This is a genomic window from Streptomyces sp. NPDC029169, assembly GCF_055563935.1.
The window spans coordinates 316596-372244 of sequence record NZ_JBVHXA010000004.1; the positions used below are offsets into that span (position 1 = coordinate 316596).

49 protein-coding genes (2 of these 49 cut by a window edge) are annotated in these 55649 nt (G+C 72.5%); 27 read left to right on the forward strand and 22 right to left on the reverse strand.

Annotated elements, in window-relative coordinates:
- On the forward strand, positions 1-593 hold the 3' end of the coding sequence (locus ACZ4VI_RS10700; protein WP_467998595.1) for a GntP family permease. It extends 805 nt beyond the left edge of the window; only the last 593 of its 1398 coding nucleotides appear in the window; its start codon lies beyond the left edge, outside the window; its stop codon occupies positions 591-593.
- Between the two features lie 101 nt (positions 594-694).
- On the opposite strand, the gene ACZ4VI_RS10705 is transcribed toward ACZ4VI_RS10700, so the two are convergent.
- A complete protein-coding gene (locus ACZ4VI_RS10705) occupies positions 695-2350 on the reverse strand; it encodes an FAD-binding dehydrogenase (RefSeq protein ID WP_467998597.1) in 1656 nt (551 codons plus the stop codon).
- Positions 2351-2420: 70 nt separating this feature from the next.
- Between ACZ4VI_RS10705 and ACZ4VI_RS10710 the strand changes: the two genes are divergently transcribed.
- The 5 genes from ACZ4VI_RS10710 to ACZ4VI_RS10730 are packed head-to-tail and all read left to right on the forward strand — an operon-like array spanning position 2421 to position 5097.
- Positions 2421-3080, forward strand: a complete 660-nt coding sequence (locus ACZ4VI_RS10710; protein WP_467998599.1) for a TetR/AcrR family transcriptional regulator — start codon at positions 2421-2423, stop codon at positions 3078-3080.
- Positions 3077-3841, forward strand: a complete 765-nt coding sequence (locus ACZ4VI_RS10715) for a glucose 1-dehydrogenase (RefSeq protein ID WP_467998601.1) — start codon at positions 3077-3079, stop codon at positions 3839-3841. The genes ACZ4VI_RS10710 and ACZ4VI_RS10715 overlap by 4 nt, the downstream gene beginning before the upstream one ends.
- 12 nt (positions 3842-3853) lie before the next feature.
- Positions 3854-4375, forward strand: a complete 522-nt coding sequence (locus ACZ4VI_RS10720; protein ID WP_467998603.1) for an NUDIX hydrolase — start codon at positions 3854-3856, stop codon at positions 4373-4375.
- Positions 4376-4384: 9 nt separating this feature from the next.
- Positions 4385-4780, forward strand: a complete 396-nt coding sequence (locus ACZ4VI_RS10725; protein ID WP_467998604.1) for a YidH family protein — start codon at positions 4385-4387, stop codon at positions 4778-4780.
- Positions 4777-5097, forward strand: a complete 321-nt coding sequence (locus ACZ4VI_RS10730) for a DUF202 domain-containing protein (protein WP_467998606.1) — start codon at positions 4777-4779, stop codon at positions 5095-5097. The genes ACZ4VI_RS10725 and ACZ4VI_RS10730 overlap by 4 nt, the downstream gene beginning before the upstream one ends.
- Before the next feature lie 16 nt (positions 5098-5113).
- Here the strand turns inward: ACZ4VI_RS10730 and ACZ4VI_RS10735 are convergent, their stop codons facing one another.
- Positions 5114-6052, reverse strand: a complete 939-nt coding sequence (locus ACZ4VI_RS10735) for an NADP-dependent oxidoreductase (RefSeq protein WP_467998608.1) — start codon at positions 6050-6052, stop codon at positions 5114-5116.
- A 141-nt stretch (positions 6053-6193) separates the two neighbouring features.
- Here ACZ4VI_RS10735 and ACZ4VI_RS10740 point away from each other — a divergent pair, with 141 nt between their 5' ends.
- Positions 6194-6493 carry a hypothetical protein gene (locus tag ACZ4VI_RS10740; RefSeq protein ID WP_467998610.1) on the forward strand — a complete coding sequence of 100 codons (300 nt, stop codon included), beginning with the start codon at positions 6194-6196 and terminating at the stop codon, positions 6491-6493.
- Positions 6494-6519: 26 nt separating this feature from the next.
- Here the strand turns inward: ACZ4VI_RS10740 and ACZ4VI_RS10745 are convergent, their stop codons facing one another.
- Positions 6520-7782 (reverse strand): glucarate dehydratase family protein, encoded by a 1263-nt coding sequence (locus ACZ4VI_RS10745; RefSeq protein WP_467998611.1) that lies wholly within the window; start codon positions 7780-7782, stop codon positions 6520-6522.
- Between the two features lie 131 nt (positions 7783-7913).
- Between ACZ4VI_RS10745 and ACZ4VI_RS10750 the strand changes: the two genes are divergently transcribed.
- Positions 7914-8936 (forward strand): phosphotransferase, encoded by a 1023-nt coding sequence (locus tag ACZ4VI_RS10750; RefSeq protein WP_467998613.1) that lies wholly within the window; start codon positions 7914-7916, stop codon positions 8934-8936.
- 6 nt (positions 8937-8942) lie between these two features.
- Positions 8943-10157, forward strand: coding sequence for an acyl-CoA dehydrogenase family protein (locus ACZ4VI_RS10755; RefSeq protein ID WP_467998615.1), 1215 nt, complete (start codon positions 8943-8945; stop codon positions 10155-10157).
- Positions 10158-10162: 5 nt separating this feature from the next.
- Here the strand turns inward: ACZ4VI_RS10755 and ACZ4VI_RS10760 are convergent, their stop codons facing one another.
- From ACZ4VI_RS10760 to ACZ4VI_RS10770, 3 genes are read right to left on the reverse strand one after another with little or no spacing between them, the layout of a single operon-like run.
- Positions 10163-10756, reverse strand: a complete 594-nt coding sequence (locus ACZ4VI_RS10760; RefSeq protein WP_467998616.1) for a TetR/AcrR family transcriptional regulator — start codon at positions 10754-10756, stop codon at positions 10163-10165.
- Positions 10757-10797: 41 nt separating this feature from the next.
- Positions 10798-12453 (reverse strand): class I adenylate-forming enzyme family protein, encoded by a 1656-nt coding sequence (locus ACZ4VI_RS10765; protein ID WP_467998618.1) that lies wholly within the window; start codon positions 12451-12453, stop codon positions 10798-10800.
- On the reverse strand, positions 12450-13214 hold the full coding sequence (locus tag ACZ4VI_RS10770) for an SDR family oxidoreductase (protein ID WP_467998620.1): 765 nt from the start codon (positions 13212-13214) through the stop codon (positions 12450-12452). Before ACZ4VI_RS10770 ends, ACZ4VI_RS10765 begins: the two co-directional genes overlap by 4 nt.
- A gap of 150 nt (positions 13215-13364) precedes the next feature.
- On the opposite strand from ACZ4VI_RS10770, the gene ACZ4VI_RS10775 reads away from it, so the two are divergent.
- The 5 genes from ACZ4VI_RS10775 (at position 13365) to ACZ4VI_RS10795 (ending at position 18656) form a co-directional block, all read left to right on the forward strand.
- Positions 13365-14618 (forward strand): exo-beta-N-acetylmuramidase NamZ family protein, encoded by a 1254-nt coding sequence (locus ACZ4VI_RS10775; protein WP_467998622.1) that lies wholly within the window; start codon positions 13365-13367, stop codon positions 14616-14618.
- A gap of 140 nt (positions 14619-14758) precedes the next feature.
- On the forward strand, positions 14759-15967 hold the full coding sequence (locus ACZ4VI_RS10780) for a serine-threonine protein kinase (RefSeq protein ID WP_467998624.1): 1209 nt from the start codon (positions 14759-14761) through the stop codon (positions 15965-15967).
- 156 nt (positions 15968-16123) lie between these two features.
- Positions 16124-16735 (forward strand): hypothetical protein, encoded by a 612-nt coding sequence (locus ACZ4VI_RS10785; RefSeq protein ID WP_467998626.1) that lies wholly within the window; start codon positions 16124-16126, stop codon positions 16733-16735.
- A gap of 13 nt (positions 16736-16748) precedes the next feature.
- Entirely contained in the window at positions 16749-17492 is a 744-nt protein-coding gene (locus ACZ4VI_RS10790) for a 3-keto-5-aminohexanoate cleavage protein (RefSeq protein ID WP_467998628.1), read from the forward strand.
- Positions 17493-17585: 93 nt separating this feature from the next.
- Positions 17586-18656 carry an RNA ligase (ATP) gene (locus ACZ4VI_RS10795; RefSeq protein WP_467998630.1) on the forward strand — a complete coding sequence of 357 codons (1071 nt, stop codon included), beginning with the start codon at positions 17586-17588 and terminating at the stop codon, positions 18654-18656.
- Positions 18657-18717: 61 nt separating this feature from the next.
- Here ACZ4VI_RS10795 and soxR read toward each other — a convergent pair whose 3' ends face one another.
- Positions 18718-19188: a redox-sensitive transcriptional activator SoxR gene (gene soxR, locus ACZ4VI_RS10800; RefSeq protein ID WP_467998632.1), complete on the reverse strand. Its 471-nt coding sequence runs from the start codon at positions 19186-19188 to the stop codon at positions 18718-18720.
- Positions 19189-19302: 114 nt separating this feature from the next.
- Between soxR and ACZ4VI_RS10805 the strand changes: the two genes are divergently transcribed.
- On the forward strand, positions 19303-19764 hold the full coding sequence (locus ACZ4VI_RS10805) for a MaoC family dehydratase (RefSeq protein WP_467998634.1): 462 nt from the start codon (positions 19303-19305) through the stop codon (positions 19762-19764).
- Here ACZ4VI_RS10805 and ACZ4VI_RS10810 read toward each other — a convergent pair.
- Both ACZ4VI_RS10810 and ACZ4VI_RS10815 read right to left on the reverse strand, forming a co-directional pair.
- Positions 19755-20381: a TetR/AcrR family transcriptional regulator gene (locus ACZ4VI_RS10810; protein ID WP_467998636.1), complete on the reverse strand. Its 627-nt coding sequence runs from the start codon at positions 20379-20381 to the stop codon at positions 19755-19757. The two genes, ACZ4VI_RS10805 and ACZ4VI_RS10810, sit on opposite strands and share 10 nt — an antisense overlap.
- A 96-nt stretch (positions 20382-20477) precedes the next feature.
- Entirely contained in the window at positions 20478-21632 is a 1155-nt protein-coding gene (locus tag ACZ4VI_RS10815) for an acyl-CoA dehydrogenase family protein (RefSeq protein ID WP_467998638.1), read from the reverse strand.
- A gap of 82 nt (positions 21633-21714) precedes the next feature.
- Here ACZ4VI_RS10815 and ACZ4VI_RS10820 point away from each other — a divergent pair, with 82 nt between their 5' ends.
- The 3 genes from ACZ4VI_RS10820 to ACZ4VI_RS10830 all read left to right on the forward strand — a co-directional run bounded on the left by ACZ4VI_RS10820 (position 21715) and on the right by ACZ4VI_RS10830 (position 24222).
- Positions 21715-22386 carry a TetR/AcrR family transcriptional regulator gene (locus tag ACZ4VI_RS10820; RefSeq protein WP_467998640.1) on the forward strand — a complete coding sequence of 224 codons (672 nt, stop codon included), beginning with the start codon at positions 21715-21717 and terminating at the stop codon, positions 22384-22386.
- Positions 22387-22404: 18 nt separating this feature from the next.
- Entirely contained in the window at positions 22405-23100 is a 696-nt protein-coding gene (locus ACZ4VI_RS10825; RefSeq protein ID WP_467998642.1) for an ArsR/SmtB family transcription factor, read from the forward strand.
- Positions 23101-23271: 171 nt separating this feature from the next.
- Entirely contained in the window at positions 23272-24222 is a 951-nt protein-coding gene (locus ACZ4VI_RS10830; RefSeq protein ID WP_467998644.1) for a DMT family transporter, read from the forward strand.
- Between the two features lie 11 nt (positions 24223-24233).
- On the opposite strand, the gene ACZ4VI_RS10835 is transcribed toward ACZ4VI_RS10830, so the two are convergent.
- The 3 genes from ACZ4VI_RS10835 to ACZ4VI_RS10845 all read right to left on the reverse strand — a co-directional run bounded on the left by ACZ4VI_RS10835 (position 24234) and on the right by ACZ4VI_RS10845 (position 27309).
- Complete coding sequence (locus tag ACZ4VI_RS10835) at positions 24234-25313, reverse strand: Zn-dependent alcohol dehydrogenase (RefSeq protein WP_467998835.1); 1080 nt, start codon at positions 25311-25313, stop codon at positions 24234-24236.
- A 21-nt stretch (positions 25314-25334) separates the two neighbouring features.
- On the reverse strand, positions 25335-26726 hold the full coding sequence (locus ACZ4VI_RS10840; protein WP_467998646.1) for an aldehyde dehydrogenase family protein: 1392 nt from the start codon (positions 26724-26726) through the stop codon (positions 25335-25337).
- A 91-nt stretch (positions 26727-26817) separates the two neighbouring features.
- Positions 26818-27309, reverse strand: a complete 492-nt coding sequence (locus ACZ4VI_RS10845) for a DUF3574 domain-containing protein (protein ID WP_467998648.1) — start codon at positions 27307-27309, stop codon at positions 26818-26820.
- Between the two features lie 223 nt (positions 27310-27532).
- Here ACZ4VI_RS10845 and ACZ4VI_RS10850 point away from each other — a divergent pair, with 223 nt between their 5' ends.
- The 3 genes from ACZ4VI_RS10850 to ACZ4VI_RS10860 are packed head-to-tail and all read left to right on the forward strand — an operon-like array spanning position 27533 to position 36435.
- Positions 27533-30046 carry a S8 family serine peptidase gene (locus ACZ4VI_RS10850; RefSeq protein ID WP_467998649.1) on the forward strand — a complete coding sequence of 838 codons (2514 nt, stop codon included), beginning with the start codon at positions 27533-27535 and terminating at the stop codon, positions 30044-30046.
- Positions 30043-32922, forward strand: coding sequence for an FG-GAP repeat domain-containing protein (locus tag ACZ4VI_RS10855; RefSeq protein ID WP_467998651.1), 2880 nt, complete (start codon positions 30043-30045; stop codon positions 32920-32922). The genes ACZ4VI_RS10850 and ACZ4VI_RS10855 overlap by 4 nt, the downstream gene beginning before the upstream one ends.
- A gap of 57 nt (positions 32923-32979) precedes the next feature.
- Positions 32980-36435 carry an ATP-binding protein gene (locus ACZ4VI_RS10860; RefSeq protein WP_467998653.1) on the forward strand — a complete coding sequence of 1152 codons (3456 nt, stop codon included), beginning with the start codon at positions 32980-32982 and terminating at the stop codon, positions 36433-36435.
- Here the strand turns inward: ACZ4VI_RS10860 and ACZ4VI_RS10865 are convergent.
- The 8 genes from ACZ4VI_RS10865 to ACZ4VI_RS10900 all read right to left on the reverse strand — a co-directional run bounded on the left by ACZ4VI_RS10865 (position 36410) and on the right by ACZ4VI_RS10900 (position 46823).
- Complete coding sequence (locus ACZ4VI_RS10865; RefSeq protein WP_467998655.1) at positions 36410-37147, reverse strand: class F sortase; 738 nt, start codon at positions 37145-37147, stop codon at positions 36410-36412. The two genes, ACZ4VI_RS10860 and ACZ4VI_RS10865, sit on opposite strands and share 26 nt — an antisense overlap.
- The gene (locus tag ACZ4VI_RS10870; protein WP_467998657.1) at positions 37134-37814 is read right to left on the reverse strand and encodes a hypothetical protein; all 681 of its coding nucleotides are present in this window, start codon (positions 37812-37814) and stop codon (positions 37134-37136) included. The genes ACZ4VI_RS10865 and ACZ4VI_RS10870 overlap by 14 nt, the downstream gene beginning before the upstream one ends.
- Before the next feature lie 164 nt (positions 37815-37978).
- Positions 37979-39376: a CitMHS family transporter gene (locus ACZ4VI_RS10875; RefSeq protein WP_467998658.1), complete on the reverse strand. Its 1398-nt coding sequence runs from the start codon at positions 39374-39376 to the stop codon at positions 37979-37981.
- Between the two features lie 159 nt (positions 39377-39535).
- A complete protein-coding gene (locus ACZ4VI_RS10880) occupies positions 39536-41731 on the reverse strand; it encodes a molybdopterin oxidoreductase family protein (protein WP_467998659.1) in 2196 nt (731 codons plus the stop codon).
- A gap of 81 nt (positions 41732-41812) precedes the next feature.
- Positions 41813-42445: a TetR/AcrR family transcriptional regulator gene (locus ACZ4VI_RS10885; protein WP_467998661.1), complete on the reverse strand. Its 633-nt coding sequence runs from the start codon at positions 42443-42445 to the stop codon at positions 41813-41815.
- A 24-nt stretch (positions 42446-42469) separates the two neighbouring features.
- Positions 42470-43771, reverse strand: coding sequence for a hypothetical protein (locus tag ACZ4VI_RS10890; protein WP_467998663.1), 1302 nt, complete (start codon positions 43769-43771; stop codon positions 42470-42472).
- The gene (locus tag ACZ4VI_RS10895) at positions 43768-44580 is read right to left on the reverse strand and encodes a hypothetical protein (RefSeq protein WP_467998837.1); all 813 of its coding nucleotides are present in this window, start codon (positions 44578-44580) and stop codon (positions 43768-43770) included. The genes ACZ4VI_RS10890 and ACZ4VI_RS10895 overlap by 4 nt, the downstream gene beginning before the upstream one ends.
- Positions 44581-44717: 137 nt before the next feature.
- Positions 44718-46823 (reverse strand): right-handed parallel beta-helix repeat-containing protein, encoded by a 2106-nt coding sequence (locus tag ACZ4VI_RS10900; RefSeq protein ID WP_467998665.1) that lies wholly within the window; start codon positions 46821-46823, stop codon positions 44718-44720.
- A 173-nt stretch (positions 46824-46996) separates the two neighbouring features.
- Here ACZ4VI_RS10900 and hmgA point away from each other — a divergent pair, with 173 nt between their 5' ends.
- From hmgA to ACZ4VI_RS10920, 4 genes are all read left to right on the forward strand, one after another.
- On the forward strand, positions 46997-48322 hold the full coding sequence (hmgA, locus tag ACZ4VI_RS10905; RefSeq protein ID WP_467998667.1) for a homogentisate 1,2-dioxygenase: 1326 nt from the start codon (positions 46997-46999) through the stop codon (positions 48320-48322).
- A 45-nt stretch (positions 48323-48367) separates the two neighbouring features.
- The gene (locus tag ACZ4VI_RS10910; RefSeq protein WP_467998669.1) at positions 48368-49117 is read left to right on the forward strand and encodes a GntR family transcriptional regulator; all 750 of its coding nucleotides are present in this window, start codon (positions 48368-48370) and stop codon (positions 49115-49117) included.
- Between the two features lie 44 nt (positions 49118-49161).
- Positions 49162-50373 (forward strand): type ISP restriction/modification enzyme, encoded by a 1212-nt coding sequence (locus ACZ4VI_RS10915; RefSeq protein WP_467998838.1) that lies wholly within the window; start codon positions 49162-49164, stop codon positions 50371-50373.
- A gap of 80 nt (positions 50374-50453) precedes the next feature.
- Positions 50454-51650 carry a CaiB/BaiF CoA transferase family protein gene (locus ACZ4VI_RS10920; protein ID WP_467998671.1) on the forward strand — a complete coding sequence of 399 codons (1197 nt, stop codon included), beginning with the start codon at positions 50454-50456 and terminating at the stop codon, positions 51648-51650.
- 91 nt (positions 51651-51741) lie between these two features.
- Here the strand turns inward: ACZ4VI_RS10920 and ACZ4VI_RS10925 are convergent, their stop codons facing one another.
- Entirely contained in the window at positions 51742-52005 is a 264-nt protein-coding gene (locus ACZ4VI_RS10925; RefSeq protein ID WP_467998673.1) for a hypothetical protein, read from the reverse strand.
- Between the two features lie 334 nt (positions 52006-52339).
- Here ACZ4VI_RS10925 and ACZ4VI_RS10930 point away from each other — a divergent pair, with 334 nt between their 5' ends.
- Positions 52340-53941 carry a serine/threonine-protein kinase gene (locus ACZ4VI_RS10930; RefSeq protein ID WP_467998675.1) on the forward strand — a complete coding sequence of 534 codons (1602 nt, stop codon included), beginning with the start codon at positions 52340-52342 and terminating at the stop codon, positions 53939-53941.
- On the opposite strand, the gene ACZ4VI_RS10935 is transcribed toward ACZ4VI_RS10930, so the two are convergent.
- The gene (locus tag ACZ4VI_RS10935; protein ID WP_467998677.1) at positions 53925-54731 is read right to left on the reverse strand and encodes an SGNH/GDSL hydrolase family protein; all 807 of its coding nucleotides are present in this window, start codon (positions 54729-54731) and stop codon (positions 53925-53927) included. The genes ACZ4VI_RS10930 and ACZ4VI_RS10935 overlap by 17 nt on opposite strands.
- 606 nt (positions 54732-55337) lie before the next feature.
- On the opposite strand from ACZ4VI_RS10935, the gene ACZ4VI_RS10940 reads away from it, so the two are divergent.
- Positions 55338-55649, forward strand: partial view of a glycosyltransferase family 2 protein gene (locus tag ACZ4VI_RS10940; protein WP_467998679.1) — the beginning only. The gene runs 519 nt beyond the window's last position; 312 of the gene's 831 nt are visible here — the first part of the coding sequence; the start codon lies at positions 55338-55340; its stop codon lies beyond the right edge, outside the window.

Below are 55649 nucleotides of genomic sequence, written 5' to 3' on the forward strand. Positions count from 1 at the left end.
TCGTCGTGGACAACCCCGACAACGGTCTGCAGAAGGTCACCGACGTCATAGGCTCGCCGCTGATCGCCCTGCTAGCGGCCGTCCTCGTGGGCCTGTTCACCCTGGGCCGCGCGGCCGGTTTCACCAAGCAGCGGCTCTCCTCGACCGTCGAGAAGTCCCTCGCCCCGATCGCGGGCGTGCTGATGATCGTCGGCGCGGGCGGCGGCTTCAAGCAGACCCTGATCGACGTCGGCGTGGGCCAGATGATCCTGGACTTCTCCAAGAACTGGTCGATTCCGGCCCTGCTCCTCGCGTGGCTGATCGCCGTGGCGATCCGCCTCGCGACCGGCTCGGCGACGGTAGCGACGATCTCGGCGGCCGGCCTCGTGGCCCCGCTCGCCGAGGGCATGGGCACGAGCGAGACGGCACTTCTCGTCCTCGCGATCGGTGCCGGTTCGCTCTTCTTCAGCCATGTGAACGACGCGGGTTTCTGGCTGGTCAAGGAGTACTTCGGGATGAACGTCGGCCAGACGATCAAGACCTGGTCGGTGATGGAGACGATCATCTCGGTCGTCGGCATCGTCTTCGTCCTGCTGCTGTCACTGGTGTTGTAGCCGCAGCCTTCCCAACTGCCGTACCGGACCGGGCCGGACGCCGTTCAGGCGTTCCGGACCCGGTCCACGCGCACCGTCGCCGCCCGGCCCGCCCCGGTTCGTCAGGCCACCGATCGCGCCGCCGCCCTGCCCGCCGCTCGGCCCGAGAAGATGCAGCCGCCGAGGAAGGTGCCTTCCAGGGAGCGGTAGCCGTGGACGCCTCCGCCGCCGAAGCCGGCCGCCTCGCCCGCCGCGTACACGCCCTCCAGCACCTCGCCGCCCTCGGTGAGCACCCGCGACGACAGGTCCGTCTCCAGGCCGCCGAGCGACTTGCGGGTGAGGATGTTCAGGCGTACGGCGATCAACGGGCCGGCCTTGGGGTCCAGGATCCGGTGCGGGGACGCCGTACGGATCAGCTTGTCGCCCAGGTACCTGCGGGCGCCCCTGATCGCCGTGACCTGGAGGTCCTTGGTGAAGGGGTTGGCGATCTCCCGGTCCCGCGCGGTGATCTCGCGGCGCAGCTCCGCCTCGTCGATCAGCGGCTCGTCGGTGAGGGCGTTCATGCCCCGGACGAGGGCGGCCAGGTCGTTCTCCACGACGAAGTCGACGCCGTGGTCCATGAACGCCTTCACCGGACCGGGCACGTCGGCGCGGGCCCGGCCGATGACGTCCCGGATGGACTTGCCGGTGAGGTCCGGGTTCTGCTCGGAGCCTGAGAGGGCGAACTCCTTGCCGATGATGCGCTGGTCGAGCACGAACCAGGTGTGGTCGTACCCGGTCCGCATGATGTGTTCGAGCGTGCCGAGGGTGTCGAAGCCCGGGAAGAGCGGTACGGGCAGCCGGCGGCCGCGCGCGTCCAGCCAGAGCGAGGACGGGCCGGGCAGGATGCGGATGCCGTGCCTGGCCCAGATCGGGTTCCAGTTCTCGATGCCCTCGGTGTAGTGCCACATCCGGTCGCGGTTGATGTGGCGCGCCCCGGCCTCCTCGGCGATGCCGAGCATCAGTCCGTCGACATGGGCGGGGACGCCGGAGAGCAGCTTGGCGGGCGGGGTGCCGAGCCGGTCGGGCCACTGCTTGCGTACGAGATCGTGGTTGCCGCCGATGCCGCCCGAGGTGACGATCACCGCCTGCGCACGGAGTTCGAAGGTGCCGGTGGTCTCCCGGCTGCTCGCCGTCCCGCGCTCGGCGGTGGAGGGCTCCAGGATCTCGCCGGTCACGGTGTCCACGGCTCCCGCCGTGCGGCCGAGGCCGGTCACCCGGTGCCGGAAGCGGAGCGTGACGAGGCCCCGGGCGACGCCTTCGCGGACCCGCTGCTCGAAGGGGGCGACGAGGCCGGGGCCCGTGCCCCAGGTGATGTGGAAGCGAGGCACCGAGTTGCCGTGCCCGTTCGCGTCGTACCCGCCGCGCTCGGCCCAGCCCACCACGGGGAAGAACCGCACCCCGCGCGCGTGCAGCCAGGGCCGCTTCTCGCCCGCCGCGAAGTCGACGTACGCCTCCGCCCACTTCCTCGGCCAGTGGTCCTCGGGCCGGTCGAAGCCGGCGGTGCCGAGCCAGTCCTGGAGGGCGAGCTCGTGGCTGTCCTTGATCCGCATCCGGCGCTGCTCGGGCGAATCGACGAGGAAGAGCCCGCCGAAGGACCAGTGGGCCTGGCCTCCCATGGACTGCTCCGGCTCCTGGTCGAGCAGGATGACGCTCCGCCCGGCGTCCACGAGTTCGGCGGTGGCCACCAGGCCGGCGAGGCCGGCTCCGATCACGATCACATCAGCGTCGTACGACATGGACCGAATCTTGGATACACGAATGTATCGAGTCAACCGTCCGGACACGTGCAGACCCTCCCGCTTTCTAATGCCGGGCATTAATGTGGCTCTCGTGGCGAGGACATCGGGGCCCGAGACCCGGGAGAAGCTGATCCGTGCGGCGGAGGAGATCTTCGCCGCCCAGGGCGTCGACGGCGCCCAGCTCCGCGACATCGTCGCCCTCGCCGGCCAGGCCAACCCCTCGGCCGTGCAGTACCACTTCGGCTCGCGCGCCGGCCTCCTCGACGCCGTGATGGTCGGCCGCCAGGCACGTACGGAGAAGGTCCTCGACCCGCTTCTGGCGGCCACACCCGACGAGCTTCGCGCGCTGATCGCCGCTCTGGTCACCGCCGAGGCGAGCGAGCTGCGCACCGAGCGCGGCCGGCGCTGCCTGCGGATCTCCGCCCAGCTCAGCCACGAGAGCGGCGTGCGCACCCGCACCCCCCATCCCACCCTCGACGGCACCGTGTACTGGCACCTGATCGAGCGGGTCGAGGCCTGTCTGACCGGCCTGCCCGAGCCCGTGCGCCTGGAGCGGCTCGATCTGGCGCTCACCGTCGTCGGCGCCGCCCTGGCCGACCGGGCGCGGCAGTACCTCGACGGCACGTCGCCGCTCACGAGTGAGCCGCTCTTCCTCGCCGACCTCGTCGAGACCACCACGGCACTGCTCCGGGCGCCCCTGCCCGCCATCCGAAGGGACGACACATGAACGACCTCACCGGCAGGACCGTCCTCGTCACCGGAGGCGCCCGCGGCCTGGGCGCCGAGGCCGCGCGGCAGGCCGTCGCCGCCGGCGCGAACGTCGTCGTCACCGACGTGCTCGACGACGAGGGCAGGGCGACCGCGGCCGAACTGGGCGGGCGGGCGCGCTTCCTCCACCACGACGTCACCTCCGAGGAGGAGTGGACGGCGGCCGTCGCGTACGCGGTCGCCGAGTTCGGCGGTCTGCACGGTCTGGTGAACAACGCCGGGATAGCCACCGGCGCGTTCCTGGAGACCGAGTCCGTGGAGAACTTCCGCAGGGTGCTCGACATCAACCTGACCGGTGTCTTCATCGGTATGAGGGCCGCGATCCCGGCGATGAGGGAGGCCGGTGGCGGCTCGATCGTCAACATCTCCTCGGCAGCCGGTCTGATGGGCCTGGCGCTGACCGCGGGCTACGGCGCCTCGAAGTGGGGAGTACGCGGGCTGACGAAGATCGGAGCGGTGGAGCTGGGCACGGCGGGGATCCGCGTCAACTCGGTCCACCCGGGCATGACGTACACCCCGATGACGGCCGGCGTCGGCATCGAGCGGGGCGCGGGCAAGTACCCCAACACCCCGATGGGGCGGGTCGGCGAGGCGCCCGAGATCGCGGGCGCGGTGGTGTTCCTGCTGTCGGACGCGGCCTCGTACGTGACGGGCGCGGAGCTGGCCGTGGACGGCGGCTGGACGACCGGTCCGACGGTGAAGTACGTCATGGGCCAGTGATGGAATGGGGGCATGAACCCCGCCGAAGAGATCCTCGATGTCGTCGACGAGAACGACGACGTGATCGGACAGGCCCCGCGCGCCGAGGTGTACGCGCGGGGCCTGATCCATCGCTGCACGTTCATCCAGGTACGGGACGCCGAGGACCGGATCTTCGTGCACCGGCGCACGCCCTCGAAGCTGGTCTACCCGTCGATGTACGACATGTTCGTCGGCGGCGTCGTCGGCGCGGGCGAGTCGTACGACGACGCGGCGCTGCGCGAGGCCGAGGAGGAGCTGGGGGTCTCCGGTCTGCCACGCCCCGAGCCGCTGTTCCGGTTCCTGCACGACTCCGGGGGCGTCGCCGGGAAGTGGTGGTCGGCCGTGTACCGGGTGCGCTGCGAGCTGCCGGTGAACCCTCAGGTGGAGGAGGTCGCCTGGCACGCCTTCCTGCCGGAGTCGGAGGTGGACGCGCGGCTCGGGGAGTGGGAGTGGGTGCCGGACGGGCGGGACGCCTACGAACGACTGCGACGGCTGCGCGCGGACCGCGGTTAAGGTGCCCGGGTGAGTGACTTCGTGCAGAGTCTGCGGCTGTGGTTCGCGCCGCAGCGGATCCGGGGCGAGGGCGAGACTCCGGACTACCGGTTCTCGCTCGCCAACGAGCGCACCTTCCTCGCCTGGATCCGGACCGCGCTGGCGCTCATCGGCGGCGGTTTCGCCGTCGACCAGTTCCTGCCGGATCTGCGCTGGGGCGTACGGGTCGGGCTTGCGCTCGCCCTGCTCGCCGCGGGCGTGCTGTGCGCGCTGCGGGCGGTGAACCACTGGGTGCGGTGCGAGCGGGCGATGCGGCGCGGGGAGGACCTGCCGGTGACACGGTTCCCGACGGTGCTGAGCCTCGCGGTGGCCCTGGTGGCGCTCGCACTGGTGGTGGTCATCGTCTTCGGCTGGGCCGGGCGGTGACCGAGGCGCCGACGCCGGCCCGGGATCCGGGGCTGCAGCCGGAGCGGACCCGGCTCGCGTGGCGGCGTACGACGCTGACTTGCACGATCGTGGCGGTGCTCGCGGGGAAGTCGGCGATCAGGGACGAGATCACGGCGCCGGGGGTGGCGGGGGCCGCGCTGATCGCGCTGGTCTGGGTCGCGTTCCTGGCCGTGGCCCATCGCCGCATCCACGCCCTGGACACGGCGCGGCCGGGGGCCCTCTCGCACCGGGGCGCACTGCTCGCGACGGCGTGCACGGTCGCGCTGGCGGCGTTCGCGGTGGCGGTCGTGCTGTAGGAGGCCAGGGAGGCCTCTAATCGGGCCACTCCACCGTGACCACGACCTTGCCGTCCAGGCCGCCCTCCGCGTTCGCCCGCTGGGCGTCGGCCGCCTGTTCCAGCGGGAAGGTCCGCGCGACCCGTACGGACAGCACGCCCTCGTCGACCAGACCGGCGAGCGCGGCGAGGTCCTGGGGGTCGGGGCGGACCCAGAAGTAGCGGCCGCCGAGGGCCAGGACCTCGCCGTCCGCGACCGAGGCGAGGCGGCCCTCGGGGGCCAGCACGTCCGGGGTCTTCTTGAGGAAGGTCCCGCCGATGGTGTCCAGGGCCGCGTCCACACCCTCCGGCGCGAGGGAGCGGACCTGTTCGGCGAAGGTGCGCTCGTCGTAGACGACGGGCTCGGCGCCCAGCTCCTTGACCCGTTTCTGGCCTGACTCGCGCACCGCGCCGATGACGCGGCAGCCGAGGTGGCGGGCGATCTGGACGGCCATGGAGCCGACTCCGCCGGCCGCCGCGTGCACCAGGACCGTCTCGCCGGAGCGGACGGCGAGGGCCTGGTGGAGCACCTGGTAGGCGGTGAGTCCGGCCAGCGGGAGCGCGGCGGACTCCTCGAAGCCCAGGGTGCGGGGCTTGCGGGCGAGGGTACGGACGGGGGCGGCGACGTACTCGGCGAAGGTGCCGTGGGAGAGGAAGTCCTCGCGGACGTAGCCCATGACCTCGTCGCCGACGGTGAACTCGGTGACGGAGACTCCGGGCTGGACGACGACGCCCGAGACGTCCCAGCCGGGGATGACCGGGAAGACGGCGTCGATCATCCCGTCCAGGTAGCCGGCCTGGGCCTTCCAGTCGACCGGGTTGACGGCGGCCGCCCGTACCTTCACGAGGACGTCGTCGGGGCCGACCTTCGGGTCCGGCCGCTCCCCGTACTCGAGGACCTCGGGGCCGCCGTACCGGCTGTAGCTGATCGCCTTCATACCCCGAACGATCACGGCGGCCCCTGCACCCCGCAAGCCGGACTCCTCCGCAAGAGCGGTGGGTCGGGTAGGCCCATAAAGGGATTACTACGACATTCAGGACTAGCCTGAGGTGGTCAGACCCTTCACAGAGGCGATGCCATGACCGTTCCCCACCATGAGCACCCCACCCCCCACGCGCACACCCACGGCCCGTCGTGCGGGCACACCGCCGTCACGCATCGCGATCATGTCGACTACGCCCACGACGGGCACCTGCACCGTGAACACGCCGGTCACTGGGACGAGTGCGAGCCCACGTCCCACGTCCAGCACACCCACCCCGACCACACGCACGGGCCGGACTGCGGACACATCGCCGTCACGCACGGCGACCACATCGACTATGCGCACGACGGGCACCGGCACGCGGCGCACGGCAACCACTGGGACGACCACTGACAGCTGTAGCCGACGGCCCCGTCGTGCTACCAGCGCGCGGGGCACCATTCCGGGTCCACCGCGCGCATCGCCGCCGCGTCGTCGCGGTCGCGGAGGCTGCCGTCGTCGTCGAGCCAGCGGCGGTGCAGGGCCGCGAGGCGGTCGGGGTCCAGTTCGACGCCGAGGCCCGGTGCGTCGGAGACCGCGAGGTGCCCGTCGTGGAAGGCGGGGCGGGTGGTGAGTACGTCCTCGGTCTGCCAGGGGTAGTGGGTGTCGCAGGCGTGGTCCAGGTGGGGCAGGGTCGCGGCCACGTGGGTCATGGCCGCGAGGCTGATGCCGAGGTGGGTGTTGGAGTGCATGGAGAGCCCGACGCCGTACGTGCGGCAGAGCGCGGCGAGTTCGCGCGTGCGGTGCAGGCCGCCCCAGTAGTGGTGGTCGCAGAGCACGATCCGTACCGCGTCCCTGGCGAAGGCCTCGGGGACCTCCTCGAAGGTCGTCACGCACATGTTGGTCGCCAGGGGTACGTCCGTACGGGCGGCGATGTCCGCCATGGCGTCCGTGCCCGTCGCCGGGTCCTCCAGGTACTCCAGGACGTCCTTCAGTTCGCGCGCCACGGTCAGTGAGGTCTCCACGGACCAGGCGCCGTTGGGGTCGAGCCGGAGCGGCCGGCCGGGGAACTCCTCGGCGAGGGCGCGGATCGCGGCGATCTCCTGGTCGGGCGGGAAGACCCCGCCCTTGAGCTTGAAGGAACGGAAGCCGTACATCCGGTCGAAGCGGCGAGCCTGCTCGACGATCCCGGCCGGGTCGAGGGCCGCGCCCCACTCGTCCGTCCCGGCGAAGCGGTAGAAGAGGTACGCGCTGTACTCGACGGAGTCGCGGACCTTGCCGCCGAGCAGGGCGTGGACGGGGAGGCCGAGCGTCTTGCCGAGCGCGTCCAGGCAGGCGACCTCGAAGGCCGAGACGACGGAGAGGCGGAGCTTGTCGGCGGTCTGGATCCCGCGCAGCCCGCCCGCGTCGACCCGGTCGTCGACGGCCCGTGAGTCGCCGCACACTCGCTCGGCCAGCGCGAACAGGCCGTTCACATCCGTGACCGCATGGCCCGGCAGCGCCTCGACCAGCGGCCGGGCGAGATCCAGGTACTTGCCGTCGCCGTAGGTCTCCCCGAGGCCGGTGACCCCACCCCGCGTGACCACTTCGACCACGAGCCGGGGCGTGAAGGCCTGGTGGACGCCCTGGGTGTTGAGCAGGGGCGGGTCGGCTATCAGGATCGGGGTCAGCCGGACTTCTTCGACGAGCAGCTTTGGATTCATATGTGAACTCTATTCATGCAGCCGATCCCCCACCAGACCGCCGACGCCGCTTTCCCTCCCGAACCCTGGACGACATACCGACTGGTCGGTCATCATGAACGCCGACCAGTCACCCTCTGGAGGGACGCACGATGACTTCAGCCCCGCCGCCAGGTCTCGACCCCGAGCAGCTGCGCGGATTCCTCGACCGGCAACGGCCGGGACTCGTGCGCGGCCCCCTCGACGCCCGGCTGATCGAGGGCGGCCGGTCCAACCTGACGTACGTCGTCACCGACGGCACCGGCCAGTGGGTGGTCCGCCGGCCTCCGCTCGGCCATGTCCTGGCCACCGCCCACGACATGAAGCGCGAGCACCGGGTGATCAGCGCCCTGCACACGACGGCCGTACCCGTCCCGGAGCCCCTGCTCCTCTGCGAGGACGAGAACGTCCTCGGGGCGCCGTTCTACGTCATGGAGTTCGTCGCCGGCACCCCGTACCGCTCGGCCGAGCAGCTCGCCCCGCTCGGCCCCGAGCGCACCCGCGACGCCGTACTGGGCCTGGTGGACACGCTCGTCGAGCTGCACGCCGTGGACCCCTCGGAGGTCGGTCTCGGCGACTTCGGGCGGCCTGAGGGCTTCCTCGACCGGCAGCTGCGCCGCTGGGGCAAGCAGCTCGACGCCTCCCGCAACCGTGAGCTTGCGGGCATCGACGAGCTGCACGCCACGCTCGGCCGCGCACTCCCCACGTCCCCCGCCCCGTCCGTCGTGCACGGCGACTACCGCCTGGACAACGTCCTGATCGGCGAGGACGACCGGATCAAGGCGGTCCTCGACTGGGAGATGTCCACCCTCGGCGACCCACTGACCGACCTCGGTCTGCTCGCGATGTACAGCGCGAGGCTCGACCTCCCGCACTCCCCCGTCTCCACGACCGCCGCGGCCGCCGGGCACCCCACGCCCGCCGAGCTGATCGAGCGGTACGCCGCCCGCTCGGGCCGCGACACCTCCGCCATCTCCTGGTACACGGCCTTCGCCTGGTTCAAGCTCGCCGTGATCCTGGAGGGCATCCACTACCGCTACACCCTCGGCCAGACCGTCGGCGCCGGCTTCGACCGCATCGGCGAACTCGTCCCCGTCTTCATCGAGCACGGCCTCACCACCCTCCAGGAAGGCTGATCCGCCATGGACTTCGCATACGACGCACGCACCGAGGAGCTGCGGGCCCGGCTCCTCGCCTTCATGGACGAGTACGTCTACCCGGCCGAGGAGACCGCCCACGAGCAGCGCGCGCTGCTCGCCTCGCCGTGGGACACCCCGTCCGTCGTCGAGGAGTTGAAGGCGGAGGCCCGCCGCCAGGGACTCTGGAACCTCTTCCTTCCCGACGCCGAGCACGGGGCGGGTCTTACCAACCTCCAGTACGCGCCGCTCGCCGAGATCACCGGCCGCAGCCCGCACTTGGCCCCCACCGCCCTCAACTGCGCGGCGCCCGACACCGGGAACATGGAGGTGCTCGCCCAGTTCGGCGACGAGGCGCAGAAGAAGCAGTGGCTGGAGCCGCTGCTGGCCGGGGAGATCCGTTCGGCGTTCGCGATGACGGAGCCCGAGGTGGCCTCCTCGGACGCGACCAACATCGAGACCCGGATCCTCCGCGACGGCGACGAGTACGTCATCAACGGCCGCAAGTGGTACATCTCCGGGGCGATGAACCCCGACTGCAAGATCTTCATCGTGATGGGCAAGACCGACCCGGACGGCGCGGACATCCGCCGCCAGCAGTCGATGATCCTCGTGCCCCGCGACACCCCGGGTGTGGAGGTGCGCCGGGCGATGCAGGTGTACGGCTACGAGGACCACTCCCACGGCGGTCACGCCGAGGTCGTCTTCCACGACGTCCGCGTCCCGGCCGCGAACCTGATCGGCGAGGAGGGCAGCGGCTTCGCCATCGCGCAGGCCCGGCTCGGACCCGGCCGGATCCACCACTGCATGCGGCTGATCGGCATGGCCGAGCGGGCCATCGAGCTGATGTGCCGCAGGGCCGTCTCCCGTACCGCGTTCGGCAAGCCGATCGCCCAGCAGGGCGTCGTGCAGAACTGGATCGCGGACGCCCGGGTGACGGTCGAGCAGCTGCGGCTGCTCGTCCTGAAGACGGCCTGGCTGATGGACACCGTCGGCAACCGGGGCGCCCACACGGAGATCCAGGCCATCAAGATCGCGACCCCGCGCGCGGTGGTCGAGATCCTCGACAAGGCCGTGCAGGTGCACGGCGCGGGCGGTGTCTCGCAGGACTTCCCGCTGGCCGAACTCTGGGCCGGCGCGCGGACGCTGAAGCTCGCGGACGGCCCGGACGAGGTGCACCAGCGGTCGCTGGCCCGTCGGGAGCTGAAGAGGTACCTGTAGCGACGCTACGGGCGGAGCGCGCGCAGCAGCAGGTCGGCGAGCTGGTCGGCGACCTGCTGCGGCGTCAGCGGACCGTCCGGGCGGTACCAGGTGGACAGGTGGTGGACGGAGCCGAAGTGGTAGTCCACCACCAGGTCCGCCGGGGTCGCCGTCGAGAACACCCCGGCCTGCTGCCCCTCCTCGATCAGGGCGCGGAACCGCTCGTGGTAGCGACGACGCTCGGCCCGTACCTGCTTGTTCTTCTCGGGGCTCAGGTGGTGCATCGAGCGGAAGAAGATCGAGGCGTCGTCGAGGTTCTCGATGGTGGTCACGACGACATCGGCGGCGGCGTCCCGCAGCCGCTGCTCGACCGGGGCGTCGGCGTCCGCGAAGGCGTCGAGCCGCTCCTGTTGGAGCCGCAGGACCCGGGAGTAGACCTCCTGGAGGAGGTCCTCCTTGGAGCCGAAGTAGTGGTAGAGCGCGCCCTTGGTGACGCCCGCCGCCTCCACGATCTCCTGGACGGACGTGCGGTCGTAGCCCTGCTCCGCGAAGAGCCGGGTGGCGGCGGCCAGCAGCCTCTGGGGGACGGGGGTGCCGCTCCCGTCCGTCGTCCTGGCCATGCGCCGCCGCCTTTCTCTCGTGATCATCGATCTGTGTTGTCCTACGTGAGGGAACGCAGTTCCCTTCTGAGGATCTTCCCACTTGTCGTCTTGGGCAGCTCAGCCAGGATCTCGACCTCGCGGGGGTATTTGTACGCGGCGAGCCGCTGCTCACAGTAGGCGGACAGCTCGGCGGGCTCGACGGCCGCGCCGGGGCGCAGGCTCACGTACGCCTTGACCGTCTCGCCCCGGTAGGCGTCGGGGACGCCGACGACGGCCGCCTCGCGGACGGCCGGGTGGGTGTAGAGGACGTCCTCCACCTCTCGCGGCCAGACCTTGAACCCGGAGGCGTTGATCATGTCCTTCTTGCGGTCGACGACGTAGAGCCAGCCGTCCGCGTCCATGAAGCCGATGTCCCCGGTCAGCAGTTCCCCTTCGGGGAAGGTGGCGGCGGTGGCCTCGGGGAGCCGCCAGTAGCCGGGGACGACCTGCGGGCCGCGCACGGCGATCTCGCCCTGCTCGCCGAACGGCACCTCGGCGCCGGTCTCGTCGAGGATGCGGACGACCGTGTCCGGCCCGGGGACCCCGACGGACAGGGTGCCGGAGGCGGGGTCGACGGGGGCCTCCTTCTCCGGCGGCACGGCGGCGCACGGGGCGGTGCACTCGGTGAGGCCGTAGCCGTTGCGGATGTACGGGCCGAAGCCGGCCCGGAACTTCTCCACGAGCGCCGGCGGAACGGGGGCGCCGCCCGAGGTGAGGACCAGGAACGAGGAGAAGTGGTCCCGGGTGGCCCCCGGGTGCGCGGCCAGTGCCATGAAGGCGGTGGAGGGTCCGACGGTGAAGGCGGGGCGGTGCTCCAGGAAGGCGTCGAGGACGACGCCCGCGTCGAAGCGGTAGGCGAGGACGAGGGTACCGGCGTTGGCGAAGCAGACGGCGAGCTCGCAGACGATGCCGGTGATGTGGAAGAGCGGGGCCAGCACGAAGTAGCCGGCGCCTTCGGGGACGGGGTGTCCGGTGCGCTGGCGCTCGGCGTTGTAGGTGATGCCCCGGTGGAGGTTGAGGGCGCCCTTGGGGGTGCCGCTGGTGCCGGAGGTGTAGCTGATCAGGGCGACGTCGTCGCCGGTGAGTTCGCGGCCGACGGGGGCGGGGTGTCCGGCGCGGGCGACGGTGAGGAGGTCCTCGACCTCCGTCTTCACCGGTTCGAAGGCGAGGACACGCGGGTCGTCGCGGGTCTGGAGGTCGCGTTCGCAGGCGGTGAGCGCGATCCGTACGGGAGAGTCGGCGACGGCCTCCCGGAGGTAGCTGTCCCAGGCGCGGTCGGAGCAGATGAGGGCCACGGCCCCGGAGTCCCGCAGGGCGTGCCCGACCTCGCCCGACTTGTACATCGGGTTGAGCGGGACGACGGTGGCGCCCGCCTTCCAGGCGCCGAGCAGGGCGAGGACGAAGTGCGGGCTGTTCTGGAGCATGATCGCGATCCGGTCGCCCCGCTCCAGGCCCTGGGCGGCGAGGTGTCCTGCGACCGAGTCGGAGAGCGCGTCGGTCTCGCGGTAGGTCAGGCGGCCGTCGAAGTAGGCGAGGGCCGGGCGTTCGGGGGCGCGTTCGGCGGCGGCGCGGAAGGCGTGCAGCACGGTGGGCGGCGGGGCTATCGGCGCGCGCTGGGTCTCGGTGAGCTGAGAGAGCCAGGGCTTGGCCGCGTAGGCGGACTCCGTCGAGGTCATGCGCGGGGTCCTTCCCATTTCTGCTGAATGTGATTCATGGTGCCGAGCCACCGTTCGGGGTCGGTGGCGCGGGTCCGGTAGTAGTCGGCGACCTCGGGGTGCGGGAGGACGAGGAAGCGGTCGGCGTCGATGGCGTCGAAGAGGGAGTCGGCAACGTCCTCGGGCTCGATGGCGGTGGGGGCGAGGACGAGTTCGCCGGCCGATCCGGCGGCGGTGAGCATGTCCGTACGGACGCCCTGCGGGCAGATCGCGTGGACCTTGAGGCCGCGGTGGCGGTAGGTGAGGGAGAGCCATTCGGCGAAGGCGTACGCGCCGTGCTTGGAGACGCTGTACGGCGCGGCGCCGACCATGGTCAGCAGGCCGGCGGCGGAGACGGTGGAGACGAAGCGGCCGCTGCCGCGCTCCAGCCAGTCGGGGAGCAGCGCGCGGGCGGCGCGGACATGGGCCATGACGTTGACGTCCCAGGCGGCGGCCCAGACGGCCTCGTCGGCGAAGGCGTCGCCGCCGGAGGCGAGTCCGGCGTTGGCGCACCACACGTCGACGGTGCCGCCGAGGGCGTCCCGGGCCTCCTCGACGATCTCCGAGGCGTCGCCCGGGACGGCGGTGGCGCCGATCTCCTCCGCGACGGCCTTGGTGCGGCCGGGGTCGAGGTCGTTGACGACGACCCGGGCGCCCTCGGCGGCGAACCGGCGGGCCAGCGCGGCCCCGATCCCGCCTCCCGCGCCCGTGACGACCACTCCAGAACCCTGCACCGTACTCATCGGGATCCGCCTCTCCGTTACGACAGTGCGAGCAGACTAACCAGTCGGTATGTGCCGGCGAAAGTCCCGTGGCATGCCTCGTTCCCCAGGGCCGTCAGGAGCGCTAGCGTGCGTGGCCATGTCAGGCAAGGCGATCAAGGAGGTTTCTGTATGAACCTGTCGAGCCTGTCCAGACGGAGCCTGCTGGCCGCCGGCGGCGCGGTCGGAGTCGGCGCGGTGGCCGCTCCGGTGGCGGGAGCGCACGAGGGCGAGGGCCGGCGGGTCCGTACCGGTTTCGAGCGGCTGGCCGCCGGCGGGTACGCGCCGCTCGCCGGGCAGCGGGTCGGCGTCGTCACCAACCCGACCGGGATCACGTCCGATGTCCGCCACATCGTCGACGTGATGCACGGTGACGACCGGGTGGACCTGGTGGCGGTCTTCGGTCCCGAGCACGGCTTCCGGGGCACGGCGCAGGCCGGCGGCTCCGAGGGCCGCTACGACGACCCGGCGACCGGGCTTCCGGTCTACGACACGTATCTCAAGAGCGGGCAGCCGCTCGCGGACGTCTTCACCGCGTCGGGCGTGGACACGGTCGTCTTCGACATCCAGGACGTCGGCGCGCGCTTCTACACGTACATCTGGACGCTCTACGACTGCATGGTGGCGGCGGCGCTTGCGGGGAAACGGTTCGTCGTCCTGGACCGGCCGAACCCGGTGACCGGCCGGGCGGCACTCGGCCCGGTCCTCGACCGGGCCTTCGCCACCTTCGTGGGACGCGAACCGATCGCGCAGGCGCACGGGATGACAGTGGCGGAGCTGGCCCTGCTGTTCAACGGGGAGTTCCTGGCCACGCCGGTGGAGCTGGAGACCGTACGGATGTCGGCGTGGAAGCGCTCGGACTTCTTCGACGCGACCGGGCTGCCGTGGGTGCCGCCGAGCCCGAACATGCCGACGCCGGACACCGCGCTCGTCTACTCCGGCACCTGTCTCTTCGAGGGCACGAACCTCTCCGAGGGCCGTGGCACGACCCGCCCCTTCGAGCTGCTGGGCGCGGAGGGCGTGGACCGGCGGTGGGCGGAGGCCGCGAACGCCCTGGAGCTGCCCGGGGTGCGGTTCCGGGAGGCGTACTTCGCCCCGACGTTCTCCAAGTTCCAGGGGAAGACGGTCGGCGGGGTCCAGGTGCAGGTGCACGACCGGGCGGCGTTCGACCCCGTACGTTGCGGGATCGGGCTCCTCGTCTGCGCCAGGCGCTCGTGGAGCGGCTTCGCGTGGCGCCCGGACAACTGGATCGACAAGCTGACGGGCTCGACGCGGGTACGGACCCTGATCGACGCGGGCGCGGACACGGACGAGGTGGTGGGGGCGTGGGGCGCGGACCTGGCCGCGTTCCGTGCGGTGCGGAAGGAGTACCTGCTGTACCGGTGACGGGCGGGGCACAACCGAGGTCTCCGCGGCGCGTCTCTGCTGAAAACCTGGCCGTCCCTCCGTGCGCGCAGGATGCTGTCGCGGGAAGAGCTTCCCCAGCAGCTTCCTCGACGCGGAGGGACGGGCAGACCATGGCCGGGATGAGTGTGGAGCCGTACCGGGAGATCACCTTCGACAAGGAGGGCGACGCGGCGGGCGGGCAGCGCGAGGCCCTCGCGGGGCTTGCCGCCCAAGGGGTCACGGATGTGGTGATGTTCGCCCACGGGTGGAACAACTCCCGCTCCGTGGCGACCCGGCTGTACTCGGCCTTCTTCGCCCCCTTTCCGGAGATCCTCGGGCCGGTGGCGCGGGTGGGGTACGTGGGGGTGGTGTGGCCGTCGATGATGTTCTCGGACGAGCCGATCCCCGACTTCGAGGCGGTGGCGGCCGTGCACCCCGGGAAGAAGGCGGTGGTGGGGCGGCTTGCCACGCTGCTCCAGGAGCAGCCGGACGACGAGTCCGCGTTCATGGAATTCGGCGATCTGCTCCGGAAGTTGACGGACACGGACAGGAGCAGCGCCCTCGTCGAGGGTCCGGACGCGACGCCGGTGCCCGACTTCCTGCTTGCGGACCCGGTGGCCGTCTGCGCGATGTTCACCGACGCGCTGGAGGAGGCAGCGGGGCCCGGCAGCGTGCCGACCCCGCGCGAGGCGTTCGGCGGCAGGCTGACGCGGTACTGGAAGGGGGCCAAGGAGGCCCTGCGCCAGGCCACGTACTACACGATGAAGCGGCGTGCCGGCACCGTCGGCGAGCGGGGCCTCGGCCCGCTGCTCGGCGAGGTCGCCCGCTCCTCCCCCGGGCTGCGGATCCATCTCGTCGGGCACAGCATGGGCGCCCGGCTCGTCTCGTACGCCCTGCGCGGCCTGCCCGCCGGCGCGCGGAACGTGGCCTCGGTGACGCTGCTCCAAGGAGCCTTCTCGCACTATGCGTTCGCGGCCCGGCTGCCGCACGAGCCCAGCAGGGGCGGCGCGCTGCGCGATCTGCAACAGCGGGTCGACGGGCCCGTGGTCGCCTGCTACTCGCGCCACGACACCGCGCTGCGCGTGATCTACCCCCTGGCCTCGCGCCTGGCCCGCGACGCCGATTCGCTGCTCGGCAGCGACAAGCGCTGGTGGGCGATCGGCCACGACGGCATCCAGGCGGTCCCGGACACGCCCGCACTCACCCTGACGAGGGCCCTGCGCGACGGCCTCCCGCCGTCCGGCTGCGTGAGCGTCGACGCGGCGGAGGTGGTCGGGGAACACAGCGACATCTGCCACGAGGAGCTGGCCCGGGTGGTGGTGTCGGCGGGACGGATCGGGAGGGGGTAGGTCACCCGCGAGTCCCAGCGGTACGTTCCGCATCAGGCCTCCCCCGCGCGCCTCTGATGGACCCCATCGAATTTTCGATGGAACACCGAGGGTCCGTCGTTCGTCCATTCCATGACGTCCTTGACGCGGAAGTACCAGCGACGGAGGTGCGGAGCGATGGCCGGTTTCCGGAGTCTTGCGAGACAGGTGCGCGATCCGGGGAACGACACGGCGCTGCGGAGGTACTCGCTGCGCAAGTGCCTGGAGCGGTTCGCGCCGTACGGGCACCGTGCGACCTGGGACCATCTGTGCCGTCGGCACAGGTTCGGGCCCGAGGACCGGGAGCTCGATCCGGGGCGGCTGGTGGCCGCGCTGGAGGAGCTGGAGGAGGCGCGGGCGGTGTGGCTCGCGTACGAGACGGAGTTCGCGGCGCGGCGGCGGCGCGAGAAGCACGAGGGGCTGCGCCGGCCGGGCGCGCTGGACGACTGGCACCGGCGGACGTGGGGCGGCAACGGGGTGGCGCGGTGCGACGATCCGGCGGTGCATCCGTCGGAGCCGCTGGCCGAGGTGTTGCGGCGGCTGATCGCCGCGCTGGAGTCCGCGCCCGGGGAGCACTGCCCGGTGTGCGCGGGGAGCAGGATCGAGTGGCGGCCGGATCTGGCCGACGAGCCGTGGTTCGGCCCGGTGTGCGCGGAGTGCGGTGTGGTCGTGCCGCGGGTGGTCCTGACGGCGGGGGCGCTGGCGCGGGCGCGGGGAGAGGCGCTGCCCCGGCTGGCGTCGGTGGCCTGAGAAGCGGAACACCATGAGCAGCGGGGGCAACGGGGGCCCACGGGGGAAGACGTTGATCCAGGTCTGTCTGAACGGGACGCGCGGACCGGGGGATTCCGCGGCCGTTCCGATGTCGCCGGGCGCGATGGCGGAGTCGGCGGCGCACGCGGTGGCGGCGGGCGCGCGGGACGTCCATGTGCACCCCAGGACCCCGTGCGGGAGCGACACGCTGTCGCCCCGGGTCCTGGCCGAGACGCTGACCGCGATACGGCAGGCCGTGCGCGTCCCGGTGGGCGTGACCACGGGCGCCTGGGCCGAGCCCGATCCCGTACGGCGGGTGGAGCGCGTCCGCGCCTGGACGGTCCTGCCCGACCACGCGTCGGTGAACTGGCACGAGCCGGGCGCGGAGGAGCTCGCGGCCGTGCTCCTGGAGCGCGGCGTGGGCGTCGAGGCGGGCCTGTGGTCCGGTACGGAGGGTCCCGAGCGGTTTCTCCGCTCGCCCCTGGCGCCCCGGGTGCTGCGAATCCTCGCGGAGGTCACCGACCCCGACCCGGCGACCGCCGAGTCCACGGCCCGCGCCCTCCTCGCGGACCTGGCCACCGGCCACGGCCCGCCGGTCCTCCTCCACGGCGAGGACGGCGGCGCCTGGCCGGTCCTGCGCCTGGCCCGCCGCCTCGGTCTTGCCACCCGCATCGGCCTGGAGGACACGCTGTTCCTGCCCGACGGCACCCCCGCGGAGTCCAACGCCCAGCTGGTGGCGGCGGCGCGAGAGGCGTGACCGTACCAGAGCGTAAATCCGGTGGCCCACCGAATTCCGTTCCCGCAGAGTGTCCGGCGATGAGAACGACACCCGAGGCACCGGAGAACTGACATGTCGACGCTGCGCGTCACCGCCGAAACGCTGGCCGTCCACGCCCATCCCAACGCCGACGCGCTCGAACTCGCCCAGGTGGGCCTGTACCGCGCTGTCGTCGCCAAGGGCGCGTACCGCAGCGGTGATGTCGCCGTCTACATTCCGGAGCAGGCCGTGCTGCCCGCCGCGCTCGTCGACGAGCTGGGGCTGACCGGGCGGCTCGCCGGGAAGGCTTCGGACCGGGTCAAGGCCGTGCGGCTGCGGGGCGAGCTCTCGCAGGGGATCGTGTGCCGGCCGAAGGCGCTGGCCGATGTCGATCTGGCCTCGGCGGCAGCCGAGGGGACCGACTTCGCCGAGCTGCTCGGGATCACGAAGTGGGCGCCGCCGATCCCGCCGACGATGAGCGGGGACGTGGAGCCCGCGCCCGATCTGCTGCCGTGGGTCGACATCGAGAACCTCCAGCGCTATCCGGACATCTTCGAGCCCGGCGAGCCGGTGGTCCTGACGGAGAAGCTGCACGGTTCGGCCTGCCTCACCACGTACATCGTTGAGGACGGCCGCGTCCAGGTCTCCTCGAAGGGCTTCGGCGCGAAGGGCCTGGCGCTCGTGGAGGACCCGCGGAACCTGTACTGGCGGGCCGTCCACGGCCACGGCGTCCCGGCGGTCGCCGCGCGGCTCGCCGCCCGCCTGGGCGCGCGCCGGGTCGGCCTGTTCGGCGAGGTGTACGGGGCCGGTGTGCAAGACCTCGGCTACGGCGCCAACGCCCGCAGCGAGGACCTCGGTTACGCGGTCTTCGACGTGTCCGCCGAGATCGACGGCCAGGTGCGGTGGCTGGACCCGGCCGAGGTCCTGGAGGCCGACGAACTGCCGCTCGTACCGCGGCTGTACGCAGGGCCGTACGACCGGGACACCGTTCTGGAGCTGGCGAGCGGGCGGGAGACCGTGTCCGGGCGCGAGCTGCATCTGCGGGAGGGGGTCGTGATCCGCCCGGTGACGGAGCGGTACAGCCCGGTCGTCGGCGGGCGGGCCATCGCGAAGGCGGTCAGCCCGGCCTACCTGACCCGCAAGGGCGGCACCGAGTACGAGTGAGCCGTCCCGCAAGGACCGAGGGGCCCGTCCACGGGGGTGGCGGGCCCCTCTTCTCGTATGCCTACGCCTGCGCCGGCCTGCGCTCCCCCATCAGCCGCGAGCCGGTGAGCTGTTCGCCGATCACGTCGTCGGGGTTGGACAGCACGCAGGTGCGCAGCGACAGGCACCCGCAGCCGATGCAGTCGGTCAGGTGGTCCCGCAGCCGTCCGAGCTGCTTGATCCGCTCGTCCAGCTCCGTGCGCCACGTCGCCGAGAGCCGTGCCCAGTCCTCGTTCGTGGGCGTGCGCTCCTCGGGGAGTTCGGCGAGGGCGCTGCGGATCGTCGCCAGCGGGATGCCGACGCGCTGCGCGGCCCGGATGAAGGCGACCCGGCGGAGCGTGTCGCGGCCGTAGCGGCGCTGGTTGCCGCTGGTACGGCGGCTGTTGATCAGGCCCTTGGACTCGTAGAAGTGCAGGGCGGACACCGCGGCGCCGCTGCGCGCGGACAACTGGCCGACGGTGAGTTCATGGATCTTCTCTGGAATCTGCGGCACCCCTCGAACCCTACTGTCCGTTGACAGCGGGCCCACCACCCCACATGCTGAGCAAGCGCTTAGAAACAGGAGTCACAGGTTCACGTTCACGGGTCACGAAGGGACGAGGGAAACATGGCTGAGCCGAGGATCTTCACCTCTGCCGAGGAGCTCCGCGCCGCGGTCGGCGAGCCGCTGGGCCACAGCGACTGGCTGGAGATCGAGCAGAAGCGGATCGATCTGTTCGCCGACGCGACCGGTGACCATCAGTGGATCCACGTGGACCCGGAGCGGGCGGCCGCCGGGCCGTTCGGGAAGACCATCGCGCACGGCTATCTGACGCTGTCGCTGCTGCCGACCCTGGTCCCGCAGATCATGCGCGTCGAGGGCATGAAGATGGGCCTCAACTACGGTACGAACAAGGTCCGTTTCCCCGCCCCCGTGCCGGTCGGCTCGCGGCTGCGCGCCGGCGCCGTCCTGACCGAGGTGACGGACGCCGGCGGCGGGGTGCAGGTGACCGCGACCGTGACGGTGGAACGCGAGGGCGGCGACAAGCCGGTCTGCGTCGCCGAGTCGGTCTCCCGCTACTACTTCTGAGCGCCGACCATCCGCAGCACGAGGTCGGCGTAGAGCGCGCCGACCTCGTCCGGCGTCCGGCGGCCCTGGGTGTTGAACCAGCGCGAGACGTCGATGCAGAGCGAGAGCACCGCGACGGTCGTGCCGGGCACGTCCGGCACGTCGAACTCCCCTGCCGCCACGCCCTCGTTGATGATCCTGCGCACGGTCGCGTCGGACTCCCGGCGCAGCGCCACGATCTCGGTGCGATGCTCGGGCGCGAGCGCGTCGAGCTCGTACTGGACGACACGCGCGGTGGTGTGCCGCTCGGCGTGCCAGCGCACGAAGGACCGTACGGCGTCGGCCAGCCGCTCGCCCGCCGTACCCTCGCCGTCGGCGGCGGCCCGGAGGATCTCCAGGGCCTTGTCGTGACCGATGCGGCTGATCCGGTGGAGCAGCTCTTCCTTGGTCTTGTAGTGGATGTAGAGCGCGGCGGGGCTCATGCCGGCGCGGCCGGCGATGTCCCGGGTCGTGGTGGCGTGGTAGCCGCGCTCGGCGAACGCCTCGACGGCCGCGACGAGCAGCCGCCTGGCCGCCTCGGGCGTGACCTCGCCCCACGGCGCGTCCTCGCCGCCGGGCGTCTCCTCCGCGACGCTCATCGTTCGCCCCTTCTCCAGCTCGTCAGAACGAACACCATACAACGAAGGTGAGCAAGCGCTTAGCTTCCGCACGGGCTCAGAACGCCCCAGAACCCCTCAGAATGCCGACACGCCCGTCAGCGCGCGCCCGATGATCAGCTTCTGGATCTGGCTCGTGCCCTCGTACAGCGTCATCACGCGCGCGTCGCGCAGCAGCTTGCCGACCGGATACTCGTCGATGTAGCCGTAGCCGCCGTAGACCTGGAGGGCGTTGTTGGCCGCGCGGACGGCCGCCTCGGAGGCGTACAGCTTGGCCTTGGAGGCGGCGGTGGCGAAGTCCTGACCGCGGTCGATCAGATCGGCGACCCGCCAGGTCAGCAGCCGCGCCGCGTCCACGTCGACGGCGATGTCGCTGATCAGCTCCTGCACCAGCTGGTACGAGGCGATGGGCTTGCCGAACTGCTCGCGCTCGCCCGCGTAGCGCACGGCCGCGTCGAGGGCCGCCTGCGCGATGCCGACACAGCCGGCCGCGACCGACATCCGGCCCTTGGCGAGGGCGGACATCGCGATCGAGAAGCCCTTGCCCTCGGGCCCCAGCATCGCGGAGGCGGGGACGCGCACGCCCTCCAGGACCAGTTCGGCGGTCGCCTGGCCGCGCAGGCCGAGCTTGCCGTGGATGGGGCGGCGGGTGAGGCCGGGGGTGTCGGTGGGGACGAGGAAGGCGGAGACGCCCTTGTGGCCGGGGGTGTCGTTGGTCCGGGCGAAGAGGAGGACGACGTCGGCCCAGGTGCCGTTGGTGATGAACATCTTCGAGCCGTCGACGACGTACGCGTCTCCGTCCCGGACGGCCCTGGTGGCGAGGTTGCCGGCGTCCGAACCGGTGCCGGGCTCGGTCAGCCCGAAGCAGCCGACGGCCTCGCCCGAGCCGAGCCGGGGCAACCAGGCGCGCTTCTGCTCCTCGCTGCCCCAGGAGGCGATGGTCTTGGCGACGAGGCCCAGCGAGACGGAGACGATGCCGCGGACGGAGGAGTCGCCGCGCCCCAGTTCCTCGGTGACGAGGCAGTACGAGAGATGGTCGCCGCCCGAACCGCCGTACTCCTCCGGGATCGTCAGCCCGAGGAAGCCGACGGCCCCGAGCTTCTTCACGATCGACCGGTCGACGTTCTCGCTCCGGTCCCACGCGACGACGTGCGGGGCGACCTCGCGTGCGACGAAGTCCTCGGCGAGCTGCCGTACGGCTTCCTGCTCCTCGCTCAGCTCCAGGTTCACCACGCCACCGACCTTCGGGAGGGCTTTCGCCGGCCACTTTAATTAGCACTGCTAGTTTCTGTTGCGCAGGCCTACTATGTGCGCCATGGCCCGACCGCGCAAGCCCCTTCTCAGCAGAGACCGCATCGTCGAGACGGCGAGCGCGCTCGTGGACGCCGAGGGCCTCGCGGCCGTCTCGACGCGGCGGCTCGCCGCCGAGCTGGGCGTGAGCGGACCGTCGCTCTACAACCACTTCCGCACCAAGGACGAGATCCTCGACGCGGTCGCCGACGCGGTCAGCGCGAAGGTCGATCTGTCGATGTTCGAGGAGGGCCACGGCCGCGACTGGCGTACGGCGCTGCACGACTGGGCGGCCTCCTACCGCGCCGCCCTCGCCGACCACCCCCACATCGTCCCGGTCCTCGCCCAGGGCCCCGGCCGCCGGCCGGCGGGCCTGAAGGTCGCCGACGCGGTCTTCGGCGCGATGGTCCGGGCGGGCTGGCCGCCCGCGCAGGCGACGTACATCGGCGCGCTGATGCGCTACTTCGTCACCGGCTCGGCCCTGGGCTCCTTCGCGCGCGGCTTCGTCGACGACGAGACGGCCTACGACCCGGCCGACTACCCGCACCTGGGCCAGGCCCACCTGCTGGCGGAACACGGGCAGAAGGTCGACGAGGGCGCGTTCGAGACGGGGCTGCGGGCGCTGCTCGACGGCCTGGAGCTGCAGTACGAGGCGGGGGTACGCGGGAAGGACGGTTCGGCCGCGGCCGAACGATAGCCGCGCGATCCTGTCTCCATGGCATCCAAAGACCTCGCCGCCCTGGCCGCCCTCTTCGCCGACGAGACCCGCGCCGCGTTCGTGCTCGCTCTGCTCGACGGGCGGGCCTGGACCGCCGGGGAACTCGCGCGCCACGCGCGCGTGGCGCCGTCCACGGCCAGTGAGCACCTGGGGAAGCTCGTCGCGGGCGGGGTGCTCGCCGAGGAGCGGCAGGGACGGCACCGGTACGTGCGGCTCGCCGACTCCGGGATCGCGCACCTCGTGGAGGACCTCGCGGCCCGCGCCGAGCCCGTACGGAAGGCGCCGCCGCGGTCGTTGGGGGCCGCGAGCGCGGGCCGGGCGATGGCCCGGGGCCGTACCTGCTACGACCATCTCGCCGGACGGCTGGGGATCGCGATCACCGAGGCGATGACCGCCCGCGGACTGCTGCGCCAGGACACGGGGTTCGCGCTCACCGACCGGGGTGTGGCGTGGTTCGGGGAGCGGGGCGTCTCCCTGGAGGCGAAGGGCCGGCGGCCGGTCGCCCGGGGCTGCCTCGACTGGACCGAGCGCAGGCCGCACCTCGCCGGGATCGCGGGCGCGGCCCTGTGCCGGCACGCGCTGGACAGCGGCTGGTGCGTACGGATCGGGTCCGAGCGCGCGGTGAAGGTGACGGCGGACGGAGAGCGCGCGCTCCACGATGCGCTGGGCATCGACCCGGCGGTGCTGAGGTGAGCGCGCGGGGCGATGGTGCCCTGCGCGAGCCGGGCGATGCTGCGGTGACGAGCGGTTGCTCGGGTGCGCGAGCCGGGTGACGCTGCGGCGAATGAGCGCGGGGTGCTCGCGGTGAGCGAGCTCGGCGATATTGCGGTGAGCGCCGAACCGTCCGGGGCCTACCGTCACCGCATGACCTCCTCCCGCAACCCCAGGCCCTCTTCGCCCTCTTCCCGCGTCACCTCACGTCTCGCGCTCGCCGCCGCCGGAGTCACCGTCGTGCTGTGGGCCTCTGCCTTCGTCTCGATCCGCAGCGCCGGCGCGGCCTACTCCCCCGGCGCCCTCGCCCTCGGGCGGCTGCTCGCCGGGGCGCTCGTCCTCGGGGCCGTCCTGCTGATCCGGCGCGAGGGGCTGCCGTCCCGGGCGGCCTGGCCGGGGATCGCGGTCTCCGGGCTCCTGTGGTTCGGCGGGTACATGGTGGCCCTCAACTGGGGCGAGCAGGAGGTCGACGCGGGCACGGCCGCGATGGTCGTGAACATCGGCCCCGTCCTGATCGCCCTGCTCGGCGCGCGGTTCCTCGGCGAGAAGCTGCCGCCCCGGCTGCTCACGGGCATGGCGGTGTCCTTCGCGGGCGCGGTGGCCGTCGGGCTCTCGATGTCGGGCGAGGGGCACGCCTCGGTGCTCGGCGTGGTGCTCTGCCTGGTGGCGGCGGTCGCGTACGCGGGCGGTGTCGTCGCGCAGAAGCCGGCCTTGGCGCACGGGAGCGCCCTCCAGGTCACGACCTTCGGGTGCCTGGTCGGCGCGGTGGCCTGCCTGCCCTTCGCCGGGCAGCTCGTGGACGAGGCGGCCCGCGCGCCGCTCTCCGCGACCTTGAACATGGTGTACCTCGGGGTGTTCCCGACCGCCCTCGCCTTCACGACCTGGGCCTACGCCCTGGCCCGTACGACCGCAGGCCGGATGGGCGCGACGACGTACGCCGTACCGGCCCTCGTCGTCCTCATGGCCTGGGTGTTCCTCGGCGAGCTGCCGGGCCTGCTGACGCTCGCGGGCGGGGCGCTGTGCCTGGCGGGCGTGGCGGTGTCCCGCTCCCGGCCGAAGGCCCCCGCGGAGCCCTCGGCCGAGACCGTCGCAGAGCGGGCCTAGAAGGAGAGCGCCTAGAAGACGACGAGCGCCCGGCCGCCCTTGCCCGCGAGCATGTTGTCGAAGGCGCCCGGGATGCCGTCCAGGGTGATCCGTTCGGTGACCAGCGCGCTCAGGTCGAGGCGGCCGGCCCGGATGTGCTCGGCGAGGACGGGCAGGTCCTCGGCCGGGTCGGAGTTTCCGTACACGCAGCCGGACAGGGTCCGGCCCCAGTGGAAGAGCTCCAGGGCGTGGAAGGTGACCTGCTGGTCCTTGCCGCCGATGCCGACGACCGTGGTGCGGCCGCCGCGCCGGGTGGAGTCCCAGGCGGTACGGATCGTGGTGGCGCGACCGACGCATTCGACGGCCACGTCGGCGCCCTGGCCGCCCGTCAGCTTCCGGACCTCCTTGGCGGTGGTCTCGGAGGCGACGACGTACTCGGTGGCTCCGGCGGCCCGGGCCAGGGCCTCCTTCTCCGGCGACACGTCCACCGCGATGATCGGCGAGGCGCCCGCCATCCGGGCGGCCTGGATCGTGGCGAGGCCGACGCCGCCGACGCCGTACACGACGACGGACTCGCCCTGCCGTACCCGGGCGGAGTGGTGGATCGCGCCCCAGCCGGTGAGGACGGCGCAGCCGAGGAGGGCCGCGTCGGTGAGCGGGACGCCGTCCGGGACGGGCAGGACGCAGTTCGCCGCGACGACCGTCTCCTCGGCGAAGGCGGCGACGTTGAGGCCCGGGTGGAGGTCGACGCCGTCCTCGGTGGCCGCGTACACGTTCCCGGCGCCGGTCAGCGCGTCGGCGCAGAGCCAGACCTCGCCGAGCGAGCAGGGGTGGCAGGAGCCGCAGGACGGCGCCCAGTTGAGGACGACGCCGTCGCCGGGGGCGACATGGGTGACGCCCTCGCCGACGGAGACGACCGTGCCCGCGCCCTCGTGGCCGAGGACGGCGGGGACGGGCACCCGCATGGTGCCGTTGGTCAGGGACAGGTCGGAGTGGCAGACCCCGGCGGCGGCGAGCCGGACCCGGACCTGTCCGGGGCCGGGCTCGGGGAGCCGTATCCCGGTGATCTCCAGCGGAGAGCCGACGGCGGGCAGGAAGGCGGCGCGGACCACGCTCATGACGCGTCGTGCTCCTCAGAACTGGAGGGACTTGGTCTGGAGGTACTCGGTGAGGCCGTGCGCCCCGAGTTCGCGCCCCACGCCCGACTGCTTGTAGCCGCCGAACGGGGCGAGCGGGTTGAACCGGCCGCCGTTGATGTCGACCTGGCCGGTCTCCATGCGGCGGGCGAAGGCGACGGCCGCCTCCGGCTCGCCCCAGACGGCCCCGGCGAGCCCGTACACGGTCCCGTTGGCGATGGCGAGGGCCTCGTCCTCGTCCTCGTACCGCAGGATCGAGACGACCGGGCCGAAGATCTCCTCCTGGGCGATGGTCATGTCCGGCGTGACGTCGGCGAAGACGGTCGGGGAGACGTAGTAGCCGGTCTCCCGCGGGGCCTCCGGCCCGCCGGCGATGATCCGGGCGCCCTCCTCGACGCCCTTCTCGATGTAGCCGCGCACCCGCGCCTGCTGCCTGGCGTTGACGAGCGGGCCGACGCGCTCGCCGGGGACGTACGTGGCGACGGCCTCGGCGGCCAGCGCCACCGCCTCGTCGTACTGGTCGCGGTGGACGAGCATCCGGGTCCACGCGCTGCACGTCTGGCCGGAGTTGGCCATGACGTTGGCAATGCCGACGGCGACGGCCTTGCCGAGGTCGGCGCTCGGCAGGATGACGTTGGCGGACTTGCCGCCCAGCTCCAGGGCGACCCGCTTGACGGCTCCGCCCGCGAGGGCGCCGATCCGCCGGCCGACGGCGGTCGAGCCGGTGAAGGAGACCAGGTCGACGCCCTCGTGCTCGGCCAGCGCCTGCCCGGCGACCGGGCCGAGGCCGGTGACCAGGTTGAACACCCCGGCCGGGATACCCGCCGCGTGGACCGCCTCCGCGAAGAGCTGGGCGGTCAGCGGGGTGTCCTCGGCCGGCTTGAGGACGACGGTGCAGCCGGCCGCGAGCGCGGGGGCGACCTTGGCGACGATCTGGTGGAGCGGGTAGTTCCACGGGGTGATCGCGCCGACGACACCGACGGGCTCGGAGTAGACGGTGGAGTTGCCGACCTTCTCCTCGAACGAGTGGGTGGCGGCGAGCTCGGCGTACGAGCCGGCGACGGCGATCGGCAGTCCGGCGTGGACGGCGGCGGCGAACTTCGGCGGGGCGCCCAGTTCGGCGGTCACCGTGGCGGCGATCTCCTCGGCGCGGGCCGCGAGGCCGTCGCGGAGCGCGCCGATCAGCTTCGCGCGCTCGGCCGGCGGGGTGGCGGCCCAGCCGCGGAAGGCGGCGCGGGCGGCGCGCACCGCGGCGTCGACGTCCTCGGCGGTACCGGCCGGAACATGGCCGATGATCTGCTCGTCGGCCGGGTTGACGACCGGAATGGTCTCCGTGGAGGCGGCGGGACGCCACTCCCCGCCGATGTACATCGCGTCGTGGCACTTCATCCGCAGTCTCCTCCGCACATGCCGGCCGGTCGGTCCGGCGCCCTAAATTAGCGCTGTTAGTTTTTTGGCGCCAGAGGCGCCTTGCCCCGGCTCAGAAGTCGGCCCGGGTCGGCTCGTCGAGCCGGGCCACGGACTCCTGCCCGTAGGCCTTCCGGTACGCCTCCCTGATCTCCTCGATGCTCGGGTCGTGGAGCCGCGTCTCCGACGACGGGTACAGCAGGATCAGCTCGTACGAACGCTCCCGCTCGATGGTGCCGTTCCGGTCGCGCCACTGTCCACGACCGTTCTGGACAGTCAGGCCCGCCGGAAAGCGGGGCGTGACCTCCTTGTCGACGAAGGCCATGAACTGCTCGTCGGTGACGGCCGGGCCGCCGTCGGGACGCTCGGTCCCGAAGAAGAGCCGCGTCTCGACGTACGCCTTGCCACGCGCCTGCGCCGTGACGGCGGTCTGCGGGGAGGTGTTATCGCCGAGCGTGGCGTACGCGGCGGGGGCACCGGCCGCGATCAGCAGCCCGGCGAAGGCGACGGCGATACGCGTACGAGTGCTGGTGCGGGTACGGGTGGTCAGCGGGCGGATGGGCATGTGCACGTCCTCGTGGTTCGAGCGGGCGGGGCGGGGCGGGGCGGGGTGGGGTGGGCAGGGCGGGTGGCCCGGACCTGGTGTCGAGGCTCGGTAATTCCCCAGTAACGGACCAGTTCTAGCGTCCCGGCCGAGCCCGCCCCGCCACCTCCGCGCTCATTCCCCCATGGACAAAGGGGATCGGGGCGCCGGCTTCCCCCGTACCAGCGATGGAGGAGCCACCCATATGCATCGCAGATCCACCGCCTGGGCCGCGGTCGCCGTCACGGCCGCGGCCCTGCTCGGCGCGCCTTCCGCGGCGGCCGCCCCCACCCCCGGGCCGGCCGCCCAGGTCGATCCGGGCGTCACCGCCACCGTCGAATCCGGCCGGAACGCGACCTTCTTCGTCGTCCTCGCCGACCGCGCCGACCTCTCCGGCGCCCGCCGGCAGCGCGCCCACGCGAAGAAGGCCGCCGCCGCGTTCGACGCGCTGCGCGCCGGAGCCGCCCGCAGCCAGAGCTCGCTGACGCGCTATCTGGACCGGGCGAAGGTCGGCTACGAGTCGTACTGGATCGCCAACGCCGTGAAGGTGACCGGCGACAAGGCGCTCGTCGAGACGCTCGCCGCCCGCCCCGACGTGGCGTCCATCCGCCAGGAGCGGCACTACGCCCTCGACACCGTGGCCCAGGGCGCGGTCACCGCCGAGGAGGCGGGGATCCCCGAGTGGGGCGTCAAGGACGTCAGGGCCGATCAGGTCTGGTCGCAGTACGACAACCGCGGCGAGGGGATCGTCGTCGCGAACATCGACTCGGGTGTCCAGTACGACCACCCGGCGCTGAAGGGGAACTACCGGGGCAACCTGGGGGACGGCACCTTCAGCCACGATTACAACTGGTTCGACCCGACGGGCCAGTGCGCCGGCGGCACGCCCTGTGACAACAACGGCCACGGCACCCACACCATGGGCACCATCGCCGGCGCCGACGGCATCGGCGTCGCCCCCGGCGTGAAGTGGATCGCCGCCAAGGGCTGCGAGGCCCGCAGCTGTTCGGACTCCTCGCTGCTGAAGTCCGGTCAGTGGATCCTCGCGCCGACCGACCGCAACGGGCAGAACCCGCGCCCCGATCTCGCCCCCGACATCGTCAACAACTCCTGGGGCGGCGGGAACACCACCTTCTACCAGGACATCATCGAGTCCTGGAACGCCGCCGGCATCTTCGAGGCGTTCGCGGCCGGCAACTCCGGCGACGGCACGACCTGTTCGACGACGGAGGCCCCCGGCGCCCAGGCCCCGGCCTACGGTGTCGGTGCCTACGACGTCGAGGGGAGGATCGCGAGCTTCTCCGGCTTCGGCCCCTCCCGGGTCGACGGCTCGATGAAGCCGAACCTCTCCGCCCCCGGCGTGAACGTCCGCTCCGCCTGGCCGGGCAACGGCTACCGCGCTATCTCCGGTACGTCGATGGCCACCCCGCACGTCGCAGGCGCCGTCGCCCTGCTCTGGTCCTCGGCCCCGTCGCTCATCGGGAACATCGACGCCACCCGCGCCGCCCTGAACGACTCCGCACGGGATGTCGAGGACACCCACTGCGGCGGTACCGCCGACGCCAACAACGTCTGGGGCGAGGGCAAGCTGGACGTCCTCGCCGCCGTCGACCGGGCCCCGCACACCGCGGCCACCCTCACCGGCACGGTCACGGACCGGGCGACCGGCGCCCCGATCCCCGGCATCACGGTGGCCGCCCGCGCGGGCGACGCCCGGCGCTCGGTGAGCACGGACGCCTCCGGTGCCTACCGGCTGACCCTCGCGGCGGGCACGTACACGCTCTCCACCGGCGGCTACGGCTACCGCACCGCCACCGAGGAGAACCTGACCGTCACCACCGGCCAGTCCCTCACCCACGACCTCGCCCTGGACGCCGTGCCCGCGCACGCCGTCTCCGGCACGGTCCTCGACGTCACCGGCAGGCCGCTGAGGGGAGCCACCGTCCGCTTCACCGACGCCCCGCTCGCGCCGGTCATGACCGACGCCTCCGGCGGCTTCCGCTTCCCGGCCGTCGCCGAGGGCGCCTTCACCCTCACCGCCACCCCGGCCGCGCCGGTCCTGTGCAACGGCGTCCACACGGCCGCCCTGACCGTGGACGGCGTCGAGAACGTGACCGCCGCCCTGCCCGCTCGTACCGACGCCTCCGGCAACAGCTGCCGGCCCGCCGCGTACTCCTGGGTCGACGCCAGGACGAAGCTCGCGCTCTCCGGCGACGAGAACGCGAAGACGATCGCCCTGCCGTTCCCTGTCTCCTTCTACGGCGTCCCGTACAGCGAGGCGAACGTCACCACCAACGGCCTGGTGAACTTCCTCGCCCCGCGCCTCGGCGACTATGCCAACACCGCGCTGCCCGCGCCGGGCCAGCCCAACGGCATCCTCGCGGCCTACTGGGACGACCTCACCCTGGACGCCAAGTCCGCCGTGAGGACCGCGACGACCGGCACGGCGGGTCAGCGGAGGTTCGCGATCGTCTGGGAGAACGCGGCCTTCGCCGCCGACACCTCCCAGCGTGTCACCTTCGAGGCCGTGTTCGAGGAGGCGACCGGCGCGATCGTCCTGCAGTACCAGTCGATCGGCGCGGGCGCGTACGAGTCCGGCGGCAAGGCCACCGTCGGTATCGAGAACCAGGCCGGCACCGACGCCCTGCAGTACTCCTTCAACGAGTCCGTGATCGCCGACAGGTCCGCGATCCGCATCACCCCGAAGGCGGTCCGATGACTTCCACCTCCCGGCGGGCCGTACGCCTCGCCTCCGCCCTGATCGCGGCCGGACTCGCGCTGACCGCCCTGCCTGCCACCACCGCCCACGCCTCCGTGTACGCCGGCGAGGAGCCGGTCGCCCGTGTCCTCACCGACGCCGAGGCCGACGCGCTGGAGCAGCGCGCCGTCGAGGCCGCCGAGCCGCAGCAGGTCACTCCGCAGGGCGCGCCGGAAGCCCCGGCGCCCACCGCCCAGGGCACCGAGGACACCGGGGCCGGTGCGGTGGCCCTCACCGCGGCCTCCGCCCTGGAGACGTACCGCGGGCAGGCCGAGACCGCGCAACTCGGCGGGGGACGCGGGGACTTCCTCGCCGTGCACAGCCTCGGCACGGTCACCCGGCTTACCGCCTCCGGCCGTACCGTGTGGAAGCGGGACAACACCTCGTTGTACGCCGACTGGCAGGTCAGGAACGTCCGGCCGTGGCAGGCCGAGCCGTATCCCGCCCGGATCACCCTCGGCTACCACGCGAACAGCCCGTTCGCGGACCTCGCCGACCGCGGCTGGTCCCAGGGCGATCTGACGGGCGACGGGGTCGCGGACGTCGTCTTCACGGCGGACGTGGGCAACAGCCCGTACCGGCCCTTCACCTCGCCCGGTTCGCCGCTGACCACCGGCACCTTCGTGACCGTCCTCGACGGCCGGACCGGGGCCACGGTCTGGAGCCGACTCTTCGCCGACGCGCAGCAGGTCGTGCTGGTGGGCGACACCCTGCTCGTCGCCGACCAGCCGTCCACCAATCCGAACGCGGACAAGGCGGCCACGGCGACGCTGTACGGCTTCCGCTTCGGGTACGCGGAGGGGCGGCTGACGCCGACGGCGACCTGGACGTACGCCACGGGGAAGCGCGACGGCCGGTGGTCCTCGGTCACCCCGCTGGCCGGTGGCGCGGCGGCCGTCTCCTGGCACGTCCGCAGGACGGCCACGGCGCCCGCCGAGAGCCACACGCTCGTCCTGGGCACGGCCGACGGGTCGGTGCGTTGGCGGACGGACGGGAGCCTGTACGGGCGTGAGGCGGTGCATGACACCTCCCGCGGCCGGCTGGTCGCCCTGGAGCAGTCCGACTACCGCGAGGGGCTGCGGTACGAGATCGCCGCGTACGACCTCGCCGACGGCACCCGGACCGTCCTGGACAACCGGATCAACGCCGTCGGCACCGAACTGGCCGTCGGCGACGTCCGGGACGGCGGCGGCGCGGAGTACGTGTTCGCCGAGGCGACTCTCGACGCGTACCTGTACGTCAACGCTGCCACCGTGCGGGCGCTCGGGGGCTCCGACGGGGGCGAGCTGTGGTCACACACGGTCAAGCGCGGCGAGGACAACGTCAAGGACGGCGACTCGGCGCTGGGTCTGGAGATCGCCGACGGCAGGGTGCTGGCCTCGTACGTGACGACGGAGGGCAAGGAGACGGCCGCCAATCCGGGCGGCTCCCGCTACGGGACCCTGACCGTGCTGAACGGCCGTGACGGCGGGGTGCGGTGGTCGAGGAAGGGCGCGGTGGCCTCGCCGCTGTACGCCCAGCCGTACCGCTCGGGCGACGACTGGCTGGTGCGGACCGTCGACAACGAGCACAACATCCGCTCGTACCGGCTTGGCAACGGCAGCTCCGCCGGTCTCACCCCGCTCCAGGCCGATCTGTCCACCGGCATCGCGGTGGACGTGAACGGCGACGGGGTGAAGGACGTGGTGGCGGCGGGCCAGTCGCACGGGCTGTGGGCGTACGACGGCCCCTCCCTGGCGGCCGGTGAGCCACGGCTGCTGTGGCAGTCCACGCTGCCCGGGTCGGTGGCCGGGGACATCGCGGTCGGTGACACGGACGGCGACGGCCGCGAGGACGACCTCGTGCTCGCCGCCGACAGCGCCGCGGTGATCGTGGACGCCGGTACCGGGGCGGTTCGCAGGACGATCGACGGGGGCGGTCGGTTCGTCCGCTCGGTGACGGTCGCGGACCTGGACGGTGACGGGGACGACGAGGTGCTGGTGCCGACGGACGCGGTCCGCGCGTACAAGGGAAGCGGCCGGCTCGTCTGGTCGTACACCCCCGCCGGCGCAGGCCCGGTGGTCTTCTCCGACCTCGCGGTCGCGGACGACCGGGTCATGGGCTCGTACCAGACGCCGGGGTCGCTGGGCACGGGCGCCGGGGTCGTCAACGGCATGGCGCTGGAGGCCGCTTCGGGCACGCTCGCCTGGGCCGCCGACCCGACCTGGACCGGCGACGCCGACACCCGGATCCACGCGGCGCAGCTCTATCACGGGGTGTACGCCTCCCCCGACATCCCGTACGCGGACGGGCACGCGGTCGTGCACTCCTGGATCGTGCGGGAGGGAAGGTTCTGGACCACGCTCCTCGAGTTCCGTGACGTGCGGACGGGCAAGGTCGTACGGACCGCCACGGGTGGCGGCGCCTGGACGGTCGGCAACTGGTTCACCGGTGACGAGGGTCTGGTCCTCGCCGGCACGGCCTCGTTCCGCACCTTCGCCAAGGACGGCGGCGAGCACGAGATCTACACGCTGCCGACGGTGCACCGGGGCCGGTTCGCGACCGGCCCCGGCGGGCGGCGGCTGTTGATCGGCGGTACGGAGGGCGCCTCCTATGTGTGGGACCCGGCGGTCCTGACGGGGGGCGTGAACTACCCGAACCAGCTGACGCGGATGCAGCGCTTCGCCCAGCAGAACCTGATCGTGGCGGACCTGACCGGTGACGGGGTGGACGAGGTCGTGGGTCTCGGCAAGGACGACACCGGTTTCGACCGGACGATCGAACTGTCCGGCGGGCGCTACCTCCTGTCGGACAGCGGCCTGCACGGCGCGGTGACGGGCGTGCTGACCGTTTCCTGACCGAAGCCTTGCTGACCGAAGCCGCTGGTGGGGGCGCCCATTAGAGTGGGCGCCCTCATGGGCGATGACATATCAGCGGGCGCGCCCCCGGTGCTGCGGGTGCGTCTCCTCGGCGGGTTCGGCGTCGACCGGGACGGCGGGCCGCCGCTCGCCGAGCGGTGGCCACGCCCCAGTGCCCGGACGCTGGTGAAGCTGCTCGCCGTCTCACCCGGCCACCGCCTCCACCGCGAGCAGGCCATGGAGATCTGCTGGCCGGACGCCGATCCCCACTCCGCGCTCGGCAGTCTGCGGGTGGCCCTGCACGCGGCGCGCCGGGCGATCGAGCCCGAGCTGCGGCCCCGGGCGGTCTCCTCCTATCTGACCGGCGAGGGTTCCCTGCTGCGGCTCGATCCGCGGACGGTACGGATCGACGCCGACGAGGCCGAAGCGCTCGCCGAGGCGGCCCTGGCGCACGGCGGGCGCGCCGGACTGGCCGCGGCCCTCGACGCGTTCACGGGCGAGCTGCTGCCCGAGGACCGCTACGCCCCCTGGGCCGAGGCCCGCCGCGCACGCCTGTCCGCCCTGCGGGAGCGCACCCTCCTGGCGCTGGCGGCGGCACATCTGGCTGCCGGGGCACCGGAGGAGGCGGTACCCGCAGCGGAGCGCGTCCTGGCGTCGGCCCCGGCGGAGGAGGGCGCGCACCGGATCCTGATCGAGGCGTACCTCCGGCAGGGGCTGCGGCGGCGTGCGGTGGCGCAGTACCACCTGTGCCGGGAGGCACTGGACGCGGAGTTCGGTGTGCGGCCCGGTGCCGAGACCGAGCGGCTGCACCGGGAGGCGCTCGCCGCGCCCGTACCGTCCTCCCGGTCGGTACGCCCCACGCTGCCGGCCGTGGTGCGCCGCCCGCCCGCCTCGCCCCTGCGCGGCCGGGACGAGGTGCTGGCCCGGCTCCTGGACCCCGCTTCCCCGCCCGTGCTCCTGGTCACGGGTGAGGCAGGTCTCGGCAAGACCCGGCTCGTGGGCGAGGCGGCCCGCAGGGCGGCCAAGGAGGGGACGGCCGTCCTGTGGGGGGCGGCGCACGACGCGGAGGGGCACACGCCGTACGGTCCGTTCGCCGAGGCCCTCGACGGCTGGCTGGCGGACCGCCCGGCCGCCGAGAGGTCCCGGGCGGGCGCCGAGTACCCCGAACTGGCCGCGCTTCTGCCCTCCTTGGGCCGGGTGCGGCCGGTGTCGGGCCGGAGTCCCGAGGAGGAGCGGGACCGGCTGTTCCGGGCGGCTGCCGGGCTGCTCGGGGAACTGGCGGCGGAGCGGCCCGTGTTGCTGGTGCTGGACGACCTCCATGCGGCGGACTTGGGCTCGTTCCAGCTCCTCAGCCATCTTGCTCGCCAGGCAGGCGACACGGGAAGGGCTTGGCGATTTCTCGCCACCATCCGCCCCGAGGAGCTGCCGGCCTCCGATCCGCGCCGCCACACGCTCGACGTGATGCCGCGCCAGTCGCTCGCACTCACGGTGGAGCTGCCCCGCCTGACCCGCGAGGCGTGCCTGGCCCTGACGGCGGACGTGCTCGGCGAGGCCGATGCGGGGGCCGGGGCCGTTGAGGGTGCCGGGGCCGTGTCCCTCGCCGTACCCGTACCCGTACCCGTACCCGTACCCGTGCCCGAATCCGTACCCGTACCCGTACCGGAGCGGGTGTGGGAGCTGTCGCTCGGCAATCCGCTGTTCGCCCTCGAACTTGCGCGCGCGGTACGGGAGGGCGGCGACGGGCGGACTGGCGCGCCCGAGAGCGTCCGGCAGTTGGTCGCGGAACGCCTCGGGCGGCTCGGCGGCGCGGCCCGCCGCGTGGTCGAGGTGGTCGCCGTGGCAGGTCAGGACGCGGCGCTGGCCGAGGTCCTCGACGTGGCCCGGCGGGGCGGTCATCCGCGGCTCTCGGCCGCCGAGGCCACCGAGGCGGTGGACGCCGCCGTCGCCGCCTCCGTGGTCGAGGAACGGATCGTCGTCGCCGAGGGCCGGCCGGCGGCCGGGCTCGCCTTCCGTCATCCGCTGGTCCGGCTGACCTGCTACGAAGCGCTGTCCACCGCCCGGCGCCGGCTGCTGCACTCGGCGTACGCGGAGGCGGTGCTGCGCCGCAGGCCCGAGGCGGTGGACATACTCGCCACCCATCTGACCCGCGCCGACGACCCGCGCGCCACGGCCTATCTGCGTCGGGCCGCCGAACGGGCCGCCGTCCTGTACGCCAACGACACCGCCGACCGCTACTACGCCGAACTCACCGAGCGGCTCGACGCGCTGGCCGCGGAGTCGGCGCGGGCGAGGATCGACCGCAGTGCCGTGCTGCGCCGGATGGGCCGCTTCGAGGAGGCCGCGCGGCTCCTCGCGGAGGCGCGGGCGGAACTGCGGCGGCGCGGCGACCGGGACGGTCAGGTCCTGGCGACGGCCCGGCTCGCCGAGTTGATGCCGAAGACCCGCAGCAGCGACGAGGGACTGCGGCTGCTCGACTCCTGCCCGCCCGGGCCCTGGACTCCGGCGGCGACGGCGAGCGCGCACCATCTGGCGCGGGCGGTGCTGTGTTTCGTCGCGGGGCGGTACGAGGACGGGGTGACGGCCGCGCGGGCGGCGGAGGAGACGGCTCAGGCGGTGGACGGGCCGGAGCGGCGTGGTCTGCTCGCCCGGGCCCTGGCGGCGCGGGCGACCTCGCTGGGGCTCGCGGGGCGGTTCGGGGAGGCGGGCCCGGTCGCCTACGAGGCGCTGCCGCACGCGGAGGCGTACGGCGATCCGCAGCTGCTGGCCTCGGTGCTCTCGGTGCTGCGTGAGACCGCGCGCCGGGCGGGGCGGCTGCGCGAGGCGATCGCGACGGGCCGGCGCGCGCTGGAGCTCGCCGAGCGCTCGGGCGATCCGACCGCGTCGGTCTTCGAGCGGGCCAATCTCGCCGAACTCCATCTGCTCGTGGAGGAGACGGCCGAGGCGCGGCAGCTGGCGGAGACCGCGGTGCGGGATGCGGAGCCGGACGGGGTCTGGTGCGCGCCGTACGCCTGGGTGGCGCTGGCCCGGGTACGGATGCGGATGGCGGAGCCCGGGGCCGTGGCGCTCCTCGACTCTGCCGAGCGCACGGCCCGGTCGCAGGGCGACCATCAGGCGCGGCAGGAGGTGCGCTCGGCGCGCGCCGAGGCGGCGATACGGGAGGGCCGGCCGCAGGAGGCGCTGGCCCTGCTGGCGGAGAGCGGGGAGCCCGGGACGGCGCATCTGACGGCGTGGGCCCAACTGGCGTGCGGGCGCGCCGAGGAGGCGGCCTCGGTGGCCGCCGCGGAGGTCGTACGGGCGGAGCGGGCCGGGGAGCGGCTCGCGGAGGCGGAGGCCCGTACCGCGCACGCCGCCGCGCTGGCCGCCCTCGGCCGCGCGCGGGAGGCGGCGGAGGGGTTCGACAGGGCGGCGGCGCTGGCGGCGGAACTGCCGTATCCGGCGGGCGCGCGCCGGGTGGCGAGGGCCCGCGGCACGACGGACGGCGCGCGTCTCAGATCTCCCGGGCGACGTCCGTGAGGTGGGCGAAGACGACGACGTTCGACGCGTAGCCCTTCTTGGGGTCGAAGGTTCCGCCGCAGGTGAGCAGCCGCAGTTCGGGACGGTCCGTGGAGCCGTACACCTCCTGGTCGGGGAACTCCTCCTTCGTATACGTACGGACCCTGTCGACCGTGAAGACGGCGACCTTGCCGTCGGCCCGGGCGACACGGACGGTGTTGCCGGGGGCGAGCGAGTTGAGGTTGAGGAAGATCGCGGGTCCGGTACGGGTGTCACGATGGCCGACGACGATCGCCGTGCCGCGCTCGCCCGGGGCGGCACCGCCCGCGTACCAGCCGACGACCCGGGGGTTCTCGACCGGTGGGGTGCCGAGCTGTCCTGACCGGTCGAGGCTCAGGCCGATGATCGGGGCCTCGATGGTGATCGCCGGGATGGCGAGTCTGGTGGCGCGCGAGCGGGCCAGGGGCGCAGGCGGCGGCGACGGCGTGGCCGGGGCCTTGGGGCGGGGCTTGACCGCCTGGGGCGGGGGCTTGGGACTGGACTCTGCCTGCGGCTTCTGGTCGGGGTGCTGCCCGTGCGTGGCCGGGGCGGCGGCGATCGGTGGGCCGGACGGTTCCTCGTCCTGGGCCCACCAGATGCCGCCGACGACCAGCGACAGGGTCACCACCACCGTCCGGGCGAGCCGGAGAAGGCGCCGCTGCCTGCGCGTGAAGCGGGACCTACGCGGCGCCATCGGTGCGGCGGCGCGACCGACGGATGAGGATCACGCCCGCCGTGCCGGCGACGGCTGCGGCGATGGCCGATCCGATCCCGAAGGCCGAGTTGTCGGACGCGAGCTCGGCGCTACCGCCACCGCCGGCACCGACCGGGCCGTGGGGCTTGTGGTACGGGGGCTTGGTGTGCGGAGGCTTGGTGGGGCCGCCGTTACCGCCGTTGTCGCCGTTGGGCGGTTGCGTCGGGCCGTTGATGTCCTTGCAGTCGACCTTGAAGACCTTGCTCTTCTTGGCGCCCATCTGGCCTTCCCAGGTCCACTCGATCTTGTACATGCCGTCGGTCAGGCGCAGGTCATCGGTCCACCACCTCTCCGAGGTCAGATGGATGGTGCCGGACAGGGTGGTGGTGTCCGTCGGGGGCTGGGGCGAGATCGCCCAGCTGACGTCCTGGATGGTGTCGAAGTTGAATGCCGCGATGTAGAACGGGCACACCTTCGTCACGGTGCGCTGGTCGTCATGGGGCGTGCGCGGCTCGTACGGCGGGTACGGGCCGGCGTGGTGGATCTTGATGTCGCCGTTGTCGCCGGGGGCGGCGAAGGCGGCGGGTGCGCCGCCCAGGGCCACACCGCCGATAGTGAGGGCAGCCACGGCGGCGGAGAGCAAGGGGCGGACAACCTGAGCGGTCATGCGGGGGTTCCTCCAGTCACGAAGACGTCGGACAGATCAGCCGATAATCTGACTATCAGTTACATGACCACTACTCAGGGTGCGCAACGCCGCGCGAGTCCTCGAATCCCCCGGACAGCCGAAAGCCCCGGCCACCGTCGGTGACCGGGGCCTGTGCCCTGGCGTCAGATGATTCCGAAGAGGATCCCCGCCGCCAGCACCACCAGCGACGTGAGCGCGGCCCACTTCACCGTGAACTTCGTGTGGTCGCCGAACTCGACCTTCGCCATGCCGACCAGGACGTACACGGCCGGAACCAGCGGGCTGGACATGTGCAGCGCCTGGCCGACGAGCGAGGCCCTGGCGATCTCCAGCGGCGACACGCCGTGGGCCGCGCCCGCCTCCGCCAGGACCGGCAGGACACCGAAGTAGAAGCCGTCGTTCGACATGAAGTACGTGAGCGGGAGGCTGAGCAGACCGGTGACCAGCGCCATGTGCGGGCCCATGCCCTCGGGGATGGCGCCCACGAGCCAGTCGGCCATGTGCTTGACCATGCCCGTGCCGGTGAGGACACCGGTGAAGACGGCGGCGGCGAAGACCATGCCGGTCACGTTGAGGACGTTGTCGGCGTGGGCGGCGATCCGGGCCTTCTGGTCGGCCATCTTCGGGTAGTTGACGGTGAGCGCGAGCGCGGCGCCGAGCAGGAAGAGGACCGGGATCGGCAGCAGCTCCAGGATCATCGCGGTGAGCAGCGCGACGGTGAGACCGGCATTGAACCAGTACAGCCGGGGCCGCAGCGTCGGGCGGTTGGGGTCGAGCCCCTGGAAGCCCTCGCCCTCGGCGGGCTGCCCCGGTGCGCCGGCGGAGCCGCCGGACGCCTGCGGCGTGTCCGTACCGTCACCCGCACCGCCGCCCGCCTTCACCAGGACGGTCTCGGTCTGCGGCTCCAGGACCTCGTCCAGGGTGAGGTAGCCGATGCGCTTGCGCTCGCGGCGGCCGAGGACGTACGCGAGGGCGAAGACGAAGAGCAGGCCGACGCCGAGAGCCGGGATCATCGGGACGAAGATGTCGGCCGCGTCGACCTTGAGCGCGGTCGCGGCACGGGCGGTGGGGCCGCCCCAGGGCAGGGTGTTCATGACGCCGTTGGCGGTGGCGGCGACGCCGGTCATCACGACCAGGCTCATCCCGAGCCGCTTGTAGAGCGGATACATCGCCGAGACGGTGATCATGAACGTGGTGGAGCCGTCGCCGTCGAGCGAGACGATCGCGGCTAGTACCGCCGTACCGACCACCACCCGCAGCGGGTCGGCCTTGCAGAAGCGCAGGATGCCCCGGACGATCGGGTCGAAGAGGCCGACGTCGATCATCACGCCGAAGTAGACGATGGCGAACATCAGCATCGCGGCGGTGGGGGCGAGCTTCTCCACGCCTTCGATGACGAAGTCGCCGAACTGTGCCCCCTGTCCGACGGCGACACAGAACAGCGCGGGGATCAAGACGAGCGCCGCGATCGGCGACATCTTCTTCATCATGATCAGGACCAGGAAGGTCGCGATCATGGCGAAGCCGAGGACGGTCAGCATGGAGGACACCTCACGTTCACCCTTGAACTCACACCGGGGCGGCTCCCGCCGGTGCGGCGGTTCGGATGACGTTAGGTGCCCTCTTCTGCTGTTAACAAGATGTTGACGCGTGAGCAATACGAGCAAAACCCCAGGTCACGGCAGGGGTCCGGCCCAGGGTCAGGGCAGGGGCGTCAGCTCCACCGGGAAGCCGTTGAGCACGGCGGTGCCGGAGAGCGGGTCCAGGCGGGAGCCGTCCAGGAGCTGGTTGACGTTGACGCCGGGGCGCGCGGCGGCGACGGCGAGACGGGTGCCGGGCCGATCGTGGCCCCAGCCGTGGGGCAGGCTCACCACCCCGCTCCGTACGGTGTCGGTGATCTCCACCTCGACCTCCAGGGCACCGCCCTCGGCCGCGATCCGGGCCGGTTTGCCGTCGGCGAGACCGAGCCGGTCGGCGTCGTCCGGGTGGACCTGGAGGGTGCACCGGTTCGAACCGCCGTTGAGGGACGGCGCGTTGTGCAGCCAGCTGTTGTTCGAGCGCAGATGGCGGCGGCCGACGAGCACCAGGCCGCCCGGTTCCGCGTCGAGGGCGGCGCGCAGCCGGGGCAGGTCGGCGGCGATCGGCTCGGGCAGCAGCTCGACGCGTCCGCTGCGGGTCCTGAGGATCCCGGGGAGGCGGGGCTTCAGGGGGCCGAGGTCGATGCCGTGCGGCGCCCGGAGCAGGTCGTCGAGGGTGAGGTCGTACGGGCCGAGGCGGAGCATCAGGTCAAGCCGTCGCAGGGGCCCGGTCGCCCCGCTCAGCTGTGCCGCCACGGCCTTGGGGTCGGCGCCGTGGACGGGCGAATGGGGCTGGGCGACGGCCTTGGCGAGGGTCGTGTCGATGGCGAGGTCGTCGACGGCCGAGGGCGGGGCGCCGTGCATCCCGGAGACGGCGAGGATCAGCCGTGCGTGTATCTCGCACTCGTCCATGCGTCCCTCTTCCAGAGGGACGGCGGCCGGGGTGAAGCGGGCCTGGTCGCGGACGGCGAAGTTGTTGAAGGCGAAGTCGAAGTGGGCGCTTTGGGAGGGCGGCGGCGGGGGCAGGACGACGTCGGCGTGACGGGTGGTCTCGTTGAGGTACGGGTCGACGGCGACCATGAAGTCCAGGGCGCCGAGCGCCCGGTCGAGGCGCAGCCCGTCGGGCGCGGACAGGACGGGGTTGGCGGCGAGGGTGATCACCGCGCGGATGCACCCCTCCCCCTCCGTCTCGATCTCCTCGGCAAGCGCGGCCATGGGCAGCTCGCCCTTTGCCTCGGGGTGGCCGGAGACCCTGCTTGTCCAGCGGCCGAGCGTGAAGCCCTTGCCGGGGCCCGCCGGCCGGGGCGCGGGGGCGGTGGCGGAGAGCGGGAAGAGCGCGCCGCCGGGGCGGTCGAGGTTGCCGGTGAGGACGTTGAGGACGTCGACGAGCCAGTTGGCGAGGGTGCCGTACGCGACGGTGGAGCTGCCCATCCGGCCGTAGACGGCGGCCGTGGGCGCGGCGGCGAGTTCGCGGGCGACGGTACGGATGGTGGCGGCGTCCACGTCGCAGGCGGCGGCGACGGCCTCGGGCGTGAACTCCCGTACCGCCTCCCGTACGTCCTTCATGCCCAGGACGTGCTCGGCGAGCGCGCCGGGGGCGGCGAGGTCCTCCGCGAAGAGGGTGTGGACGAGCGCGGCGAGGAAGAGGGCGTCGGCGCCGGGGCGGATGGAGACATGGCGGTCGGCGAGCCGGGCCGTGCGGGTGCGGCGCGGGTCGACGACGGTGAGGGTGCCGCCGCGCCTGCGCAGCGCCTTGAGCTTGCCGGGGAAGTCGGGCGCGGTGCAGAGACTGCCGTTGGAGTCCAGGGGGTTGGCGCCGAGCATCAGGAGATGGCCGGTGCGGTCCAGGTCGGGGACGGGTATGGCGAAGGGGTCCCCGAAGAGCAGTCCGCTGGAGACGTGCTTGGGCATCTGGTCGAGCGTGGAGGCCGTGAACAGGTTCCGGGTCCGCAGGGCGCCGATCAGCAGGGGCGGATAGAGGGCGCCGGCCATGGTGTGGACGTTCGGGTTACCGAGCACGATACCCACCGCGTTCGGCCCGTACGCCTCGATGAGGGGCCGGATCCGGGCGGCGATCGTGTCGAACGCCTCCTCCCATGTGGCCTCCCGCAGCGCGCCGTCCTTGCGGACGAGGGGCCCGGTGAGCCGGTCGGGATCGGCGTCCACCTCGGCGAAGGAGGCGCCCTTGGGGCAGATGAACCCCTGGCTGAAGATGTCGTCGCGGTCCCCGCGGGCGCTGGTGACCCGGGTCCCGTCGAGGGTCAGGGTCAGCCCGCAGGTGGCTTCGCAGAGCGGGCAGATGCGCAGGGCGGTGGACATGGCGACTCCCTGAGGCGGGGCGGCGGCGGTAACGCGCGGGCACCAGCGAGCATACCGACCGGTACGCACGGTGGGGAGGGGTCACGTCAGCGAGGGGGCGAGATAGGCGTAGAGGAGTTCGCGGGTCTCGGCGATGAGTGCGGCATCCCCGGACGGGGCCGTACGGAAGGCGAGTTGGAGCAGCGCGTCCGCGGCCTCGACGCCGACGAGGACCTTTCGGCGCAGGGCGTCGTCGGCGGTGCGGTCGAGATGGGTGGCGAGGAGACCGCAGAGACGGTCGGCGACGAGATGGTTGGCGTCGCCGGACGCTTCGTCGCCGGCGGGCGCCGGACCGCTGGGCGCGGGAACGCCGAAGTCGACGAGCGCGAAGCCGGGGACGGTGCGCTTCATCGCGATGTACTCGTCCAGGACTCCGTCGATCGCGCTGTACGCGTCGACCTGCCCGGCCACCGCGAGGCGGGCGGTGATCCGCTCGGCGTAGCGGTCGAGGTTGCGGTGGGCGAGGGCGTCGGCCATGGCGCGCTTGTTGCCGAAGAAGCGGTAGACGGAGCCGATGGGAACGCCCGCGCGGACGGCGACGGCACGGGTGCTCAGCTGCTCGTACCCGGTCTCGTCGAGGAGTTCGGCGCAGGCGTCGAGGATCCGGGCGAGGCGCTCGGCGCTGCGCTGCTGGACGGGGGTGCGACGGAGGGAAGGCTGGGGCACGGGGTCCATGATGCCGCTCCGTTCGCGGTCGGGTCAGGCGATGAGCAGGCCGATGCCGCCGAGGGTGTACGCGATCATCAGCGCGAACAGGGGAAGTTGCCCGGCCACGGCCCGGGCGGGCGGGAAGAGGCGCACGGCGCGGTCGTGGGCGGCGACGACACCGAGGACGTGGCCGGTGACGATCGCGGCGACCTGGAGGGTGGCGAGGGCGCCGGGGGCCAGGGGTGGGGCGGCCGAGGGGGCGTTGTCAGTGCCCCCTGCCACGATGACGGTACGTGGTCCTTCGGTGACGAAGAGTGTGAAGTAGTGGGCGACGAGATAGCCGAGGGCGATGGGCAGGAGGGAGTGGGCGAAGGAGGTGAGGGGGGTGGTGAGTGCGCGATCCATCAGGCGCAGGGCGCCTGCGCAGAGGGCGTAGAGGGCGGCGACGAGGGCGACGGCGGCGAGGAGGCCGAGGGTGGCGGTGAGGGTCGGGCCGAGGGGGGAGGTCTGGAGGGTGGTGATCCAGCGGGGGTTGTCGGAGAAGCCGTCGTAGGCGGTGGAGCCGAGCAGGACACAGACGGTGGCGACGAGGCCGGGGGTCGGCGGGGTGGAGTCGAGGCCGTTGAAGGGGGAGCGCAGGACGAGGCGGCCGTCGGAGCGGCGGCCGAGCGGGGAGAGCCGGGCGAGGAGGGAGGAGTAGACCTCGAAGGGGTCGGCGTGGGCGAACCAGTCGGGGCCGTGGCGGGCGGCGCCGAGGAGGCCGGTGGCCGTGAGGACGGCGAGGAAGGTCAGGAGGGTGGTGGTCGACGTGGGGTCGGGGGCGGCGAGTTCGAGCCAGGCGAAGAGGAGGAGTCCCGCGGCGGCGGGGCGGATGCCGAGGCCGGCGGGCAGGGGACGGGGGGTGCGGGGAGCGGGGAGCAGGGCGTGGAGCGCGCGCAGGGGGTTCAGGAGGCGCCAGACGGGGCCGAGGAGAAGGGAGGCGGGGACGAGCCCCACCCAGAGCAGGACGTAGACGGCGCCGGGCGCGGGGTTGCGGTCGGGGTCGTCGGGACCGAGGAGGAGGTGGAGGAGGACGGTCGCGGCGGCGGCCGTGCCGAGCAGGCGCAGGGCGGTGCGGGTGGCCGGGGCGTCGGCGAGGCGCTGGACGGCGACGGGCAGCGGGCGGCCGGCCAGGGCGCCGCGGTAACGGGAGGCCGGCCAGAGCAGGCCGAGAGCGAGGAAGGAGACGAAGAGCGCGGCGAAGGCTCCCGCGTAGGCGTAGAAGGGCGAGAGCGGGAGGTCGTGCTGGGAGCCGATGCCGTGGGCGAGGAGGTGTGCGGGGGCGTTGAGGTGCGCGGGGGCGGGGGCGGTCATCGGACGACGAGCTGGGTCAGGAGGAGCCCCGCTTCGTGGGTCTCGACCTCGAAGAGGCCGGTGCGGTCGGCAGTGAGGGTGAGGGAGCCGGATGTGCCAGGGGGGAGGGGCAGTTCGCGGTCGTAGCCGTGGACGTGGAGGGTGTCGGCGCGGTCGCTGGTGACACGGAGGGTGAGCTGTTCGCCCTTCTTCAACTCGATGCGGGAAGGGGGTGGTTGGACGGACGAGCCGGTGATGGTGATCTCGACGGTGCGGCCGGGGGCGGGGGCGGTACTGGTGGCGGTGGCCGCCGTCGGGGGCGCGGTGGCGGCGAGGGGGACGGTGGCCCCGACCGGCTTGCCCGCGACCGCCCAGGCGGTGTGGTCGTCCGCGTGGAGGCGGACGGTGACGGCGCGGGCGCCGGGCGGGACGTGGTGCCAGGGGCCGTAGAGGCGGGCGGTCTCCTTGCCGTCGACCAGAAGGCGGGCGTGGCCGCGGCCCGGGATGGCCGCGCCGCCGACGCTCTCGGGGGTGAAGCGGAACCTCTCCACGGCGAGGTGGATGTTCCAGCCGCCCTCGGCGTCGGGCCGCACCTCGACGCGTACGGCGGGCGCCCCTGCGGCCGGCACCTCCCGCAGCCGGTGTCCGCCCTCGTCCTTCGCCGCGAGCAGCGTGCCACTGCCCGCGGTCGCCTCCTGATGGCCGGTGCCGGGCTTGTGGTGGGTGGTGGCCCGCCCACCACACCCGGCGGCGGCCAGGACGACGGCGAGGACGACCCCGGCGAGGACTGCGACCCGACGGGACGTGGGGCGGCCAGTCGCGGCCGCCACGCGCGCCACGCCGGGCGCGGCAACGCGCCTCACGCCGGGCGCCGCGAAGCGCACCACCACGCGCCCGACGCCGGGCACCGCGACGCGCACCACCACGCGCCCCACGCCGGGCACCGCAACACGCCCCACCACGCGCCTCACGACGGCTCCCCGGCGTTCGCCTCGCGCGCGGCCGCGGTGACCGGAGCCGGACCGGGGGCCTGGGTGGGTTCGTGGTCGTCCGCTCCCCCAGGGGCGCGCCGGGCCGCGACCGCCGCGGCCCACAGCACCCACACCACCGCGAGCAGGCCGCGCAGCCACGCGGGGCTGAGGGGGATCCAGGGGATCATCAGGACCGCCTTGTCGAAGGCGTCGAGGAGGGTGAGGGCGCCCAGGGCGAGGGTGGTCCAGGCGAAGGCGGGGCGGGTCGGGCGCAGGGCGAGGCCAAGGGCCGTCCACCAGGCGCCGATCAGGAGGAGCGCGAGGGCCGGGAGAGGGCCGGAGGTCAGGCTCAGCGTGGAGCCCGCCACGTCCAGGGCCAGGCCGACGAGTCCCAGGAGGGTCGCGACGCCCGAGAGGCGGTTGCCACGGAGCCGGCGCCACCACAGGACGCCGCCGACGAGGGCGAGCACGACGGCGATCCCCAGGGCGAGCTGGGTCTCGACGCGCTGGATCCCTCGCGCGCCGTACCAGTCGCAGCCCGCGGGCAGCCGACGCGCCTGGACGTTGTAGTCGGCGCACACCAGCAGGTGGGCGAGCTTGGCCGGTTCGCCCACGAGCCTGTCGGTGTTCCCGGAGACCTCACCGCGGCGCGTCCCGCACTCGGGCAGGGCGCCGGGGGTCGACGCCCCGGACGTCCTACCGTCGGACTGCCAGCAGTTGCCGCCGCCCTGGCCGTCCCACCACACGTCCGTGCGGTTGGGCCGGGAGGCGCCGGACTTGTCGACGCCCAGGTGGTTGCCGGCGTAGCGGTTGTGGTGGGAGGTGTCGGTCTGCTTGCCCCAGGCCGACTCGCCGCGGATGTGGGCGGGGACGGCGCTCAGGAAGAAGGCGGCGCGCTGGTGTCCGTACACCCAGTTGTCCTCGTACAGGTTCCAGTTGCCGCCCGCCGTGATGATGCCGGTGCCCGGCGGCATGGAGATCTGCGGGCAGACGACGCCCTGCTCGTAGCCGCGCTCGACGGGCGGCTTGGCGCAGGTGCCGTCGGCGACGTACCGGTAGTAGTTCTCGTTGTTGTCGTGGATCAGGTTCCGCTCGAAGCGGGCGTGGTTCTGCGGGAGTCCGGGGTGGCCGGGGAAGGCGGAGTCCATGGAGGCACCGCCCATGTTGTGGTCGAACTCGTTGTCGTGGACCCACACCGAGTCGCCCGCCGTGCCGCTGTAACCGACCATGTTGTGGTGGCTGCGGCAGCCGGTGATCTCGATGGAGTAGCGCGGGACGTCGTAGCCGCGGCCGTCGTTGATGTCGGACGCCGAGCCGGGGTAGATGCCGGAGTCACCGTTGCCGTACGACTCGCAGTTCTTGTACAGGCCGTGGTCGGAGGCGAAGGTCAGGAAGCCGTACTCGTCGTTCCACCGGGTCAGCACGTTGTCGATGACGAAGCCGTCGGCCGCCAGCACGTACAGCGAGTTGAAGGTGGTCCGCTGGGCAGTGAAGTTGCGGAAGTAGATGCCGTCGGAGCCGTCGGCCCGCAGGGCGTTGAGCTTGGTGTACTTCGCGTCGAGGACGACGTCGAGGCGGGAGGCGCCGGTGCCCTCGATCTGAAGGTCCTTCTTGCCGAGGATCGCGACCAGGTTCTGGTTGTGCGGGCACTGCTTCTGCTGCTCGTAGGACAGGATCTGGTAGCCGAGCGCCGACCTGGGGGCCTTCAGCGCGGCGCAGGCGCCGGTCGGCGCGGGCTGCGAGGGCTCCTCCTCGTACAGGCCGGGCAGGACGGCGATCGTCATCCCGGGCTTGTCGACGGCGTCCACGGCCTCCTGGAGATGGCGGAAGCCGCTGCGCGTACAGCGGTCGAAGAGGGCCAGGTTCCGGGCCTTCAGCTCGGCCGGGAATCCCGAGACCCGGCGGGTGAAGTCGGCCCGGTCCGTCTTGCAGACCAGGAGATCGGGCTCCCCGGTACGCAGCGTCGGCACGCTGCCGGAGCCGTCGGGGAAGGTGACGGGCCGCTCCTCGTGGGCCTGGGCCCCGGAGGCGGTGACAAGGGCGGCGGCGAGCGCCGCGATAACGACCGAGAGCGCGACAAGGAGCCTGCGGGTCCACGACATGCGCGTGAGAGTAGAGCAATGTTCATCTTTTGGAACCCCTCGTGCACGCATCACGTCGAACCAAGACCCGAACCGAGACCTCGTTCGACGCGAGCGCCCCGTTGACGTGAGCGGTCGCGGAATCCTACGGTCCTCCATAGGATTCCTCTGCGGGCTCAGGACAGGAGCGGGCGATGACCACGGAACAGGCCACGGAACTGGCACGGAAGACCGCCGAGGCGCTGACGTACAGCACCGGGTTCGGCAACGAGCACAGCTCGGAGGCGGTCCCCGGCGCGCTGCCGCACGGCCGCAACTCGCCGCAGCGCGCACCCCTCGGGCTGTACGCCGAGCAGCTGAGCGGCAGCGCGTTCACCGAGCCGCGCGCCCACAACCGCCGCTCGTGGCTCTACCGCATCCGCCCCTCGGCCGCGCACCCCCCGTTCACCCGGGTCGACAACGGGGCCGTCCGCTCCGCGCCGTTCACCGAGACCGTGCCGGACCCCAACCGGCTGCGCTGGAACCCGCTCCCCGACCCGGCGCCGGGCACGGACTGGCTGGCCGGCCTCTGGACGCTCGGCGGCAACGGCGACACGACCCAGCGCACGGGCATGGCCGTGCACCTCTACCACGCGAACGCCTCCATGGAGCGGGTCTTCAGCGACGCCGACGGCGAGCTGCTGATCGTCCCCGAGCGCGGCGGCCTCCTCCTCCGTACCGAACTGGGCCTGCTCGCCGCCCACCCCGGCGAGGTCGCGCTCATCCCGCGCGGCGTCCGGTTCCGCGTCGAGCTCCTGGACGAGACCGCCCGCGGGTACGTCTGCGAGAACTACGGGGCTCCCTTCCAGCTCCCGGACCTCGGCCCGATCGGCGCGAACGGCCTCGCGAACGCCCGCGACTTCCGGGCGCCGGTCGCCGCGTACGAGGACGTCGAGGGCCCGGTCGAGGTCGTCAACAAGTACTGCGGAAACCTCTGGTCGGCGACGTACGGCCACTCCCCGCTCGACGTCGTCGCCTGGCACGGCAACCACACCCCGTACGTCTACGACCTGCGCCGTTTCAACGTCATCGGGAGCATCTCGTACGACCACCCGGACCCGTCGATCTTCACGGTCCTCACCTCGCCGACCGACACCCCCGGCCTCGCGGGCGTCGACTTCGTGGTCTTCGCGCCGCGCTGGCTGGTCGGCGAGGACACCTTCCGGCCGCCGTACTTCCACCGCAACGTGATGAGCGAGTACATGGGCCTCATCGAGGGCGCCTACGACGCGAAGGCCGAAGGCTTCGTCCCCGGCGGCGGCTCGCTGCACAACATGATGTCCGCGCACGGCCCGGACCGGGAGACGTTCGACAAGGCCAGCGCCGCCGAGCTGAAGCCGCAGAAGATCGACGACGGTCTGGCCTTCATGTTCGAGACCCGCTGGCCGGTCACCGCCACCGGCCAGGCCGCGGGCGCCGACCACCTGCAGAGGGGCTACGACGACGTATGGCAGGGTCTTGAGCGCCACTTCCGGCCGTAGAGTCTCGTAGCCGTCGAGTCTCCCAGTCGTCGTACGGAGAACGCCGTGACCGCCTTCGCCCCCGACTCGCTGGTCCTGAACCGCAAGCTGCCGCTCTGGTATCAGGTCTCGCAGTCGCTGCGCGCCTCCATACTGGGCCGCACGCCCGACGCCTCGCTGCGGCTGCCCACGGAGGAGCAGCTCGCCGCCCACTACGGCGTGAGCGTGCTGACGATGCGCCAGGCACTCAAGGAGCTGGAGGAGGAGGGCCTGATCAGCAGGCACCGGCGGCGCGGCACGTTCATCGAGCCGGGCGCCCGCCGTTCGACCCCGCGCCGGCTGCTCGGCTCGATCGACGCCATCGTGGCCCAGCAGTCCGGCGAGCGGACCACGGTCCTCGGCCACGGCGCCGAGCCGGTGCCAGGCGAGCTCGCCGAGTACTTCCCCGATGTCGCGGAGGTGATCGCGTACCGGCGGCTGCGGCGCGACGGGGAGAGCGGCGAGCCCACGAACTGGGCGCAGAACGCGGTACGACCCGAGGTCGCGGCCGGTCTCGACCCGGCCGATCTGGAGCGCTGGCCGATGACGAAGGTGCTGCGGGATGTGATGGGGGTCCGGATCAGCCGGATCACGGACACCGTCGAGGCGCGGCTCGCGGACCCGGAGACGGCGGCACTGCTCAAGGTGCCGCTGCTCTCGCCGATCCTGCACTACACGGGCGTCACCTACGACGAGGCCGGCCGGGTGGTGGACGTAGCCCGGATCCGGTACCGGGGCGACCGGTTCTCCTTCACCGTGACGGTGGAGGCACACTGAGTCCGTGTCCAGCAGGTGGAGGCGCACTGAGTCCCGTGTCTAGCATGCTGGGCGTGACCGATGACGTACCGCTGGACGACGCGCCCCTCCTGGACGAGCTGATGCCGTGGTCCGTCGCGCCGCTGCGGCTGGGCCGGTCGTGGATCGTGGCGCCGGACGTCCGCACGCTGCGCGAGCGCTGGAACCGGCTGGTCGCGGCGGAAGGGGAGGAGCGCGCGGAGCTGTTCCGGCCCAGCCGGGCGCGTACGCCGTCGAGTGCGGTGGCCGCGCTGCCCGGGCAGCGGACCGGCACGGTCCGGTTCGCCCGCGAGTCGGGGCCGTGCCCGGAGCCGGTCCGGCTGGCGCACGGCCCCTTCGACGAACAGTGGCTGCTCCCCGATCACCGCCTCATCGACACGGCCCGCCCGGAGCTGTGGCGGGTCGCCGACGAGCACCAGCTCTTCGCCGTCGAGCAGGGGTACGTGCCGGGTGCGGCCGGTCCCGCCCTTCTGGTGACCGCCGCGCTGCCCGCAGGCCGTTCCCCGGCCGGGCGGCCCGGCCGGATCCGTCCGCTGTTCCGGCGCCCCAGGGGCGAGGAGCCGAACGTCTCCCCCGGTCTGCTGCCTCTGCTCAGCGAACGGTACGGGTGTCAGGTCACCGCCCCCGACGTCCTGGCCTGGGCCCTGGCGGCCGCCCGCCCCTCCTCCGCCGGCTGCCGCGTCCCGCTCCCGGCGGACCCGGACGTCTGGTCCAGGGGCGTCGAGCTGGGCCGGAGGCTCACGGACATCCAGCTGCGGGGCGCCCGCGGCGGCGAGCGGCCCCGCCTTCCCGGCGGCCGGCGCCCCTATGTCCGGGCGCCCATCCCGGCACGGCCCACCACGCTCGCGTACGAGCCCAGGGAGGAGACCCTGACCCTCGACGAGGGCAGGATCTCGCCCGTACCCGCCGAGGCGTGGGACTTCCATGTCGGGGGTGTACGGATGCTGGAGCAGTGGTTCGCGCACCGCACCGCGCCCGCCGAACCCGGCACCCTGGAGGCGATGGGCCCGGCGGCCTGGCCGCAGGAGTGGACCTCCGAACTCCTGGAGCTCGTCACGGTGCTCGCGCTGCTCGCCGAGCGGGACGGGGAGCGGGGGGCTCTCACGGAAGGGCCGCGGCTGACCCGGGCCGCACTGCGGGAGGCGGGTGTGCTGCCCGTACCGGGCGCGGCCCGCCGCCCCGCCTCCGTCTTGGACCACCAGGAGGAGGGCCCGGAGGGCCAGTTCGCGCTGCTCTGAACGAACCCTCACGACGAGCCCTCACCACGTGACGAGGGCGACGGTGACAAGGCCCCGTCCGCAGGGTAGGCAGGGCTGTCATGAGCACTCAGCCACTCCCCCTGGAGGGGATCACGGTCGTCGCGGTCGAACAGGCCGTCGCCGCCCCCTTCGCCACGCGCCAGCTCGCCGATCTGGGCGCCCGTGTCATCAAGATCGAGCGCCCGGACGGCGGTGACTTCGCGCGCGGGTACGACACGGCGGCCCGGGGGCTCGCCTCGCACTTCGTCTGGTGCAACCGCGGGAAGGAGTCGGTGGCCGTCGACCTCAAGGACGGGCGCGGGCTCGGCCTGGTCCGACGCCTTGTGGCCGGCGCCGACGTCTTCGTACAGAACCTGGCGCAGGGCGCGGCGGCCCGGCTCGGCCTGGACGCGGCCACACTCTGCGCGGCGCATCCCCGGCTGATCGCGGTCGACATCTCGGGGTACGGGCCGGGCGGACCGTACGCGCACAAGCGGGCGTACGACATGCTCGTGCAGTGCGAGGCGGGTCTGGTGTCGGTGACCGGGACCGAGGAGCAGCCGGTGAAGTCGGGGATCCCGGCGGCCGACATCGCGGCGGGGATGTACGCGTACGCGGGCGTCCTCGCCGCGCTGGTGCGACGCGGGACGACAGGGCGGGGCGGGCCGGTGGAGGTGTCGCTGCTCGACTCGCTGGCCGAGTGGATGGGGCATCCGCTGCACCACGGGATGCACGGGGGCACGGCCCCGGCGCGCACCGGTCTGGCGCACGCCGTCATCGCGCCGTACGACGCCTATCCGACGGCCGACGGGAGCCTGGTGCTGCTGTCGGTCCAGAACGACCGCGAGTGGCGCCGACTGGCCGCACAGGTGCTGGAACGGCCGGATCTGGCGGACGATCCGGCGTTCGCGACGAACACGGCGCGGGTGGCCGGTCGCGCGAAGACGGACGCGGTGGTGGCCGAGGCGCTGGCTCCGCTGACGGCGGCGGAGGCGCTGGCGCGGCTTGACGCGGCGGGGATCGCGTGTGCACGGCTGAACACGGTGGCGGATCTGGCGGAGCATCCGCAGCTGGCGGCGCGGGAGCGGTGGCGGGAGGTGGGGTCGCCGGTGGGGGCGCTGCGGTCGTTGTTGCCGCCGGTGGTCTTTCCGGATGGGGCGGAGGCGCCGATGGGGCGCATCCCCGCGCTGGGCGAGGACACCGACATGGTCCTTGGCGAGTTGGGGGTCACCGAGGTGGAGCTGCGGGCGCTACGGGTGGACGGTGTCGTGGCGTGACGAGGTCACAGGGTGAGCGGGGTGGGCGCGCGCCGTCGTTCGGGTTGTGCCCACCGTCCCTCCCCCTAGGACGTCGTCCTGAGGGGACCCCTTAGCCCCTGCTGCCGAAGAGGCTGCGGCGGAGGCGGCGGAGAGGGGCGAAGAGCGAGACGCGGGCACTCTTGCTGCGGTGGCGCTCCGTGACGTCACGCGACGTCAGCTCACGCATCAGCAGCGTCGCCTCGGCCGCCTCGCGCTGAGGCACGACGGGGCCGCCGAGCACCGCGAGATGACGGTCGAGCCGCGAACTGGTCGCACTGCTCCCGCATGTGATGGCAGGCACTCGCGGCCTGCTGCGCATTGCTATCTGTTCCATGACACTCCCCACCCTATAGAGGGCACCCGGCCCGGGCAGGTTAACCCTATCGCTCCGCTGTGACACTCGTGTATCCCGACGGCAGGATTCACCGCACTCGTACGGGGGTTGACGACTACTGTCCGAATCCTTCTGATTCCAGGGCGAGTTGGACTGCGCTCGAACGCCTGGCGAACCGTCACGAACCATCCTGCACGCAAGGGCGTCACCTGTGGTCACCTGACGATGTGTGATCTCCACCACCAAGATCACCTCGCGATTCCGCCCCGGTGTTCGAAGTCCCCGGACCGGGGGCAGAAATGCTCCACCGGCCGACGACGGATGGGGACGCGCCATGACCGTGATCGCGGGGCGGTACCGGCTCCTGGACGTTCTCGGGCAGGGCGGCATGGGCACCGTCTGGCGTGCCAGGGACGAGGTGCTCGGCCGCGAGGTGGCCGTGAAGGAGGTCCGCGCTCCGGCCGGTCTTGCCGCCTCCGACGTACGCCGGCTGTACGCGCGCCTGGAGCGGGAGGCCTGGGCCGCCGCCCGGATCTCGCACCGCGGCGTGGTGACGGTCTACGACGTGGCCACCGAGGACGGCCGCCCCTGGATCGTGATGGAGCTGATCCGCGGGCTGACCCTGTCCGACGTCATCGAGGCCGAGGGGCCGATGCCCCCGCGGCGCGCCGCGCTCATGGGCGCCGAGGTCCTGGCGGCCCTGCGCGCCGCGCACGAGGCGGGGGTGCTGCACCGGGACGTGAAGCCGGGCAACGTGCTGCTCGCCAACGACGGCCGGGTCGTCCTGACCGACTTCGGGATCGCGGCGGTGGAGGGGACGTCCGGTCTCACGATGACGGGCGAGTTGATCGGCTCGCCCGAATTCCTGGCTCCGGAGCGGGCGTTGGGCCGCACGCCGGGCCCGGCCTCGGACCTGTGGTCGCTGGGCGTACTGCTCTACGCGGCGGTGGAGGGCAGTTCGCCCTTCCGGCAGGAGACTCCCCTGAGCACGCTGCGCGCCGTGGTGGACGAGGAGCTTCCGCCGTCGCGCCGGGCGGGGCCGCTCGCCCCGGTGATCGAGGGCCTGTTGCGCAAGGATCCGCGCGAGCGTCTCCAAGCGGGCGACGCGGAGAGGCAGTTGCGGATCGTGGGCGCGGGCGGCGCGGCGAGGTCGGGGCCGGTGTCCTCGGAGCCGTACGAGCCGAGCCGCCCGGTCATGACCGCCGACCCGACGCCGACTCCACCCCTGCCACAGCCCGTGCCCGCGTCCTCCGCCCCGCTACCGCCATCGCCCCCGACCTCGGCCTCGGAGGGCCGCTCCGGGCGGGCGGTGGCCGTCCTGGCGACCGGGGTCGTCCTGCTGCTGCTCGCCGTGGGCGGACTGGCGTACGCGCTGCTGCGGAACGGAGGCGGCGGTCAGGGACCGGGGGGCGGGTCCACGAGCAGCGCCCCGGCGACGAGTCCGCCGGCGACGGGCACGCCCTCGACCGGCTCTCCCACCACCACGTCCGCCACCCCGAGCGGCCCGACGGCCACACGCACCACCACGCCACCGCCGGTACCGACGGTCCTGGTGTACGTGCGGGCCGTGCGCGGCAGCTACAGCGGCGCGTGCCCGCCACCCGAGGCCCAGGCCCCCGCCTTCGCCGCCACGCTGACGGTGGGGCACACGCCCGCCTCGGTGGAGTACCGCTGGGTCACGGAGAGCGGGGAGAGCTCGGCGAAGGACGGCTGGCAGAAGCTGGAATTCCCGGCGGGCGGGCCGAAGGAGAAGCAGGTCGACCACACGGAGCTGACCCACCGGGCGGACGGCACACACCGCGACCGGATCAGGATGGAGGTACGCGCTCCGGTCGAGAAGCGCTCGAACTGGGTGGCGTTTGCGGTGACCTGTGAGCAGGCGACCCCGACGGGCGGGGCCACCTACCCGAGTGACTCGCCTACGCCACGGCCCTGAAGGGGGGCAGATAGCCGCCGGACTGGCCGGAGGCGGTGGGGTGGTACGACTCGCCGATGTTGAACCAGTTGACGCTGTGCAGCCAGGCCGCGCCGGAGCAGATCTCGTGTCCGGTGAAGGCGGTGACGACACTGGCGAAGGTATAGCCGTGGTCGGCCGCGCGCTTGGCGGTGGCGGCGTTGAGGTGGTCGGCGCCCCCGTTGATGGCGGCGCGCTTGCCCTCGCTCATCCCGGCGATGCAGCTGCCGCCGAGCTTGTAGAAGCGCGGGTAGCCGAGGACGACGACCCGGGCGTTCGGAGCCTTGGATCTGATGGCCGAATACACCGCGTCGAGCTTCCCGGGCAGGGTGGTGTCGACGTAGGCCTTGGCTTGATTCACTCGCTCGATACAGGTGGCTTCCGACGACGTGACGCAGGTGGTCATGACGTCCGCGAAGCCGGCGTCATTGCCTCCGACGGTGATGGAGACCAGGTCGGTGGCGGTGGAGAGGGGTCCGAGCTGCCCGCTCGTGACATCACCCGTTCGGGCGCCCGAGCATGCCGTGAACGCGAAGGACGAGGGTGAGTTCGCGTTCTTCCAGAGGACGGGGTAGGCCTTCGTGGAGCGCTTGCAGTTGCCGCTGGCGCTGTCGTAACTCCCCGCGCCGACACCGGAGGAGTACGAGTCACCGAGCGCCACGTAGTCGAGCGCGGCGGTTTCGGCGGCCTGGGCGGCTCCCGCCCCGGTCAGGGCGAGGACGGCGCCGAGCAGGAGTGAGGATGAGATTGCCGCGAATCGGGACAGTTTCATGGAACCTCCCTGTAGCAGGATCTCTGCGTTACTAGGTAGTAGCAGCGGTCCGGCCATGCTGGAAGTGTCCATGCCAAGGAGATTTGGCGGGTTGCCGCCGACTGTCCGTCAGGGACCGTCGAGATCAAGCCAGCTGATGGATCTTCGATCGAAATGATGGCGGGGGAATTGCGCAGGAGTTTCGTTCAGCCCCCATGACACCTTCGGACACACGGATGGTGAAAAACCGATCGGGACGGTTCGCATCTGACCGTCGAAGGTTCGCCAATTACCAGAAAGGGGAGTCGTCGATCCAGTACTTGCCATACGGTCCTATTCATCAATACCGTCGTACATCTCACCCGCATCGGTCCATGGCGCCAACGGCTCTGGGGAGGGCTCGAGCGCTGTGGTGGTACCGGAGCGGGGCGCGGTAGGGGGGTGCTGTGCTCGGTGCGCGCTTGCGTGCACCGAGTCGCGTGCCGCGCGGCTTGAGATGCCAACTCACCCATGCCGTACGGCGATCGTCGCTGCACGGACGGGGTGAGTACCCCCCTTTCGTAACCGGACAGACCACCGGACAGCCCGGGGGTGGGCGGTCCACCGGACGAGAGGGAAACACCACTCATGAGCTCATTCCTGCGCCCGGCCGTCACCGGCCACGAAGCAGTGGACCAGAGCCGAATAGCAGCCCAATACAAGGCGATCACCTCGCATTTGGCGATCACGCCACCGGTGAGCGTCGTCATCCCGGCGATGAACGAGGCGGAAAATCTGCCCTACGTCTTCAAGTCCCTCCCGGACTGGATCCACGAAGTCGTGCTCGTCGACGGAAACTCCACCGACAACACCGTCCATGTGGCCCGGGAACTCCGGCCCGACGTCAAGGTCGTCAAGCAGGTCGGCAAGGGCAAGGGCGACGCCCTGATCAGCGGATTC

What these genes read in the sequence shown, in the direction of transcription:
- ACZ4VI_RS10705 (WP_467998597.1), bottom strand. Translation starts at nt 2,350, where the DNA reads ATGTCGTACGACGCTGATGTGATCGTGATCGGAGCCGGCCTCGCCGGC.
- ACZ4VI_RS10710 (WP_467998599.1), top strand. Translation starts at nt 2,421, where the DNA reads ATGCCGGGCATTAATGTGGCTCTCGTGGCGAGGACATCGGGGCCCGAG.
- ACZ4VI_RS10715 (WP_467998601.1), top strand. Translation starts at nt 3,077, where the DNA reads ATGAACGACCTCACCGGCAGGACCGTCCTCGTCACCGGAGGCGCCCGC.
- ACZ4VI_RS10720 (WP_467998603.1), top strand. Translation starts at nt 3,854, where the DNA reads ATGAACCCCGCCGAAGAGATCCTCGATGTCGTCGACGAGAACGACGAC.
- ACZ4VI_RS10735 (WP_467998608.1), bottom strand. Translation starts at nt 6,052, where the DNA reads ATGAAGGCGATCAGCTACAGCCGGTACGGCGGCCCCGAGGTCCTCGAG.
- ACZ4VI_RS10740 (WP_467998610.1), top strand. Translation starts at nt 6,194, where the DNA reads ATGACCGTTCCCCACCATGAGCACCCCACCCCCCACGCGCACACCCAC.
- ACZ4VI_RS10745 (WP_467998611.1), bottom strand. Translation starts at nt 7,782, where the DNA reads ATGAATCCAAAGCTGCTCGTCGAAGAAGTCCGGCTGACCCCGATCCTG.
- ACZ4VI_RS10750 (WP_467998613.1), top strand. Translation starts at nt 7,914, where the DNA reads ATGACTTCAGCCCCGCCGCCAGGTCTCGACCCCGAGCAGCTGCGCGGA.
- ACZ4VI_RS10755 (WP_467998615.1), top strand. Translation starts at nt 8,943, where the DNA reads ATGGACTTCGCATACGACGCACGCACCGAGGAGCTGCGGGCCCGGCTC.
- ACZ4VI_RS10760 (WP_467998616.1), bottom strand. Translation starts at nt 10,756, where the DNA reads ATGGCCAGGACGACGGACGGGAGCGGCACCCCCGTCCCCCAGAGGCTG.
- ACZ4VI_RS10765 (WP_467998618.1), bottom strand. Translation starts at nt 12,453, where the DNA reads ATGACCTCGACGGAGTCCGCCTACGCGGCCAAGCCCTGGCTCTCTCAG.
- ACZ4VI_RS10770 (WP_467998620.1), bottom strand. Translation starts at nt 13,214, where the DNA reads ATGAGTACGGTGCAGGGTTCTGGAGTGGTCGTCACGGGCGCGGGAGGC.
- ACZ4VI_RS10775 (WP_467998622.1), top strand. Translation starts at nt 13,365, where the DNA reads ATGAACCTGTCGAGCCTGTCCAGACGGAGCCTGCTGGCCGCCGGCGGC.
- ACZ4VI_RS10780 (WP_467998624.1), top strand. Translation starts at nt 14,759, where the DNA reads ATGAGTGTGGAGCCGTACCGGGAGATCACCTTCGACAAGGAGGGCGAC.
- ACZ4VI_RS10785 (WP_467998626.1), top strand. Translation starts at nt 16,124, where the DNA reads ATGGCCGGTTTCCGGAGTCTTGCGAGACAGGTGCGCGATCCGGGGAAC.
- ACZ4VI_RS10790 (WP_467998628.1), top strand. Translation starts at nt 16,749, where the DNA reads ATGAGCAGCGGGGGCAACGGGGGCCCACGGGGGAAGACGTTGATCCAG.
- ACZ4VI_RS10795 (WP_467998630.1), top strand. Translation starts at nt 17,586, where the DNA reads ATGTCGACGCTGCGCGTCACCGCCGAAACGCTGGCCGTCCACGCCCAT.
- ACZ4VI_RS10805 (WP_467998634.1), top strand. Translation starts at nt 19,303, where the DNA reads ATGGCTGAGCCGAGGATCTTCACCTCTGCCGAGGAGCTCCGCGCCGCG.
- ACZ4VI_RS10810 (WP_467998636.1), bottom strand. Translation starts at nt 20,381, where the DNA reads ATGAGCGTCGCGGAGGAGACGCCCGGCGGCGAGGACGCGCCGTGGGGC.
- ACZ4VI_RS10820 (WP_467998640.1), top strand. Translation starts at nt 21,715, where the DNA reads ATGGCCCGACCGCGCAAGCCCCTTCTCAGCAGAGACCGCATCGTCGAG.
- ACZ4VI_RS10825 (WP_467998642.1), top strand. Translation starts at nt 22,405, where the DNA reads ATGGCATCCAAAGACCTCGCCGCCCTGGCCGCCCTCTTCGCCGACGAG.
- ACZ4VI_RS10830 (WP_467998644.1), top strand. Translation starts at nt 23,272, where the DNA reads ATGACCTCCTCCCGCAACCCCAGGCCCTCTTCGCCCTCTTCCCGCGTC.
- ACZ4VI_RS10840 (WP_467998646.1), bottom strand. Translation starts at nt 26,726, where the DNA reads ATGAAGTGCCACGACGCGATGTACATCGGCGGGGAGTGGCGTCCCGCC.
- ACZ4VI_RS10845 (WP_467998648.1), bottom strand. Translation starts at nt 27,309, where the DNA reads ATGCCCATCCGCCCGCTGACCACCCGTACCCGCACCAGCACTCGTACG.
- ACZ4VI_RS10850 (WP_467998649.1), top strand. Translation starts at nt 27,533, where the DNA reads ATGCATCGCAGATCCACCGCCTGGGCCGCGGTCGCCGTCACGGCCGCG.
- ACZ4VI_RS10855 (WP_467998651.1), top strand. Translation starts at nt 30,043, where the DNA reads ATGACTTCCACCTCCCGGCGGGCCGTACGCCTCGCCTCCGCCCTGATC.
- ACZ4VI_RS10860 (WP_467998653.1), top strand. Translation starts at nt 32,980, where the DNA reads ATGGGCGATGACATATCAGCGGGCGCGCCCCCGGTGCTGCGGGTGCGT.
- ACZ4VI_RS10865 (WP_467998655.1), bottom strand. Translation starts at nt 37,147, where the DNA reads ATGGCGCCGCGTAGGTCCCGCTTCACGCGCAGGCAGCGGCGCCTTCTC.
- ACZ4VI_RS10870 (WP_467998657.1), bottom strand. Translation starts at nt 37,814, where the DNA reads ATGACCGCTCAGGTTGTCCGCCCCTTGCTCTCCGCCGCCGTGGCTGCC.
- ACZ4VI_RS10875 (WP_467998658.1), bottom strand. Translation starts at nt 39,376, where the DNA reads ATGCTGACCGTCCTCGGCTTCGCCATGATCGCGACCTTCCTGGTCCTG.
- ACZ4VI_RS10880 (WP_467998659.1), bottom strand. Translation starts at nt 41,731, where the DNA reads ATGTCCACCGCCCTGCGCATCTGCCCGCTCTGCGAAGCCACCTGCGGG.
- ACZ4VI_RS10885 (WP_467998661.1), bottom strand. Translation starts at nt 42,445, where the DNA reads ATGGACCCCGTGCCCCAGCCTTCCCTCCGTCGCACCCCCGTCCAGCAG.
- ACZ4VI_RS10890 (WP_467998663.1), bottom strand. Translation starts at nt 43,771, where the DNA reads ATGACCGCCCCCGCCCCCGCGCACCTCAACGCCCCCGCACACCTCCTC.
- ACZ4VI_RS10900 (WP_467998665.1), bottom strand. Translation starts at nt 46,823, where the DNA reads ATGTCGTGGACCCGCAGGCTCCTTGTCGCGCTCTCGGTCGTTATCGCG.
- hmgA (WP_467998667.1), top strand. Translation starts at nt 46,997, where the DNA reads ATGACCACGGAACAGGCCACGGAACTGGCACGGAAGACCGCCGAGGCG.
- ACZ4VI_RS10915 (WP_467998838.1), top strand. Translation starts at nt 49,162, where the DNA reads ATGCTGGGCGTGACCGATGACGTACCGCTGGACGACGCGCCCCTCCTG.
- ACZ4VI_RS10920 (WP_467998671.1), top strand. Translation starts at nt 50,454, where the DNA reads ATGAGCACTCAGCCACTCCCCCTGGAGGGGATCACGGTCGTCGCGGTC.
- ACZ4VI_RS10925 (WP_467998673.1), bottom strand. Translation starts at nt 52,005, where the DNA reads ATGGAACAGATAGCAATGCGCAGCAGGCCGCGAGTGCCTGCCATCACA.
- ACZ4VI_RS10930 (WP_467998675.1), top strand. Translation starts at nt 52,340, where the DNA reads ATGACCGTGATCGCGGGGCGGTACCGGCTCCTGGACGTTCTCGGGCAG.
- ACZ4VI_RS10935 (WP_467998677.1), bottom strand. Translation starts at nt 54,731, where the DNA reads ATGAAACTGTCCCGATTCGCGGCAATCTCATCCTCACTCCTGCTCGGC.